This window comes from Pseudaeromonas pectinilytica, from assembly GCF_054780855.1.
The window spans coordinates 1-57671 of sequence record NZ_BAAGVN010000359.1 but is presented as its reverse complement, the minus strand read 5'-3'; the positions used below and the strand labels follow the sequence as shown (position 1 = coordinate 57671).

The window sequence follows — 57671 nt, the reverse complement described above, 5'->3', positions numbered from 1 at the left end:
CCCACGGCCAGATCTGGGCCAACAGCTTCCTGCCCAACGAAGCCGCCGCGGAGGATCGCACCCAGCGCGCCTACTTTGCCGAACAGGGCTCCCCGCTGCTGCTGGATTACGTGCAGCGTGAGATGGCCGATGGCAGCCGCACCGTGGTGGAAACCGAATTCTGGTTGGCCGTAGTCCCCTACTGGGCGGCATGGCCGTTCGAAACCCTGCTGTTGCCAAAATTTGCCGTCAAGCAGTTACCCGAACTGACCGAAGCCCAGCGCATCGATCTGGCGTTGGCGATGAAGAAGCTGACCAGCCGCTATGACAACCTGTTCCAGTGCTCCTTCCCCTATTCGATGGGCTGGCATGGCGCCCCCTTCAATGGCGAAGAGAACCCGCACTGGCAGTTGCATGCCCACTTCTATCCGCCCCTGTTGCGCTCTGCCAGTGTGCGCAAGTTCATGGTCGGTTACGAGATGCTGGCCGAGACCCAGCGCGATTTGACCGCCGAACAAGCCGCCGAGCGCCTGCGCGCCGTCAGCGATATCCATTTCCGTGAACAAATTTGAGGTTGCCATGAGTATCCAGTCCCTACAGCAGATGACCCAGTCCGTGTTTCAGCAGGTGTTCGGCTATATGCCAAGCCTGGATATCCAGGCCCCGGGCCGGGTAAACCTGATCGGTGAACACACCGACTACAACGATGGTTTCGTACTGCCGTGCGCCATCGACTACCAGACCGTGATCAGCGCATCCCCCCGTCAGGGCTCTATGGTGCGTGTGGTAGCAGCCGACTATCAGAACCAGCAGGACGAATTTGACCTGAGCGGCCCTATCGAGCCGCATCCGGAGTACCTGTGGGCCAACTATGTGCGCGGTGTGGTCAAATACCTGCAAGAGCGTGGCTTTTCCCTGGGCGGCGCCGATCTGGTGATCACCGGTAACGTGCCGCAAGGCGCCGGTCTGAGCTCTTCCGCCTCCCTGGAAGTCGCCGTCGGTCAAGCCTTCAAGGCTCTGAACCATCTGGAGATCAGCCAGGCCGATATCGCCCTGAATGGCCAGCAAGCCGAGAACCAGTTTGTCGGCTGTAACTGCGGCATCATGGACCAATTTATCTCCGCCTTGGGTCAAGCCGGTCATGCCCTGCTCATCGACTGCCGCAGCCTGGAAACCCGCGCCGTGGCCATGCCCGCCGGTGTGGATGTGGTGATCGTCAACTCCAACGTTCGTCGCGGTCTGGTGGATAGCGAGTACAACACCCGTCGCCAACAGTGCGAAGCAGCCGCGGCTCACTTCGGCGTCAAAGCGCTGCGGGATCTGACCCTGGCCCAGTTTGAAGAGCGTGCTCATGAGCTGGATCCTGTGGTTGCCCAACGTGCCCGTCATGTCATCACCGAAAATGCCCGCACGCTGGAAGCGGCCGATGTACTGGCCCGCGGTGATCTGACCCGGATGGCGGTGCTGATGGCCGAATCCCATGCCTCAATGCGCGATGATTTCGCCATTACCGTGCCGCCTATCGATACCCTGGTGAACCTGATCAAGGAACAGCTGGGCACCCAGGGTGGTGTGCGGATGACCGGTGGCGGCTTCGGCGGTTGCATCGTGGCCCTGGTACCTTCGGCCATGACCGCCTCGGTCTGCGCCGTGATCGAAGAGCGCTATCCGCAAGCCACTGGCCTGCAACCGACCATCTATATCTGCCAACCTTCGGCTGGTGCCGGTAGCATTTGAGGTCCCGATGAACACTCAACCCTGCCCAGCAAGCAGCTATGCGGATGAGCCCCGGCTCATCCGTCTGGAAAATGGCAATGGTATGCAGATCACCCTGATGGATTGGGGCGCAACCTGGCTCTCCTGCCAGGTTCCCCTCGCCTCGGGTGAACGTCGGGAAGTGTTGCTCGGCTGCGCGCAACCCGAAGATTACCGCCACCAGCAAGCCTATCTCGGTGCCATGATCGGCCGCTACGCCAACCGGATTGCCCGTGGACACCTGCCCTATCCGGGTGGCGATCGTCAACTGGCCACCAATCAGGCTGGCAACCAGCTCCATGGCGGCCCGGGAGGATTCGACAAGCTGCGTTGGCAGGTGCTGGAACAATCAGCGCAACAGGTGCGCTTCGGTTTGATCTCCGCCGCAGGGGATCAGGGTTTTCCGGGTGAGCTGACGGTGGAAGTGAGCTATCGTCTGGGTGAGGACAACAGCGTCACCCTCCAGATGCGGGCCCATACCGACACCCTGACGCCGGTCAATCTGACCAACCATGCCTACTTCAATCTGGATGGCACCAAGAGCGATGTCCGTCAGCACACACTGCGTCTGCGGGCTGGCTTTATGGTGCCCACCGATGGCAACGGCATCCCGCTCGGCCCTCTGGCGCTGGTCGATGGCACCTCGTTCAATTTCAATCAGCCCAAGCGGCTAGACGCTGATTTTCTGGCGGATGAGCAGCAGCAAGGGGCCAAGGGCTACGACCATAGCTATCTGCTGGATAGAACACCGAGCAATGGCAATCAGGCCGCCGCCGAGCTGATATCCGCCGATGGTCAGCTCAGCCTGCAGCTTGCGACCAGCTTGCCCGGATTACAGCTCTATACGGGTAACTATCTGGCGGGAACTCCCAGCCGGGATGGAGGCGAATATAGCGACTACGCCGGTGTGGCACTGGAGCCCCAGTTCCTGCCGGATAGCCCCCATCATCCGGAGTGGCCGCAACCCGGTTGCTGGCTGGAACCGGGTCAGCCGTTTGAGCACCATATCCGCTATCAATTCAGCTGAGGTGCTGTCACGCTCACAGGGCCGATTCCGGCCCTGTTTCTTTTAATGCTTGTTCCCGCTCAGGAGTTGCCATGACCTCCCCCTACCAAGCTTGTGATCAGCGTTACCAGCAACAACCCTATCGTCGCAGTGGCCAGCATGGCTTGCATCTGCCCGCCATCGCCCTGGGTCTGTGGCACAACTTTGGCGGCGTCAACAGCGAGGAGTCCTGTCGCGCGCTGCTGCGGCGCGCCTTCGATCAGGGCATTACCCATTTCGATCTGGCCAATAACTACGGCCCGCCGCCCGGCAGTGCCGAGTCCATGTTCGGCACCCTGCTGCTGCAGGATTTCCTGCCCTATCGGGATGAGCTCATCATCTCCAGCAAGGCGGGTTACGTGATGTGGGATGGTCCCTATGGCGATGGCGGCTCCAGCAAGTATCTGTTTGCCAGCCTGCATCAGAGCCTCAAGCGCACCAGGCTCGACTACTTCGATATCTTCTATCACCACAGACCTGACCCCAATACGCCGCTGGAAGAGACCATGGCGGCCCTGGCGCTGATGGTACGCCAGGGCAAGGCGCTGTATGTCGGCCTCTCCAACTATCCGGCCGAGCTCGCCAGTCGTGCCGCCGCCTTGCTGCGCGATCTGGGCACCCCGTGCCTCATCAACCAGCTGAAGTACTCCATGCTCGAACGCAGCATAGAGCCACAGACCTTACCGGCCTGCAGCGCAGCCGGCATGGGCTGTATCGCCTTCTCGCCATTGGCGGGCGGCCTGCTCAGCGACCGCTATCTCAATGGCATACCGGCCGATTCACGGGCTGCCAGCGCCAGTCCCTTCCTGAAACCGGAGCAGATTACCCCCGAGCGTCTAGCCTTGCTGCAACAGCTCAATACGATTGCTCAGCAACGCGGTCAGAAGCTGTCGCAGATGGCCTTGCAGTGGGTCCTGCGGGATCCCGCCGTCACCTCGGCACTGATTGGTGCCAGCCGAATCAGCCAGATTGATGATGCAGTCGCCGCCGTGCAAGGGCCCGCACTGGATGCCGACACCCTGGCGCGTATCGAACAACTGCTGAGCGCCTGACGCCCGCTCGAACATCCGGCCGGAGCCGCGCTTGCGGTTCCGGCTTGCCATCCCTCACTCACGCAATCAGGGCTCAGCCCCCATAAATCGCTGAATCACGAGCGGTTTATCGTCCATTCATTGATTTGTCGCCACCGGCTCGGTCACAATCAGCCGCAGTGGCCGACGAGTGCCATCCTGTTGCGATGACTGGTTTTTATAGGGAGTGTTGGTTTATGAGTGCAAATCCACCGGTCAAACACCTGTGGCCCAATTTCTGGCGTCTACTCAAGCCCTATTGGGTGTCGAAAGAGGGGCGTAAAGGCTGGGTTCTGTTGTTGCTCATCCTGGTTCTGACGGGTGGCAGCGTCTATCTCGCCAAAGCATTTAACAGTTGGTACAACGACTTCTATAACTCGATGCAGAACTACGATCTGCCCGGATTCCAAAAATCCTTGCTGCTGTTTTGTGGTCTGGCGACCCTGCACGTGGTGGTCTCGGTGTACCTCTCCTACTTTCGGCAAATGCTCAGCATCAATTGGCGACGCTGGCTGACCGACCACATCATGGAAACCTGGCTGGACAAAGCCAACTACTATCGCTTGCAACTCACGGATACCAAGACCGATAACCCGGATCAACGGATCGCCGAGGATATCAGTCTGTTCGTTGCCAATACTCTGGGATTGTCCCTGGGCATACTGACCGATTTAGCCATGCTGGTCACCTTCGTCACCGTGTTGTGGACGCTCTCCACGCCGCTGGATTTTCAACTACTCGGCCATGCTATTCATCTTCCGCAAGGCTATATGGTCTGGATGACGCTGGCATACGCCATCATGGGTACCTTTTTAACCTTCGTGATTGGTCGTCCGCTGGTGAAGCTGAACTTCAATCAACAAATGTATGAGGCCGATTTCCGTTTCTCCCTCATTCGGTTGCGGGAAAATGCCGAGTCCATAGCCCTGTACAAAGGTGAGGAAGAAGAAGGCAAACTGCTGGGTGGCCGCTTCAGTCATGTGGTTGGCAACTACTTCCAACTGATGCGCCGACAAAAAAAATTGGGCTTTTTCACCTTTGGTTACAACCAGGCAGCCGTCATCTTCCCCTTTATTGTCGGTGCCCCCAGCTACTTTGCTAAAGTGATCCAACTCGGTGGGCTGATCCAGATTTCATCCGCGTTTGGCCGCGTGCAAGATTCACTGTCCACGCTGATCAATAACTTCGTTGGATTGGCGGAGTGGAAGGCGGTGGTGGATCGTCTATCCAGCTTCCAGCAAGGACTGGCTCATACCCAGAGTTTGCCGAGTATCCAGCCCGAACGTGTGGGTGAGCAGCTGCGACTGCATGATCTGGCCGTCAACCACCCGCTGAACGGCGCCCTGATGCAGGCCGCTAACTGGCAGCTGAACCCGGGGGAGTCCCTGCTGATCCAAGGCCCATCCGGCTGTGGCAAGTCCACCCTGCTGCGCACCCTGGCGGGCTTGTGGCCCTTTGCTCAAGGCAGCGTCGATTACCCGGCACAAGGTACCGTGCTGTTTTTGAGTCAACGCCCCTACCTGCCGCTGGGTACCCTGCGGGAAGCCCTGTGTTACCCGCTTGCACCGCAAAGTAACGAGGTACTGCTGCCGCTGCTGGAGCAGGTGGGCCTCGCCAACATGGCGGCGCGGCTGGATGACGAGGCGCTGTGGTCCCATATCCTGAGTGTCGGTGAGCAGCAGCGCATCGCCTTTGCCCGCGCCTTGCTGGTCAAACCGGCCCTGCTGTTTATGGATGAGGCCAGCTCGGCACTGGATGAAAGCAGCGAAGCAACTCTCTATGCCCTGCTCAAGGCCCAACTGCCCCAGACCATTCTGGTGAGTGTCGGCCATCGCAGCACCTTGCAGCCGTTCCATAGCCGTCTGCTCCGCTGGCAAGAGGGCGGTCACTGGCAATTGGCCTGAGACGTTCACTAGGATGGCAGGCCTGTCATAACCCGTGGAAGCTGACGCTGAGTCAGCTTCCTTATTGGTTGACCCAGAAGGTTTGATGAACCAGGAGACTCCGGCTTGAATGCAGCACCCCGCACCTACGGTGTTACCCTTTGCCTGCTGCTCACCCTGTTGACCAGCCTCGCCAGTGAAGCCCGACAACTGAGTTTCAGCCGCGATGGCCTGACGCTGAACTATCGCTGGCAACCACCCGCCAGCAGGGCACAAGGAGCAGCGCAGACTCAGGAGCCGCAGAGTAAAGAGACACAGAGCCTTAGCCTGACCTTGCCAGAGCAGAGCGAGTTGCGCTTTTTTAGTGCCTGGCGTCCCGATGCGGCGCGCCGCACCCTCTACACCCGGTTACTGCGCAGTGCCCGCCAGCAGTGGCCCGAGGTGCGTTTCGAACTGAAACGCCAGGATCCCTGGAGTCTGGCCATTCATACCCCTGATCCGGCCCAGTTGGCCGAGGTACAGCAGTGGCTGGCGAAAGAAGAGAAAACAGAGTTCGATAACCTGCTCAAGGAGAACTATCTGATCGCCACCCAGGATCCGCTCGGACAGGCAGGTATCAAACCGGATCATGTCCGCATCATAGATACCAGCAGCAGTGAGCTGGGGGATGTGGCGGAGGCTTTATTACAAGCCGCCGGCGGCGAACAGGTCGAGCCGCGGCAGTTGCTGAACTATCTGCTGGCGTTTGTGCAGTCCATTCCCTACGACCGTCTGCAAAGCAGCGGCGGACAACGAGGGACCGGTTATCTCCTGCCCAGGCAGGTGTTGGAAAATAATAGCGGCGACTGCGACAGCAAGGTGGCGCTGCTCGCCAGCCTGTGGCGCTACCTGAAACCCGAGATCCCCCAGGTGCTACTGTTTGTACCCGACCATGCCCTGCTGGGCATAGCACTGCCAGCCCAAGGCCAGGACGAGACGCTGGTCGCTGGGGGCTATGCACTGTTATTGCTGGAACCTACGGGTCCGGCCGAATTACCGGCCGGACAGATCGGCGAGCAGAGTCGACTCTATATCAAGACCGGCCGCTACATGGCCGAGCCGGTTCAGGCCACCGAGACAAACTCGACACCGAGCCGGTAAATCGGCTCATGGGGGGTCGCCCGGATCACCCGGGCTTGCGCCTGGAACGGCGGCAGCAAATTGCTGCTGGTCGCCAGACTGACCAGCAGTTCGTCCCCTTCGCGGATCCCGTCCTCCTCCACCTCGATGGACATGCCATTGGCACTGAGATCACGACAGATCCCGGCCAACCGACGGCCGCCATGGATGACTGTCACCGGCGCATCAACCACCATGCGCATGAATGTTCGTCTTTCCTTACTATGGTCTGTCAGCACAGAGCCTCCTTATTGACACCATCAGCCGCCTTTGGCTGGTATTGTTCACAAAACGTTAATAGAATGAGGCCGTTTTCAAACGGGGTGCGGGCGTCCGCTGAGATCATACCCGCGAACCTGATCCAGGTAACACTGGCGGAGGAATTTGAGACGACATCGCAACCCTCCTCACGGAGAGGCGCAGATGGGACGCCTGCCGACACACATCACAAGGAGTCTCGACGTGCGCTCTCTACTCTTACTCTCCACCCTGCTCGCTACTACCACCGTCATGGCCAGCGAACCGCTGACCATCTATACCTATGACTCTTTTGCTTCGGATTGGGGTCCTGGCCCGAAAATCAAACAAGCCTTCGAAAAACAGTGTGGTTGCCAGATCAATTTTGTGCCACTCGAAGACGGCGTGGCGATACTTAACCGGCTGAAATTAGAGGGGAAGCACACAAAAGCGGACCTGGTCATCGGCATGGATGAATCCATGCTGCCCGAAGCCCGTCGCAGCCAGCTGTTTGCCCCGCATCAAGTTGATATGACTCCGCTCGCACTTCCCGGCGGCTGGCAAGACGACACCTTTCTGCCGTTTGACTATGGCTACTTTGCCTTCGTCTACGATGGCGACAAATTGAAAAATCCGCCCAAGAGCCTGAACGAGCTGGCCAGCCGCCCCGATCTGAAGATCATCTATGAAGATCCGCGCACCAGCACCCCAGGCCAGGGCTTGCTGTTGTGGGTCAAGCAGACTCAGGGTGAGCAGGCCGCAGCGTACTGGCAACAACTGGCCAAGAAGACGGTCACCGTCACCAAGGGCTGGAGCGAAGCCTACGGCATGTTCCTCAAGGGCGAAGCGGATCTGGTGCTCTCCTATACCACCTCGCCGGCCTACCATCGTCTGGCCGAACAGAAGCAGAACTATCATGCTGCCCTGTTCGAAGAGGGCCACTATCGCCAGGTGGAGGTTGCCGCCCAGCTCAAGAGTGCCCATCAGCCGGAACTCGCCGCCCGCTTTATGAAATTCATGCTCAGTGATGAGTTCCAGAGCCTGATCCCGACCGGCAACTGGATGTACCCGGTGACCAAGGTCGCCTTGCCTGCTGGCTTCAACCAGAACGAAACCCCGGCCAAGACGCTGAACTTCACCGAAGCCGAGATCGCAACGGGCCGCAAAGCCTGGCTGCAAGAGTGGCGCGGCGCCGTGAGTCAGTAATGGTTTCCGGTCGAGCAGCATGAATCCACCCCTAGTCCATAAAGCCTGGTGGTTATCCGGCGCCGTGGCATTGCTACTGCTAGGCGTCTGCGGGCTAGGCCCCTTGTTGGCCTTGCTGCATGAGGGGGGGCTCGGTGCGGCCCCCTTATGGCAGGATGCCTACCTGCGGCATGTGGTGCAGTTCAGTGTGCTGCAGGCCGGACTCTCCACCCTGTTGAGTCTGGGCTTGGCGATTCCGGTGGCGCGAGCCCTGCACCGGCGCCACTTTCCAGGGCGCGGTCTGCTATTGCGGCTGTTCGGTATATCCCTGGTCTTGCCGGTCATCATAGCCCTGTTCGGGCTGGTCGCCGTGCATGGCCAACAGGGGTGGCTGCCACGACTGCTGGCGAGTGCCGGCATCCAGACCGGCTCCTATCTGTATGGGCTCGGCGGCATTTTGCTGGCCCATCTGTTCTTCAACATGCCACTGGCGGCGCGCTGGTTGCTGTTTGCCCTTGAGGCTGTGCCCGCCGAGAACTGGCGTTTGGCCAGCCAGTTGGGCATGAAATCGGGTGCCCTATGGCGATTGCTGGAGTGGCCCGCCCTGCGCGGACAGCTGGCACCACTGGCCAGCCTGATCTTTGTGCTCTGCTTTTCCAGCTTCACTACCGTGATGGCTCTGGGTGGCGGCCCGGGCGCTACCACCCTGGAGGTCGCCGTCTACCAGGCGCTGCGCTTTGATTTCGAGCTGGATACTGCCGCCCAACTGGCGCTCTGGCACCTGCTGTTGTGTGGTGCGGCGCTGGCTCTCCACCACCAGTTGGCCGCACCAACGCCGGGTCAGCAGCACAGATCCCTTCGGGCAAGCCGCCCCGATACCCAGCACTGGTTGGGGCTCGCTGTCGATTGCTTCTGGTTGAGCCTGGCCCTGCTGCTGTTTATCCCACCGCTGCTGGCCATCGTCAGCTCCGGGCTCAAACCGCAGCTGTGGCAGGCGCTGACCTCACGCCAACTCTGGGCCTCACTGCTCACCTCGCTGCAAATAGGATTGGGCGCCAGCCTGCTGGCTTGCGCGCTCAGTTTGGGGCTACTGTTCAGCAGTCGGCATCTGCGGCAACGGCTTGGCCGTCCCCATGCCGCCACCCTGCTGGAATCCTCAGGCTCGCTGATCCTGTTGATCCCGACCTCAGTGCTGAGCACTGGCCTGTTCATCCTCTTGCTGCCGGTGGCCGACGTGTTCGGCCTGGGGTTCTGGCTGGTGATGTTGCTCAATGGTCTCGCCTGTTTGCCCTACACGGTGCGCACCCTGCAACCGGCGCTGCAACAAGCGGTCGTGCGCTACGATCGTCTGGCCATGAGTCTCGGACTTCAAGGCTGGAGTCGCTGGCGCTATCTGGAGTGGCCCCTGTTACGTGACGCATTGGGTCGCGCCATGGCGCTGGCCGCCATCTTCTCGTTGGGGGATCTGGGAGCCGTGGCCATGTTTGGCAGCGATGAATTACAGACCCTGCCCTGGTTGCTGTTTCAACAGCTGGGCAGCTATCGGCTGGATGATGCCGCCGCCACCGCCTTGTTATTATTACTGCTTTGCACCGGTCTGCTGTGGCTGGTCGAGCGCGGATTTGGAGATCCCCGATGAGCGCACACTCCGAGACTATTCCGGCTCTGGTTGCGGCCCCAGAACCTGCGACACCCGAACCTGCGACAAAAGAAACGACCGACCTCGCCCTGCACTGTCAGGATCTGGCGTTGAGCCGCGACGGCGAGCGATTCTGCTTCAGTTTCGATCTGTACCCCGGCGAGCTACTGGTGCTGGTTGGCCCAAGCGGCGCCGGCAAGAGTACCCTGCTCGACTTGCTCGGCGGCTTTATCAGCGCCGACAGCGGAGCGCTACTCTGGCAACAACAACCCTTGCAGTCGCTGCCCCCGGCCGAGCGCCCATTCACCACTCTGTTCCAGAGCCACAATCTGTTCGACCATCTGAGCGTGCAGCAGAATATCGGTTTGGGCGTGCGCCCTGATTTACGTCTCAGTGCCGGGCAGTGGCAACAGGTGCATGCGGCAGCCGAGCGTCTGGGGTTGAGCGAACTCCTCTCCCGTCTGCCCACCCAGCTCTCCGGCGGGCAACAACAACGGGTTGCCCTGGCGCGATCTCTAGTGCGGCAACGGCCCTTCTTGCTGCTGGATGAACCCTTCTCGGCACTGGATCCGGCGCTGCGCCACGAGATGTTGAAGGAAGTGCAGCAACTGGCCCATCAGCAACAGATTGGCATATTGCTGATCTCTCACCATCCGGAAGAGGCACGCCAAGTCGCCGATCGGATTGCCCTGTTGCAAGAGGGAGAGATCCGCTTTTGTGGCGCTGTCAGTGAACTGGATAATGCAACCAATAACGACATGGCCCGCTATTTGGGGCGGGCCATGTCGACAACACAGGAATAAAATGCAGGGATAAGACTAGAGATTCTCTTCGGCAAACGAGGCCAGTCGACTACGCACCACACCGTTGAGATAGATGTTGGCGCTGCCATCGAAATCCTTGAAGCGTTCGACGATATAGGTCAACCCCGAGGTGACAGGGCTCAGATAGGTGGAATCAATCTGCGCCAGGTTCCCCGAACAGACCAGCTTGGTCCCCTCACCGCAGCGGGTGATGATGGTCTTGAGCTGGGACGGCGTCAGGTTCTGGCACTCATCGAGCAGCACGAAGGTATTCTGCAGACTGCGGCCACGCATGAAGTTGACCGATTTGAACTGAATGTTGGCCTTATCCATGATGTACTGCAGCGAGCTCTCTTTGCTGACATCGTGTTTGTGCAGCACCTCCAGAGTGTCCGTCACCGCCGCCAGCCAGGGCAACATCTTCTCCTCTTCGGTACCGGGCAAGAAGCCGATGCTCTCGGCAATCTCCGGCGTGTTGCGGGTGACGATAATGCGCTCGAAGATGCCACGTTCAATCACCAGCTCCAATGCCGCCGCCATCGCCAGCAAGGTCTTGCCGCTCCCGGCCGGTCCAGTCAGGATCACCAGATCCAGCGTCGGATCCAGCAAGGCATCCAGTGCCATGGCCTGGAATATGTTCTTCGGGTTTACCCCCCAGGCGTGACGCCCCATCAAGCGTTCACGGCCGATATCCTTGATCTGCAACCGTCCGCCTTCACGGCCATGTACGCGCCCGGCAAAGCTGTCCGAATCATCGATCAGATACTGATTGATATGGGTGTTGCTCACCAGCGTCTCATTCACCCAGTGGAATACATCCCGCCCGCTGGAGATGCTCTCGCATTCACCCACCTGATCCCAGAATTGCCCGTCGATCTTCTGGAAACCCTTGGCCAGCAGACGAATATCATCGATCAGCTGATCGGTACGGTAATCTTCAACCCGCTTGAGCCCGGCCCCTTTGGCCTTGAGCCGCATATTGATATCTTTGGTAACCAGCACCACGGTGCGGCCAGGAAACTTCTTCTGCAAAAATAGGGCAGCATTGATGATGCGGTTGTCATTCTCCTTATTGGTGAAGACTTCCTCCCCTTCCGGCAGATGATGGTCGGCAAAGATGGCGAGACGTCCGGTACAGTTCTCTCCCACCCGATTGCCCAGATAGATGCCTTCGGCTATCTGCTCCGGTGTGGCATCGCGGAACACGTCTTCCATGGTCCGGATCGCCACCCGTGCTTCGCGGCTGACATCCTTTTGGCGATCCTTGATGTTGTCGAGCTCTTCGAGCACCGTCATCGGCACTATGACGTCGTGTTCTTGAAAGGAGTAAATGGCGAGGGGTTCGTGCAGCAGAACATTAGTATCGAGAACGTATAATTTACGATCGTCGCTCTCCATAGGCAGCCTCCTTGGATGGCTAGGTTATCCGGTTGATGACACACACATGTCAGTTAAAGCACAACCAGATGACAGGTCTATGACTCCACCCTACGCCCCCGTTCACAAAGCTGCAACACAGCATCCGCAGTTTGAGTTGTCGCTCGCGTTTCATCGCTAATTCCCGGTAAGCACTCGGGACGGTGGCTTGTCCGACAGTCCCCCGCCAAAACCGGTTGCCGCCCGCGCCTGCAGCAGCAAATCTCACTTCCATGCGGAAGGTAAACTTCCGCATGGAACATACAACTACGGAAACAAATTTCATCGCTATTTTATTCGACAAAATAAACCATGGGGATAAAATACGACCAACATTATTCGGGCTCTGTGCTCAGAAGCCTGCCTGGGTCTGCCACCTCATCGAGAAGAATTTATGTCTGTTATCCCCATGAAGCTGGCCATCGATGATGGCTCCACCAATGTCAAAGTCAGCTGGATTGAACAGGGCACGCTAAAGACCATAGTGTCGCCCAACTCGTTCCGCAAAGACTGGAAAAGCGCCGCTCTACTCAAGGGACAGAAGGTGTTCAACTACACCATAGGCACCACCAAATATACCTATGACGCCACCTCGGATAAGGCGTTATCCACCACCCATATCGAGTACCAGTACGACGATCTGAATCTGCTCTCCGTGCACCATGCCCTGTTGCAGACCGGCATGACCCCTTGCCCGGTCCATATCGTCGTCACCCTGCCGATCACCGAGTATTACAACCCGGATGATTGCCAGAAGAACGAGTCCAAGATCGAGGCCAAGCGCCGGAATCTGATGCGCGACATCAGTCTGAACAAGGGCGAACTATTCCAGATTGTCGATGTCGATGTCATGCCGGAGAGCCTGCCGGCGGCGCTGTCCCATCTGCTGAACGCCAACTGCAATGAATTTACCAAATCCCTGGTCATCGACTGCGGCGGCACCACCCTGGATATGGGCGCCGTAGTCGGCGAGTTTGACGATGTCTCGGCCATCTACGGCAACAACGAGATCGGCGTCTCTATGGTGACGGATGCGGCGCGCAAAGCGCTGGCCGCCGCCGACAGCGATTCCAGCTATCTGGTGGCCAATGAGCTGATCAAGCGCCGTCACGATATGGCGTTCGTACAGAGCGTGGTCAACGATGAAGCCAAGATCCCCGGCATCCTGACCAAGATCGAAACCAAGATCCGCGAGTTAGGGGATCAGGTTGCTTATGAGGCCAAGAAGTTTGCCAAGAATCCGAACCGTGTCTATCTGGTCGGCGGTGGCGCCTCCCTGATTGCCGATGCCATTCGTTCAGCCTATACCACGCTCGGTGATCGGGTCGTGTTGCTGGATAACCCGCAGAGTGCGCTGTCCCGGGAGATCTGCCTCTATCATGCCGATGAAGCCGCCCACGCGGTCAGCTCGCCGGTGCTGCTCGAGGTGGGTGATGAGTAATGGGGTGGCCAGAAAACTGAATCTGGCCCTCTACCTCAACCCGGAGACTTCGGAAGCCGATCGCTTTGCGGTCGGAGCCCTGCGCGAGTGGTACGACAAGGCAAAGCGCAGCCATACCGATCGCACCTCGTTGGAGATGGTGGTTCGGCTGTTTCATCGCGACATCTATCTGGCCGGACTCTACATCCATCTGCTCAACCCTCGACTCAGCCGTAGCCTGTCGGTGGCACTGGACAGCGAAAATCTGACCGCCACCGCCTTCTGGCGCCAGTTGCATGCCTGTGGTTTGAGTGACGATGGCAGTGAGGCCAGTACCGCCGAAGAAGCACTGTTTTCACCATCCCAACTGACCCAGTTGCAACAGCTGCTGGCCGAGCAAAATGCCCATATCGTCGCGGTCCAGCAGGAGTTGCAACAATTGCGGCAGTTGGCGGACAACCAGGCGCGCCAGCTCAAACGCTTGCAGGGGCAGCCGCAGAGTTCCGCCGCTCCGGGCTCGGGGACTCAGATCAGTGAAAGCAAGGGTACGAGCTTCGAGAGTACAGACTTAAGTGAGCTGATGCCGCCGAGCGCACAGTTTAAAAAAATCAAACAAAAGGGGCTGTTTTGACAGCCCCTCTGTTGTGCCTGCTCAGTGCTAGTGGTACCGGGAATCAACGCAGCGGCTGGTCCAGGCTAATCAGCCACAAGGCGGAGCTGGCGCCCTCACCGGTGAGCGGTTTCAGGCTCAGGGTGCTGGCGACCGGCTTGCCTTCCAGCAGAAGTTTGCCACTACCATCGGTGCTGTAATCGGTGGGATCCTTGGCATCCTCGACCTTATCCTTCACCTTGACTCCGAGGCCGAAATCATTGTCGCTGGCCACGGCGATTGTCTTGGCATCGACCAGGGTTAACCCTTCCGCTTTTTCAGCACTCCAGCCCAAGGATTGCAAGTCCACCAGCAACTGTTTGCCCACCGGGACCACGCCAGCCGCCTGTAGTGCATCGGCATCGGCGTACTCCAACGCCTTGTTGGCAATCAACTGCCCACTCAAGTCCGTAGCCTTGGCCAGATCCAGACGATAGATGCGGTTGTGCATCTGCTTGTCTTTATCCTTGCCCTGCTCGATCACCAGCAGGGTCTGCTCATCAACCGCCACCAGATCCCCAATCTTGGCATCCTTGTTTTTCTTGTAGAAACCGGATTCCAGCGGATAAGCCAGCATGCGGGTTTTGCCGGTTTGCGGATCCAACTCCAGCAGGCGGATAAAGGTAGCCGACTTGGCGGTCTTCCCGTCGATATCCAGGGTGCTTTGCACGGCTGCGATGATCTTGCCCGATGGCAGACGCGCTATCCCTTCAAAACCACGGTTCGGCTGACGCCACGCCAACACGGAGGGCAAACCAGCCGCGACCTGTTGTTCACCCGCTTGCGCATCGGGTCCAAACTGCTTGAGGATCTTGCCCTGCCCATCGACGTGGATCAGAAACGGGCCGTATTCATCACACAGCCAGAAGCCCCCCTGACCATCGGAGACCAGACCCTCGGTATCCAGCCCCCGGCTATCGGTCAGAGCAATCGGCAGCAAGGCATCATTCAAGGCCATTTCACCGGTCGCGCCCACGGTTCCTGGCTGCAGCGGCAGACCATGAATGGAGCCTTTGCCATCGTGCAGCAACACCGGATGGCTCGCCTTGGCCTTACCGTCCTTGACCGTGACGGTCATCCATTGCGGCACGAAGTCCGGACGAATAAAAATTTTGCTTTCCCGGGCCTGCCCCTCCGCTGTCCATTGCGGCGCATCGGCATTGGGCCCCCGATCGGTCAGGGCGACAAATTGCAGGGCACCATCGGATGTTTTGCCGACAAAGCTCAATCCGGAGCCCAACCCGATGGGCAACCCATCCGGAAATTGACTGGCCGCTTGTCCCTGATAGGTCAGGTGACCGTCGGCTGGTAACTCGATGGCTAATTTGGCCAGTACCCCGGGAGCGGCTTGCGCCGCTGTGACCAAGCTGCCGGTTGCCATGCTACTGATGACCAGCAGCGATACCAGCAACGCCGGAGTTGCCGATTTTTTCACCCCGCCATGACGGGTAGAGACCAGCTGGGAGGAAAAAGAGTGTTTCGAGGTTACAAAGCGCATGCATGAGTCCTGAACGCTGAATTGAAGTACCGGAAGGGCAAGCGTAAAGCGCCGTGATGAATATTCCGTGACAACCCGATGGCAGAGGAATGACAAGTCGGTGCAGAATCCAAACCAATTCAACCCGTTACAGACAAACGTTTTTACCCGCGCCAGCACTGGCCCGGCGCCACGCAAAAAAATCGCCTTACATCACGCTTTTGTGTAGAATACGCGCCCACTCGGATGGGCATCCGGGTCTTGTCTTCAAGGGTATTTCTGCAAAGTTCATTTGATGGTCTGTGCACTTCGGTGGTGCCAGCACTCCGAGTAGATTTTGCGAAATTCCCCCTGGAACCTTTAGAGGACAACGAAGAGATGGAAAACACTCGACCGATCCGCCGCGCCCTGCTGAGCGTCTCTGACAAGACCGGCATTGTGGAGTTTGCCCGCGCCCTGCAAGCCCGTGGCGTAGAACTGCTCTCCACTGGCGGAACCGCTCGCCTGCTGGCCGATGCTGGCCTGCCGGTAACCGAAGTCTCCGATTACACCGGCTTTCCTGAAATGATGGATGGCCGCGTCAAGACACTGCACCCTAAGGTTCATGGCGGCATCCTCGGCCGTCGCGGCATCGATGACGGCATCATGAGCCAGCATGGCATCAGCCCCATCGATCTGGTCGCCGTCAATCTCTATCCCTTTGCTGCTACCGTCGCCAATCCGGATTGTGCGCTGGCCGATGCCATCGAAAACATCGACATCGGAGGCCCGACCATGGTGCGCTCCGCGGCCAAGAACCACAAAGATGTCACCATTGTGGTCAACGCCCGCGACTACGACCGCGTGATCAATGAGATGGATGCCAACGCCAACTCCCTGAGCTACGCCACCCGGTTTGATCTGGCCATCGCCGCGTTTGAACACACAGCCGCCTATGATGGCATGATCGCCAACTACTTCGGTACCAAGGTGCCAAGTTACGGCGTCATCGATGAAACCAGTAGCGACTCCAAGTTCCCGCGCACCATCAACTTCCAGTTCATCAAGAAGCAGGATATGCGCTACGGCGAGAACGCTCACCAGGCCGCCGCCTTCTATGTGGAAGCAGATGTCCAGGAAGCCTCGGTTTCTACCGCCACCCAGTTGCAAGGCAAGGCGCTCTCCTACAACAACATCGCCGATACCGATGCCGCGCTGGAGTGTGTCAAGCAGTTCATCGATCCGGCCTGCGTCATCGTCAAGCACGCCAACCCCTGTGGCGTTGCCCTGGGTGACGATATACTGCAAGCCTATGACCGCGCCTACAAGACGGACCCGACCTCGGCCTTTGGCGGCATCATCGCCTTCAACCGCGAGCTGGATGCGGCCACCGCCGAAGCCATCGTCAGCCGTCAGTTTGTCGAGGTGATCATTGCCCCGGCCGTCACCGCGGAAGCTCGCGACGTGGTGGCCAAGAAGGCCAACGTGCGTCTGCTGGAGTGCGGTTTCTGGACCGGCAAGAGCGAGGGTGTCGACGTCAAACGCGTCAACGGTGGCCTGCTGGTGCAAGACCGGGATCAGGGCATGGTCAGCCTGCGCGACCTGAAAGTGGTCAGCAAGCGTCAACCCACCGAGAAAGAGCTCGAAGAGCTGTTGTTCTGCTGGAAAGTCGGCAAGTTCGTCAAGTCCAACGCCATCGTCTACACCAAGAACGGTCAGACCATCGGCATCGGTGCCGGTCAGATGAGCCGCGTCTACTCGGCCAAGATCGCCGGCATCAAGGCTGCCGATGAGGGTCTGGAGGTCCAGGGGTCGGTCATGGCTTCCGATGCCTTCTTCCCGTTCCGCGACGGCATCGATGCGGCGGCCGAAGCCGGCATCAGCTGTGTCATCCAGCCGGGTGGCTCAATGCGCGATCAGGAGGTGATCGATGCGGCCGATGAACACGGCATGGTGATGGTATTCACCAACATGCGGCACTTCCGCCATTAATCACGAACCGGCCGCTCCTCGAGCGGCCTTGTTTGCTTAAGATGTCGAGCCTTCGTGAGGCATCTCACCCCGAATTGTAGACGGGCCCGGCACCGAGCAGAGCCCCGACCAAAGGATGGAACAGAATGAACGTATTAGTGATCGGTAACGGCGGCCGTGAGCACGCCCTGGCCTGGAAGGCGGCGCAATCGCCACTGGTCGAGAAGATCTATGTTGCACCGGGCAACCCAGGCACTGCGCGGGAAGCCAAGGTGGAAAACGTCGCTATCAGCGCCACCGACGTCCCGGCTCTGGTCGCCTTCGCCCAGCGACAACAAATTGGTCTGACCATAGTCGGCCCGGAAGCCCCGCTGGTCATTGGGGTTGTGGATGCCTTCCGCGCCGCTGGTCTGACTATCTTCGGACCGACCCAGGCCGCCGCCCAACTCGAAGGCTCCAAGGCCTTCACCAAAGACTTCCTGGCTCGCCAGCAGATCCCGACGGCTGAATACCAGAACTTCACCGAAGTCGAACCGGCACTGGCCTATCTGCAGGAAAAGGGTGCACCGATCGTGGTCAAGGCTGATGGTCTGGCCGCCGGTAAGGGCGTCATCGTCGCCATGACGCTCCAAGAGGCCGAGGATGCGGTACGCGACATGCTCTCCGGCAACGCCTTTGGCGACGCGGGTAGCCGCGTGGTCATCGAGGAATTCCTCGATGGCGAAGAGGCCTCCTTCATCGTCATGGTGGATGGTAAGAATGTGCTGCCGATGGCCACCAGCCAGGATCACAAGCGGGTCGGCGATGGCGATACCGGTCCCAACACCGGCGGCATGGGCGCCTATTCTCCGGCGCCCGTGGTCACCCCGGAAATCCACCGCCGCGTGATGGAACGCATCATCATGCCAACCGTGCAAGGCATGGCAGCCGAAGGCAACGTCTACACCGGTTTCTTGTACGCGGGGCTCATGATCGATGCGGCGGGCAACCCCAAGGTGATCGAATTCAACTGCCGCTTCGGTGACCCGGAGACCCAGCCCATCATGCTGCGCATGCAATCCGATCTGGTGGAGCTCTGCCTGGCCGGTTGTGCCGGTGAGCTGGACCAAAAAGAGGCGGTCTACGATAGCCGCGCTGCTGTCGGTGTGGTGCTGGCCGCCGCCAACTATCCGGGTGAGCCGCAAAAGGGTGACGTGATTAGCGGGCTGGATGCAGGCAACAATGTCGACGTCAAGCTGTTCCAGGCTGGCACCGCCGAGCAGAACGGTCAGGTGGTCACCAACGGCGGCCGCGTGCTGTGCGCCACCGCGCTGGGCCATACCGTACTGGAAGCCCAACAGAAGGCCTATGAGCTGGCCAAGCAGGTCAGCTGGGATGGCCTATTCTACCGCAGCGACATAGGCTACCGCGCCATCGCTCGCGAGCAAGCCCAGTAACAATCAATAGATCCATCCCATATCATCAAGGCAGCCATCTGGCTGCCTTTTTTCGCCGCAGTTATTAGCCGAATATCTGGCAAACCCCGCCAACAATCAGAAATAGAAGTAAAGACTAGCCATATGGGGAGAAGAAATAACTATCCACTGGAAACCCGGTTGCTTATCTCCATTCTGATTAGATACTGAAAATTTGTTACGGAATTTTATTTCATTTCGTGAAAGCCTTTTCATAAATTTAACAGTTGAGCCAGCTCTCAACTTTCAAATTTGCTTTGGTGACGACAAAAAGCAAACCACTTGAAAACGTTTCCGCATCACATATTTCAGACCTCGACCCTCCTATAGTGCGCGCCACTGTGTATGGATCCACGCTTTTGGCTTCACCTGAAAGCAGAAAAAAATCCAGCACATGTCTTTCGAGTTTCACGCGATGAACAAGACTCCGTAACACCTCAAAAAGGAAACGAAGGTATGGACTTCAGATTTAAAAAGCTTGCCTGGTATGTGATGCCAAGCGTCGTCGCACTGGCTCTGGCCGGTTGTGGCTCAGATAACAACGACACCAACACCACCTACACTCCCAGCAATCCAGCCGCCACCCTGCCGACCGTCACCAATCTTGACAGCCCGACAGAACTCTATGCGGATGATGCTGTTCCTGCTGACACCCTGGTACTGAGCCTGATCGATCAGAAGAGCATCATTGGCACCGTCAGCACTGCCGCGACCAAGGCTGTAGACTCCAGCAGTCCATATGCCACCTACAGCCTGTATCTGTGGAACAATGCCACCTGTAGCGCTCTCGCCGAGACGCCAACCTCCGAGTGGGCCGACGAGTCTCGGACTCCGGATAGTACCGATAACTACGGCGCAAGCTGGGATGTCAAGATCAACCCGGCGGATACCACTGGTTGTATCAATGCCATCGTCCGAACCCCAGGTATCGCCTCACAAAGCTCGGATATCAAGTTAGTCATTTCTGATCGCCAGCAAGCGGTAATCAAAGCGGGCACCGTCTATGACACTCGTGCGGCGGCCTTCGCGACACTGCCGGATGTTTCTGTCGGCATTTCTGGCGCTGCAGCCCACCTCATCGATGCCAACACTATCGTCTGGGAAGGCGGTAAAGACGCGGCTTATGCCAACCTTTACTACGCTGCCGCAGGCGGCATCGATGCTGGTGATGACAACACGCTGACCTTCGACAAACGTTTTGACCTGACGCCAACCTCTCTGACCGAAGCACAACTGGCTCTTCTGGATGCCCAGGATCGCCAGCTCAAGAGCTGGGCAGCCTTCTCGCTGCCGGATGGAGTTGATATCAAAACCCTACTCAAGGGCGAGCTGATTGCCGTCTCTACCGATAGCAAGGGTGTACTGGATACCGGCACCAAGGTACAAGTCGCCAAGGCGCTGGATGCTGTCTATGCCGAGAAAGCAGAAGCTCTGGAGTATGGCGCTATTGTTTCTGACTCCGGCGTCACTTTCCGCCTGTGGGCTCCAACCGCTCAAGACGTCAAAGTTGTAGTCTACAACGCCGACAAGACTGTCGCGGGTACCCATGACATGGCCTTCGACAGCGCCAGCGGCTCCTGGTCCTATACCGGCGCGGCCGACTTGAAAGGTTCCTACTATCGCTATCAGATGACCGTCTACCATCCGGCTACCCGTGCTGTAGGCAACTATGAAGTCACCGACCCCTACTCACTGAGCCTCTCCACAAACTCCGAGTACAGCCAAATCGTCGATCTGGACGATGCAGCGCTGAAGCCGGATGGTTGGGATTCACTGGAGGCACCCCATAGCCAGGCGACTGCCGCTGATATCGCCGATATCGTGGTACATGAGTCGCATGTCCGTGACCTGACCGCATTCGATACCGGCGCCAAAGCCGAAGAGCGCGGTAAATATGTCGCCCTGGCTGATGAAAACTCCTTGGCCGTTAAACATCTGAAAGAGCTCTCAGCTGCTGGCGTCACCCACCTGCAGATCCTGCCAGCCTTTGATATCGCCACCATCAATGAAGATCCGACCAAGGTCGCGAATCTGGATGACAAGTTCAGCAAGCTGTGTGACGTCAACAGTGAAGTGAAAAACAGCACCCAGTTCAACGCCAACTGCAGCAGCGACAGCACAATAGCCGAAGTGATGGCCACACTGGACAAGGATGGTGAAGATCGTCAGGCGTTAAATCGCATGGTGGCCAACACCGACTCCTTCAACTGGGGTTATGATCCATTCCACTACACCACACCAGAAGGCTCTTACGCCACCGATGCCGAGGGTTCACAACGGATCCTTGAGTTCCGTAAGATGGTCAAAGCCATCAAGGAAGATATCGGCATGAACGTGGTCATGGATGTGGTCTATAACCACACCAATGAAGCGGGTCTTGGCGACAAATCCGTGCTGGATAAGGTCGTACCTTGGTACTACCAACGTCTTGATGAAACTTCTGGTGATGTCACCACCTCTACTTGCTGCTCCAACACGGCACCGGAACACGCCATGTTTGCCAAGCTGATGGATGACTCCCTGATCACCTGGACCAAAGATTACAAGATCGATTCTTTCCGCTTCGATATCATGGGCCATCATCCGAAGGCGCAAATGGTTGAAGCCCTGGCCAAGGTCAAAGCCGTTGCTCCGGAAATGTACTTCTACGGTGAAGGCTGGAACTTCGGTGAGGTCGCCGATGACGCCCGCTTCGAACAAGCTCGTCAAGCCAACCTGGGCGGTACCGGAATCGGCTCCTTCTCGGATCGTCTGCGCGATGCCGTTCGTGGTGGTAGCCCATTCGATGGTGGTGATGGCATCCGTAGCAGTCAAGGTTTCGGTAACGGCGCCTATGTACTGGCCAATGAAAAAGAAGGCGTCACTGAAGACAGCGCTCGCCATCTGGCCGAGCTGACCATGCTGGGTATGGCTGGTAACCTGAAGGACTTCGTCCTGGTTGACCGTGAAGGCGTACCGACCAAGGGCTCTGATGTCGATTACAACGGTCAGGAAGCTGGCTATGCCAATGACCCGATCGAAATTCAGAACTATGTCTCCAAGCACGACAACCAGACCATTTTCGACATCATTGCCTACAAAGCAGCCGAAGACGCTACTCTGGAAGATCGTGTTCGCATGCAGGGCCTCTCTCTGGCCACTGTGATGCTGGGCCAAGGTACCGCGTTTGATCAACAAGGCACCGAGCTGCTGCGTTCCAAGTCCTTCGAGCGTGACTCGTATGACTCAGGCGACTGGTACAACAAGGTCGATTACACCAAGCAAGACAACAACTATGACGTTGGCCTGCCACGTAAGGATAAAGATGGCGACAACTACGCGCTGATCAAGGCGGTCAAGGATGTAGCCGGCAAGCCGGGTGCAACTGAAATTGCCCAGATGGATAGCTTCTACAAAGAGCTGGCCAGTCTGCGTAAGTCATCACCGTTGTTCACTCTGGGTACTGGCACCGAAGTCATGAAGCGGGTCGACTTCCGCAACGTGGGCCCGGACCAAATCACAGGTCTGATTGCTATGACCATCGATGATGGTACCGCAGTCAGTGATATGGACAGCACTGTTGATGGCATCGTGGTGATCGTTAACGCCACGGATTCCACTCAAACCGTAGGTGATTTCAAAGACGGTAACAGCTCAGCCATCGCCTTAACCGGCTACGAACAAAGCAGCATTCAAACCGCTCTGGGCACTGCTTCTATCGGTAATGGCGCAAGCTTCGCCGATGGCCAGTTCAGTGTTCCAGCCTGGTCTGTGGCTGTGTTTGTCAAGCCGCAAGGCTCTGCTCAAGGCACTGGTCTACCAGTAAGCGAGAAGCAAGATCCGTCCACCATCGAACCGTTTGATGTGTCTGTCTATCTGCGCGGCGGCTTGGTTGGTGATTGGGGAGCTACTGAGGCCAACCAGTTCACCTTCACCGGAGCCAACTACAGTTACGAGTTCACAACCGACGTAACTGAGGACATGTTTGGCAGCAAAGAAGTAAAAGTTGCTGATGCCGACTGGAGTGCAGTCAACTACGGTGTCTGTACCGCTGGTGACAAGCTGGTGGTGGGTACCCCGCTGACCCTGTGTTCCGGTGATGCGGCCAAGGGCAACGTGGCTCTCGATGTAGCCAAGGTCGGAACCTACCACTTTGTTTTCCGTGTGGTTGACAAAGACAGCCCAACCCTGACTCTGGCGATTGATGAACCAGCCGCAGCTTGTGAGTTGCTCGCCGATTCCACAGAAACCGCTACTCTAGGCGATACCAAACTGGCGCTGCGTGGTAACCACTCATCCTGGAACTGGGATGCTGCCTATCAGCTGACCTACAAGGGTAGTGGTATCTACGAAGCTAAGGTGTCCGGCGTTGATCTGTCCGGTGGCTTCAAAATTGCTGCTGACACCGATAGCTGGGATCCGCAATTCTTTGCAACCTCTGGTGGTAAGCTGGTAGCGCCAATGGCAGCTGATACCGTCTATGAAGCCTACGGCCGCTTCGGTGGTGAAGGTTCTGATCCAGGCAACAACACAATGTCTCTGGGTGATGGCAACTGGTTGTTCCGTCTGAAGCTTGACACCTCCGCAGAGATGAGCGGTGCTGGCGTCAAGGGAACCATCGACGTTTGCCAACTGCCGTAATACATCAGGATTTCATTCTTGAACTACAACCGGGGCCTAGTGCCCCGGTTTTTTTATTGTCGCTGAACTCCATTTCTGAACCCTGGCTATACCAGTCAGCAGAAAGCACTACCCTGTAGCCAACAAACCTAGTCTGAGACTTGAATTGCAGACTATGGCATCTAGAATGCTCGAGTCCATCAGGAATATGTGACAGCAACGGCCATGGATGCAGACGAAATCGCGAGTCAACTGCCGCACGATTTCTCCGGCTATCCATCAACCACGCTGAACACGCTTGTAGGTCCCGGCTGTCATCAAACAATCCGGAATACCGCAACGCGGAGGAGACCTGATGAGACAATCATTGATTGAAATAAGCAGCCGCATGCTGTTTACCGAATACTTGCAGCATCTGAACATTCGCGTGCCCAATCTGCAGCAGGAGTGGGTGTATACCCGCGAAAAACAGGTACTAGCCTGTATCCGTGTCGGAGCAGAGCAACCGCGTTTCTTTATCCAGGCTTCCGGCATGACGAGAAAGTCCTAACGTCTGATTAACGGTCCGATATTTGCCTTAATAGGCCTGCGACTCGAGGCCTGTAGTGGCACACAACCATGCGACCACAACCGCCCAAGTCTTTCCTGCTCCGCCTCTCCGCAGCTGCGGAGCCCTGAAATAGACTTTCCTGGCACTTCTTGGCCAGTTTTTTTGACCGCAGAGTAAATTTGCGGTTCAATGCGCGCAATAATGATGAAATTGAACCGGCTTCAGCCTTCGGCGATCAAAACGCTGCCAGCGAAGCTAGCTATTTTATCTGGGCGCAGCGATGGCAATTCATGCCGATGCGTCACCTTCAGCCGCACACCTTCAGGCATTTTATGAGCGACAAACAAGAAAATAATCCGTTACACGGCATCACGCTGGAGAGCCTGCTCTCGGAACTGGTCAGCCTTTATGGTTGGCAAGGGTTGGCAGAACGCCTGCCTATCAACTGCTTCAGCCATGAGCCAAGCATGAAATCCAGCCTGAGTTTCTTGCGTCGCACCTCCTGGGCTCGTCAGAAAGTAGAAGCACTCTATCTGGCCAGCCAAGACAGCAGCCTGATGAATGCGGAAGTACCAGTTTCCGATGAACCCCGCAAGGTCATGAGTCGCCCCCAAGCCAGCGGACGCAGGCAAGCTGAACGCCGCCCTCGTCAGGGATATGGCACGGATCGCCCGCTCCGCGCTGACGGCGACCAGCCACAAGCAGAACGCAGCCCTCGTCGCGATGGAGATCGCCCGCAAGGCGAACGTCGTCCACGTCGTGATGGTGACCGTCCGCAAGGTGAACGATCCTCACGCCCCTATGGTGATCGCCCACAAGGTGATCGTGGCCCACGTCGCGATGGTGACCGTCCGCAAGGTGATCGTGGCCCACGTCGCGATGGCGACCGCCCGCAAGGCGAGCGCAGCTCACGCCCTTATGGCGACCGTCCGCAAGGTGACCGTGGTCCACGCCGTGATGGCGACCGCCCACAAGGCGAGCGCAGCTCACGCCCTTATGGCGACCGCCCGCAAGGTGAGCGCAGCTCACGCCCTTATGGCGACCGCCCGCAAGGCGAGCGCAGCTCACGCCCTTATGGCGACCGCCCACAAGGCGAGCGCAGCTCACGCCCTTATGGCGACCGTCCGCAAGGTGACCGTGGTCCACGCCGTGATGGCGACCGTCCGCAAGGCGAGCGCAGCTCACGCCCCTATGGCGACCGTCCGCAAGGTGAACGTCCCGCACGCCCCTACGGTGATCGACCCAATGAACGTGGTGCGCGCCCCCAGGGTGAACGGATTTTCCGCAATGACAATGACCCGGTACAACGGGAGCGGGCGCTGCAGCAACAAGAGGGACAACGCCGTCAAGGTGGTGAGCGCGGCGAACATTTTCCGCGTTCAGGCGAACGGCAGCACGGCCGCGATCATCAGCATGGCCGCCCACAAAACAGTCAGCGTCCAGCGTCACCGCGGCCAAGCAAACCCAGCACTGGCACATCCCCTTGGGGTACCCCGAAAAAGAAAAAGGAACAGGATGCCGAGTAAGTCGGCAACCTGGACAGTGGATAGCAGATGGCTCTGAAAATTAAATACCATTTCAACGGCAAACCGCGTCTCATCAATTTTGCCAATGATAAATATCACGACATCTATGAAGCGATGGCGGCGGCGGAAGGGATCGACTTGCGGCAGTTTCTGGCAATGGAAAAACAGATCGCTGCGCTGACTCGCGATAAGAGTGCCAGTAAAGATTATCGGGATAACGAATTTCTACGCTTCGGTTTCAGCGAGATTGAAGTGATTAAAGAGTAATGTTCAACATCCTGTACTAAGGCCACCGTTCGGTGGCCTTAGTTTTTAGCGCGCCTATGATTCGCCCCCCTCACAACCCACACCAGATTAGCGACGAAAGCTCAGTGGCGGCTTCGCCAGGATCAGATCACTGCGTGCGCTGGCGCAGCAGGTCAGGATCAGGCCATCCTCACGCTGACTGGCGCTAAGCCCGGGCACCTGAGGCTGCTCGACCTCTCCGGCAATCAGCAACTGCTTACACCGTCCACAGATACCCGCCCGGCAGGCATGGGGCAACTGAACTCCTCCCTCCTCCGCCTGTATCAACAAGGGCCGCTCGGGATCTGCCTGGAAAGAGGCATCCCCTTCCTCGGTCGATATCCGCACGGTAAACCGAGTGGACACTGAGCGAGCCAGCGTCTCATCTTCCTGAACTTGGGGACGAATGGGCGCCGCGACCTGTTCAGCGGGTAATCGGGGACGCTCGGGGTAGATAGTGGCGATCTGCGTCTCCAAGACTTCCACCGGATCGCTGACGCTCACCCAGCCCTCATTTAGCGGGATCAGGTTCTGGCCGAAATAGATCTCGCCATCCTCCCCCAGCCGGTAAGTCGCCAGCGTCGCCAGGGGCTCCCGCTGCGGGTGGTAGTGTCCTGACTCGGCATCCAGCGTGGTCATCACACAACGGCTACAGGGCTTGGCCACCAAAAACTCCACCTCGCCAATGCGGATCCGACGCCAGCCATCCTCGGCAAACGCAGCCGTACCGCTCACCACCAGATTGGGGCGAAATTGCTCCATACGCTGTGGTGTCGGTGAACGCCGATTGAGATCATCGAGCGAGGCTTGAGAGATGAGCAGCAGCGGATAACCATCGGCAAAACTGACATGCTGCTGCAATTTGGCGCGATAACGAGGCGATGATTCACCCAGCCAGAGTAGGCGGGCCGGCTCCCCCAGCAACTGGCTGAACCAGGCATCCGCCTCCATCCGGGTTACACGAGCAGAAAAAGAGTCACTCCAGACGCCGGTGGCCACCCGCTCCTGGTCAAATTGCGCAGAAAACAGCTCCAAATCAGACTGCCCAGGTGTACGCAGACAGATCCCCGCCTCCCGCCACAGCGCTCGTACCTGCTGCAGCTGTGGATGGGTTCGAGCGGTGATAAAACTGCCGTCCGGCCGGACAACCATATAACGACGGTCGCCAACCAGACCTTCAGCTCCGACCCACAACCGCGACTCATCCAGCCCGCGACAGGACTTCACCGGATATCGGAATAACCCACTCAGCTTGACCATGACTCGGCCCTTCAGCAACCCAGGAGGGGCACTAAGGTAACCTTCCGCTGCCATGAGCTCAAGGTGGTTTTTCCTTGGTTTAGGCGAGCAGTCTCAAGACTGCAGCATAAAGCGTTCGATAACGTGGGCAACACCATCCTCTTGATTGCTATGGGTGACAAAATCCGCCATCGCCTTGATCTCGTCGGTGGCATTGCCCATCGCCACACCCAGCCCGGCATAACTGAGCATATGGGCATCATTGCCGGCATCACCGACACAGATGATCGCCTCGGGGCTGATCTCCAGGTGCGCCGCCAGCGCGGCAACTCCGGTTCCCTTGTTGCTGTCCGGATGCAGGAACTCCAGGAAATAGGGGGTACTTTGTACCACGGTGAAACGCTGATACACCTCGGCAGGCAGGGCGGCCACGGCTTGGGCCAAGATCTCCGGCTCATCCACCATCATAACCTTGAGAATGGCTTCATCTTCGGGCAATTGGGCAAAATCCAGCTCGGTGAGCAGCAAATCATTGTGGCTGCGCTCCAACTCGGTATAGCGGCTGTTTCGTGGCGCAATCAATCCTTGCTGACGGGAGAACGCATGAATATTCACCCCCAACTGCTGACTCATGGCAAACAGGTCGCGCACATCCTGACCATTCAACAGGCGGCTGGCCAACACGGCACCACTACCCACATTCTGCACCAGGGAGCCGTTGTAGCTGAGGACATAGTCTTCGTGACTGGTCAGCGCCAACTGCTGCAAAAATTTTTCCATGCCGGCAATCGGGCGTCCCGAGGCCAGCACGACTTTGATGCCTTTTGCCTTAGCTGCCGCAATCGCCTGTTGCGTCCGCGCGGAGATGGAGCCATCGTCCCGCAACAAGGTTCCGTCCATATCCAGCGCGATCAATTTATACATAACACCCTCGAAATCCGTCAAAGCAACCGGTTGCATTGTGCGAGCAAGTGAGCCAAAAAACAAGGGAGCTCCAAGCTCCCTTGCCATATCCCTCTTCAGAGCCAAATCAGGCAAGCCAGGGCAATGCCAAAAACAGCTTGATGATCACCGCATTGAGAATGTCGATGAAGAAGGCCCCCACCATAGGCACTACCAGAAAGGCCAAATGGGAAGGTCCAAAGCGCTGGGTGATGGCCTGCATATTGGCGATGGCGGTGGGGGTTGCCCCCAACCCGAAACCGCAATGTCCCGCCGCCAGAACGGCCGCATCATAATTGCGCCCCATCACCCGGAAGGTGACGAAGTAGGCGTACAACGCCATAGCCAGGGTCTGTGCGGAGAGCAAGACGATCATGGGTAAGGCCAGCGCGGCCAACTGCCACAGTTTTAACGACATCAGCGCTATGGCTAAAAACAGCGACAAGCTGACATTGCCCAGTAACGAGACTTCCCGCTCCCCGACTTCATGCCAGCGCAGTAACCCCAGCACGTTGCGTAACAACACCCCGACAAATAAGACGCAGACAAAGGTCGGCAGTTCACAGGCGGTTCCCTGCAGCAACAGCGCAACCTGGGTTCCGGCCATCAAGCTCACGGAGATAAGCGCCAACGTCTCGATCATGGAAAAGGCCGTGATCGGGCGTTCACGCTCTGGCAACTCAAATCCCAGCGGTGACGAATCGGCATTCTCATTTTCGCCGGGAACCGTTACCTGTTTCACCAACTTGCGCGCCACAGGGCCGCCAATCAGGCCACCGAGGATCAACCCGAAAGTAGCGCAGGCGATCGCCAGCTCCGAGGCGGACTGCAGCCCGTATTTCTCAGCGAAAGTCGCACTCCAGGCGGCTCCTGTGCCATGACCACCCGAAAGGGTAATCGACCCGGCCAGTAACCCCATGCGCGGATCGAGCCCGAGCAGCGAAGCCAGGGTGATCCCCAGGGTGTTCTGCATCAGCAGCAGACCGGTTACCACCAACAAAAAGATAAACACAGCACGGCCGCCCCGACGCAGACTGGCAAAATCGGCATTCAGACCTATGGTGGCAAAAACGCCAGCATCAAGGGCGTCTGTAAAGCCGGATCAAACTGGACTGATTGTCCGGTCACACAGTAAATCACCAGCTGGATCAAGGCAATCAGCAATCCACCGGCAACCGGCTTGGGAATATTGTAAGTCCGCAAGAAAGGGATGCGGTTGACCAGGGAGCGGCCGAGCAACAAAACCAGCGATGCCGCCACCAAGGTGCCGTAAAAATCGAGTTGAATCATCCATCCTCCCTATTGATGGTCATAAAGCATTGGAAGCAACCAATGCAGGGATTGTGCGTGCAAAATATGCATTCAGTTTGCGCGTTGAACCCAAGTCTAGTCATCCTGAGTACAACGGATCGAAGCAATCCAGGTGAATGCATCTAATGCATCTAACGAAAGGCTCGGTTCACCCTGAGGATCTTGTGATGAGGCTTGTCACGAACTAAAAACAGTAACAAGCAATAGTGAAATACAACAACCAACCAGTCATTTTACAACGATAAACCTAAACAAATAGTAAATAACTAGATATATATAACCAGATACGGCACTCATTGCGACATTAAATGTTGAGCACTGTGCATTCCCGGAGATTCAAACTACTTCAAATATGAACGCAGAACCTTGATGAGCCCATCCGTGGCTTCCGGTTCATCATCGCCGGCCAGGGGCTGCATATGCTCCCGGATGTGCCCTTCCAGCACCTGTCCCATCAGACCGTTCACCGCGCCGCGCACCGCCGAAATCTGCTGCAGTATGTCATAACATCCCAGCCCTTCATCCAGAGAGCGCTCCAGACCATCGAGCTGACCACGCAGTCGACGGACACGATTAAGCAGGGCTTTTTTCTCTTTTTGGGTATGGCTCATCTTGATTCCTCGGCAAGTTCCGCTCGCATTATCCATGACAACCGGCTTGCTGAAATATACTGGGGGGGGGTATATTCAGTTAACACTATGACAAAGAGATGCCGGCATGTCCATATCACATACCGCGGCTCCCGTGCCGCCACAGACCACAACACTAACCTGCATCCAGGCTCAGGCGTTTCATCGTCCGATGCAGGGTAGTGAACGCAAGATAGCCTGGGTGGTGGCACTGACGGTGACCATGATGGTGATCGAAATCCTCGCCGGTTGGCAGTTCCACTCCATGGCCCTATTGGCCGATGGCTGGCATATGAGCACCCACGCCCTAGCTCTGGGTATTTCACTGCTGGCGTATGCCTTATCCCGTCGTTTTGCCGGCGATCATCGCTTCGCCTTCGGGACCTGGAAAATCGAGATCCTCGGAGCTTATACCAGCGCACTGATCCTGGCCGCCGTGGCCTGCTCCATGCTCTGGGAATCTTCGGTGCGGCTGTTCAACCCAGGCACCATCCGCTATGGCGAATCCATGCTGGTTGCCATGGTTGGACTGGTGGTGAATCTACTCAGCGCCTGGCTGCTGGGAGAACAGGGGCATAGCCATGGGCCTGGGCATCATCATGGTCACGGACATTCGGGCCACAGCCACGCCCATGTTCAACGGGATCATGACCATGACCATGACCATGACCATGACCACGACCACGACCATGACCATGAGCATGACCATGACCACGACCACGACCACGACCATGAGCATGACCATGACCACGACCATGAGCATGACCATGACCATGGACATCAGGACCTGAATAAAAAAGCGGCCTACATCCATGTACTCACCGATGCGGCCACCTCGGTTCTGGCTATTGTCGCACTCGCAGGTGGCATGCTGTGGGGCGCTGCCTGGCTGGATCCGGTGATGGGACTGGTGGGTGGCGTGGTGATCCTCTACTGGGCCAAAGGCTTGCTCAGTGAAACCACACGCATCCTGATCGATGCCGAGAGTCATGGTACCGTCAGTGAACAGATCCGCGACACGGTAACCCGCCACAACAGCTCGCTCCTGGACCTGCATGTCTGGCGCATTGGCGAGACTCGCTATGCCGCTATCGTCGGCTTGCCTGCGGTGACAGAGTCGCAATTGATCCACTTACGGCATCATCTGGAACAAATCCCCAATCTGGCGCACCTGACGCTGGAAACCCACTCTCATTAGGCAAGAGAGACATGACACAACAACAGAGGCGCCATCAGGCGCCTCTGTTGTGAACTATCAATGCCCCGAAGGATCACGAGGCGAATAAGGGTTGCACTCGCGGCAGCATCAACAGCTCATGGAATCGCTCAATCGCATGATGCGAGGTCACGAATTGAGACTCGCGGCGCAGATTAAACCAACAGGTTTCCATCCCCACACCCGCAGCACCAGCAACATCCGTCTGCGGATTGTCGCCGACCATCAGCACATCGGCAGGCTCGACAGACACCATGCGCGCCAACGCGGCTTCAAAGATCCGCGGATCGGGTTTGTTCACGCCTAACTCTTCGGAAACCAGCATAAAATCAAAACAATCCGCTAACCCGCTCTGGTTGAGGCGTGCGTGTTGGATATCCGCAAAACCATTGGTAATGATCCCCATCCCGACCTTGCCATGTAATTGGCGCAGCGTCTGTTCGACTCCGGGCAGCGGCTGGCTGCGTTGCAAAATGGCCTGTAAAAAGGTGTGATTCAGCTCTAGCGGCGAAACGCCCAACTGTGGCGCTAAATCGCGAAAACGGGCTTGCTTCAAGGTTTCGGCGTCCAGCAGCCCCGCATTGTATTGCTCCCATAGCGCCTTATTCAGCGCCTGGTAATCCCCCAGCATCTCAGCGGTCAGGGTCACCGAATAGTGCGCCAGCGCGGCATTTAATGCTTCAGCTGCCGGAAAATCAAACAGGGTATCGTCCAGATCAAACAGGATCCACTGATAAGCCATAATTCAGGTCCGCCCTTGTCATTAGGAGCGGGAATGCTACCACAGGCTAATCGAAGAGGGTCACATCATCGGCGTAGAGCTTGGCAATCAGCGCTCGCAAATCCACGCCAGGAGACAAGCGCTGGAGCAAGGAACGAAGCTGAGACACTTGCTCCACCAGATGACGCTCCGAGTGTCGAGCCACCCCGCGCATCATGAGATCGAGCATATGAGTCTGGAGCGTAGGCAAAGAGATCAGATTAACGCTGTGCTGCAACTCATGCTCCTCACACCAACACATGAGTTCATGCAGGGGCGGTATTACCTCGGGGCCCCCTAGCGCCCAGGCTCGGATGTCGGTGACCCGGATCCAGGGACCTGGTGGTAACTGACGGGCGGCGTTGATGATGGTATCGCGATAGCGACAGGCAAACTCGTAATTAATGCCGCCGGCCACGCGTATCCAGAGCAAAGAACCTACGGCTTGATAGTTAAAAACACCATGGCTATCCACGGAGTTGTCCTCGATGACCATTAACAATGCTGATTCAGAATTTGAGAATGGCAAAATGGAACCCATTCGTCCATGCAGCGATTGACTATGTCTCGAGCAAAGGTGCCCCAATAGCACCATAAGCTTGAAAACCCGCGGTTTTTCAGACAATAAAAAACCCGACGTCAGGTCGGGTTTTTTCAACGCGGGGGAAAATTATTTCACCGCATCCTTCAACGCCTTTCCGGCGACGAAAGCTGGCACATTGGAAGGCGCGATAGTGATTTCAGCACCAGTCTGCGGGTTACGACCTGTACGGCCAGCACGGTGATTAACCTTGAAAGTACCAAACCCGACCAACTGAACTTGATCACCCTCTTTAAGGCTCTGAGTGATGCTGTTCAGAATTTCTTCCAGTGCAACTTTGGCCTGGGCTTTGCTCATATCAGCCTTTGCTGCAATCGCATCGACAAGCTCAGTTTTATTCATAGAGAGTCCTTTTTTATTCCGGCGCTAATTAAAAATCAGCGACCAATCTAGTCAAAAAAACAGCCTCAAGCAAAGGCTTTATCCCGCACCACGCGGTGATCGGCCAGCTTTTCGGCAAGAAGTGCCGAGCTCTTCACACTTATCCCACACATACCGCCAATTGTGCGCAGTTATCTAGCCAATAGCCCTTGGCGAAAGCGCTATCATCATTAATAAGCGACGCAACCCAGCAGAGTATTCGTCATCCACAATAGAAGGACTATAGAGCCGCAAAGCCATTACTCTGGTTGTCGATGCGTGTGGTGAGATTCAGGAGATCGCCTGGATGCAAGATTTGCTGGCAATCCAACTCGGGCCGGAAAGCAACGACCATCAGTGTTCACCGCTGGTCGTCGTGATGAGCCTCAAGCTTACTCGAGGGCAATCCCCAGATTGGAGACACCGTCCTGAGCCGCCAGGGAGCGGATCGCCAAGATCTGTTGCGGATCCCGAGGTCTGGAGACCTGATTCAACAGTTCCACCTGGAATGCCATCTCCTGCTCCATCAACGGCTGTTCATACAGTTCTTCTTCGGTCAATTCCCGCTCTTCGAGCATCTCGATAAAGCCGGCCACCGAACCGATCGACGCATTACTCGCTTCCATAGCCTCTTCACCAATCCGGCAGATCACCGAGTTGTAGGCACAGCCCAGAGCGACACAGGCATCCAGTGCCGGGTAGGCTCCATAGCTCTCTTCGTGAGTCGGGTCGGGAATGAATGCTTCAAAGGACTCCAGAATGGCCGACAGATTGACTCGCGATCCCTTCTCCGTCAGATAACGCCACAGGCTATCCAGCGCGGCGCGAAACTCGATAGCATTGCCTTTGCCGGTGCTCTCGGCGTACAAATGATAATTGGGATACATGCGTTCGGCCAAAGCCAATGCAAATACACTCTGCTGCCAGGGTTCCAAATCCCCCAGGCGTTTATAAAATTTATCACCGAACACGCGGTTACTCCCTCACTATGAATACACGCATTGTATGCCGATGACCACGCTATTGCACTCTCCCCCTGACGCCCCCTCATCCTGAAGGCTACGAACTCGAATCCTGAGACGCCCTGCGCTACCATCAAGGAAATCAGGAGGTTCTCATCATGACCCATCACACCTTGCTGCTACTCAGCCGTGACAACAACAGCTATCAGCAATTACTGACGCAACAAGCACTGCCCAATCTCAGGTTACTCGTCGCTGATAGCCCATCCGAGGCGCAGCAGCTTGCTCCGCAAGCAGATATCTTGCTGGGCGAACCCGCTACCATCGCAGCCGTATTATCCATGGCCACCCGGTTACGATGGGCTCAGTCCACCTACGCGGGTGTCGATGCGCTACTACAACCCGGCTTACGTCAGGATTATCAACTGACCAATATCCGGGGCGTCTTCGGCCCCCTGATGAGCGAATACGTCTTTGCTCATCTGCTCAGCCTGACCCGTCACTTACCCATTTATCGCGAACAACAAAAAAACCGCCACTGGCAAGCGCTACCCTATCGCCCGTTGAGTGAACGCCGCCTGTTGATTCTGGGCACTGGCAGCATAGGCCAGCATCTGGCGATGACGGCACATCAATTTGGTATGGAAGTCTGGGGCGTCAATCGCCAGGGCCACGAAGTGGCTGGATTTGATGACATATTCCAACCTTCGGCGCTTCCGCACCTGTTACCGCAAGTCGATGTCATCGTCAGCGCCTTGCCGTCTACCCGGGAAACGCGACATCTGTTCAACCGCGAGTTGCTCGCCTGCTGTAAACCCACAGCCATCCTGTTCAACGTAGGACGAGGCGATGCGATCCAGAGCGAGCATCTACTGGAGGCCCTCAAGTCCGGACGCCCGGGAGTGGCCATTCTGGATGTCTTCGAAGAGGAGCCGCTGCCCCCCCATGATCCACTGTGGCAACTGCCGAATATCCTGATCACCCCGCACAATTCCGCCTGGAGTCATCCCGACCAGGTGGCCCGGATCTTCGAGCGCAACTATTTGCGCTTCCTGGAGCAGGCGCCACTGGAGTTTATGGTCGATTTTCAACGCGGCTATTGAACTGAAGTCCTGGACCTTTCCGTTGGCCTGAGGCGCCGTAACCGAGTTGCCTCAGGCTGATGCCCCATATTGGTACATCCTGCTCGAGATCATCCCGCCATCCAGCCATTGATCATGGGATTGATCAGGATAATGCGTCATTCCAGATCTCAATCGACGCCATTTGAGCTGCTGAAAAACGGTATACTCCTTGCTTATATCTATCCGGCTTACGGTGCTGCCCAGGATCAGGCACTTGGGGTTGACGAGGATCAGTCGAACCCTGAGTCGGATCGACACCCTACCGGTTCAGGAGCAGGAACTATCGCTACTACCGGATAAAAAAGCAGCATGTAACCGTTACATCGGCTCTGTAGGCCGCAAAAATCTTGGTTAGTGACCACTATCCGTGATACAAATCCGGTTTTGAAAGTGTCAGGCGCGCCTCTGCTTCGCCCCTGCGTTTCGTGATGATATAAATCATCGGTTTTCTATGTATCCAGTTTCGATAAAGCAAGGACACAGGATGAAACGGTTTTTAGCTCCAATGAGCAGAATCGCCGAGTGGGAGCCTCCCATTCCCCGGCAACACCTGTACGCCATCTTGATGTTGGCGGGGTTTTCTGTTGCCAGCGTAACACTGCTGCCTTCCCCGAATGAGCTGCTTGCGGATAATCCCATCACGGTACAAGCCGAAGATCTCTCTGCCGAAGCCAATATCTCCGGTACCCAAGCTGCAGATACCGAATTTTTAACCATCCCTGATCACGAAGTGGTCGGTGATGAGGCGTCTCCCGTTGATGGTCTGGACGCGGATTCAGCACCGGATCCCGAATGGCTTGACTATAAGGTGAAGGGTGACGACAACTTATCCGTGATCTTCAACACCTTGAACCTGCCCGCCAAGACCCTACATAAGTTGCTGGAAGTGGACATCCAGAACTCCCTGATCCGACTCAAGATCAACCAAAAACTCTCCTTCATGGTCGATGGCAACAACGTTTTGCAACAGTTGGCTATCCCATTGGACGGCGAGCGGCGCGTGTTGTTCGAGCGCCAAGGCGACAATTATGTTTCTCGTGTTGAACCTGTGAGTGGTGATGCCGCCAAGTTTGTCAGCAACACCGTAGATGATGACGAAGCCGAGAGTGCCAAGCCACAAACCAAGGCTATCGTAGACGCCAAGTCCGATCTCAAGACAGCAAAAGCGGAACAGAAAAAGAAAGAAGTGGCTACGGTTCGCCCGAGCCGGGTCATTAAAGGCAGTATCAGTGGAGCCTTTGTCACCAGCGCCCGTAACGCGGGACTGACCAATAACCAGATCCACAAGGTTGCCAACATGTTCCGGGGCCGTATCGACTTCCGTCGTGATCTGCACCGGGGCGATACCTTCAAGGTCCTGTTCGATAAGGCACATAGCGAGAATGCCAAGATCCTGGCTGTGGCTTTCACGATTAATGGCCGAAATTTTAGCGCCTTCCGTAACACGGATGGGAATTTCTACGATGAAAGCGCCTCCAGTTTCAGCAGTGCCGGCACTTTCATGCGTTATCCGATCCCGGGCCAGCGTCGGGTCAGCTCTGGTTTTAGTCCCAGCCGCCGCAACCCGGTAACCGGGCGAGTGCAACCCCACAATGGTACGGACTTTTCAGTCCGCGTCGGAACTCCGGTTCTGACGACCGGTGAGGGCATTGTCATCAAGGCCACCAGCCATAGAGACATGGGACGCTACGTGGTAGTTCGTCATGGCGGTAAATACACCACAGTGTATATGCATCTGAGCAAGCTACTGGTGAAACCCGGGCAAAAGATCAAACAAGGCCAGAAGATTGGTTTGTCAGGAAACACTGGCCGCTCTACTGGTCCTCACTTGCATTATGAGTTCCGTATCAACAACCGTCCGGTCAATGCCATGCGTGTCGATTTGCCGATGAATGAAAGTATGGGCGGCAAGAGCAAGCGTCAATATCTGGCTAAGGTTCGCGAATACAAGCGGTTAATGAATCGGGGCTAGAACGCACTCTTCGATAACAGTCAATAACAAGGCCGACAGCAATGTCGGCCTTGTTGTTTGATTGCGACCAGAAACATGGTACCGACGATGACTACCGGTGATACGGGCGAGAGAGGCGATGCACGGCATCGACAAAATGCGTCGGCTGCGCCGGATCCACATCCTGGGCGATCCCATGCCCCAGATTGAACACATGACCATTGCCTGGACCAAACTCCGCAAGAATACGTGCCACTTCCTGCTCAATGCCGGATGCCGAGGCATATAACATGGCGGGATCCATATTGCCTTGCAGGGCCACCCGATGACCGACCCGACGCCGGGCATCGGCCAAATCCACCGTCCAGTCCAGACCAATCGCATCACAGCCAGTGTCCGCAATCGCCTCCAGCCACTGACCACCATTTTTGGTGAACAGGGTGACGGGTACAGGACGACCTTCGGACTCCCGAGTGAGCCCGGCAACAATCCGCGCCATATAATCCAGCGAAAAAGCTCGATACGCGGGAGTAGAGAGCACACCACCCCAAGTATCAAAAATCATCAACGATTGGGCGCCAGCCGCTACCTGGGCATTCAGATACAGACATACACTGTCCGCCAGCTTAGCCAGCAAGGCATGCAGGATTTCCGGCTCTCGTACCATCATCTGCTTGATGCGAGTAAACGTTTTGGAACTGCCCCCCTCCACCATATAGGTGGCCAGTGTCCAGGGACTGCCCGCAAAGCCAATCAGCGGAACCTTACCTTGTAAGGCGCTGCGAATGGTTCGGACCGCATCCATCACGTAGCGCAACTCATCTTCCGGATCAGGAACCGGAAGTTGTTGCACATCACGCAAACACGTCACAGGGCGGGCAAAGCGCGGGCCTTCGCCCTGACCAAAGGTCAATCCCAATCCCATGGCATCCGGTATGGTCAAGATATCCGAGAATAGAATGGCGGCATCCAGCGCATAGCGACGCAATGGCTGTAGGGTGACTTCGCACGCCAACTCGGGATTACGACACAGCGACATGAAATCACCGGCTTGGGTTCGGACATCACGGTATTCCGGCAGATAACGCCCCGCCTGCCGCATCATCCAGACCGGCGTTTCATCGACAGGTTGCCGCAGCAGGGCACGTAAGTAACGATCATTCACCAAGGGTTGCATACTCTTTCCATTTCCTCGGACCATTGAGAATGCCGATTGTAACATTCTGACCTGTAACCGGAAGCTCACTGGACGATAGCCTTTTGCTAACAAATCATGTCCGAGTTAACAGAGCGCAAAGAAAGGCTGCCAGGCTATTGACCTGATCTGAAATAACTCCGTTTAATGGCAGTAACAAAAGCGTTACAACAAGTCAGATGGGGAGGCTCTATGCTCACTCGAATCGATAAAACCCGCCAGTTACTGGCCGGTAAAAATGAGTCGATAGATGCGCTACTGGATGCGCGGCATGAATTGCTGGTGCAGTTTGTCGGTCTGTTGAGCCACAAGAGCAACCGGAAAAAATGCCTGCCCTCCTGCACTCAGGTTCAGGATTTCTGCCAGCATCTGGTGGACTATATATCCGCAGGGCATTTCGAGATTTATCAGCATGTTATCAGTGCTATCGAGAAGGCCAGCGGGCGCCGTCTGTCCATTGTGAATCGGATATTACCGAAGATAGAGGCCACCACTGAGTTTGCCCTGAGCTTCAACGACAAGTACGGCGATGGCCTGGACGAAGATAAGCTGCTGGAGCTGGATGCCGATCTGAATGAGCTCGGCCCGCTGCTGGAGGAGCGCTTCCGTCTGGAGGATCGACTGGTCAAGGCCTTGCAGATCCTGGATGAAATTATCGCCGCCTGAGCATTTACCCCGTGCCTGAAGCACATTATTCAAGCATGGGGCTTACCTTGGTCCGCCAGATCCGCCTACACTAAAAACGACGAGTTCAGGAGGACACCATGATCGAGCGCCGCCGTTTTTTCCGCGTTATTTTTTCTACTCCGGCACAGTTATGTCAGGGCGAGCGCTGCTGGCAGGTCAAACTGCTGGACTTATCCTTGCAAGGGGCGCTGGTTGAACAACCCGAGGGCTGGCCGGAGACCGTAACGGGTCGTTTCGAACTCAGCTTCGCGTTGGCCGGATCGGATATCGAAATCCGCATGGAAGTCGAGCCCAGTCATGCCGGGAAAAATCGCCTCGGTTTGTATTGCCACCATATTGATATCGACAGTGTCTCCCACCTCAAACGGCTGATTGAATTGAACGTCGGCAACGCCGATATGCTGCAGCGCGAGTTGGCTCACCTGCTGGAAGAACATATCGAGCATGAGCAATCCCATTCCGCGGATTAACCCCTCGGTCAATCAAAGCAGAGAGGCCACCCCGCGGTGGCCTCATGCATTCATGCGCAGCAAGCAGACTAAAGCAGCTCCAGCGCTTCAGCTAAGGTACTGACGGCCAGGATTTCCATCCCAGGAATGGGTTGTTTGGGCATATTGCCCTTGGGAATGATCGCTTTGCGAAAGCCATGCTTGACCGCCTCTTGCAGGCGCTCCTGGCCCGAGGGTACCGGGCGAATTTCACCGGACAACCCCACCTCACCGAAACTGATGAGATCCTGGGCCACCGGCCGATCGCGGAAACTGGAGACCATGGCCAGGATCAACGGTAAATCCGCACTGGTCTCCTCGACCTTGACCCCGCCAACCACATTGATAAACACATCCTGATCCGACATCTGCACACCACCATGGCGATGCAACACCGCCAACAGCAACGCCAGACGATTATGCTCGGTACCTACCGCCAAACGACGCGGATTGGAGAGCTGGGAGTAGTCCACCAGGGCCTGTAGCTCGACCAACAGTGGGCGGGTGCCTTCCCAAATCGCCATCACCACTGAGCCCGGACTTTCGGCTTCACCTCGATTGAGGAAGATGGCCGAAGGATTACTGACCTCTTTCATCCCCTGGGCCGTCATGGCAAATACGCCCAGTTCATTGACGGCGCCGAAGCGGTTCTTCTGACACCGCAGGGTACGGTAACGGGAGTCGCCATCCCCCTCCAGCAACACAGAGCAGTCCACACAATGCTCCAGCACTTTGGGACCCGCCAGAGTGCCATCCTTGGTCACATGGCCCACCATGAAGATGGCCACCTGATGCTGCTTGGCAAAACGGGTCAACTGGGCAGCGCCCTCCCGCACCTGGGAGACAGAGCCCGGCGCCGAACTGACATCAGCCACATGCATCACCTGAATGGAGTCGATGACCATGATGGCGGGTTTTTCCTGCTGCGCCAGGTTGCAGATCTGCTCGACACTGGTTTCCGAGACAATCCGCAGCTTATCGGTCGGCAGATTCAACCGGCCGGCGCGCATTGCCACCTGCTGCAACGACTCCTCCCCAGTGACGTAGAGGGTCGGCATCCGTGCCGCCAGCTGACACATGGTCTGCAACAGCAAGGTGCTCTTACCGGCTCCGGGATGACCGCCAATCAGAATGGCAGAGCCCGGAACTATACCGCCACCCAGCACCCGGTCCAGTTCGCGAAATCCGGAGCTGAAACGAGGAATTTCGGTCAGGGCGACATCGGCCAGGGTCTGCACCTTGCCACTGAGCTCACCGGCATAGCCACTCAAGCGCGAGCCACTCTTGGCCGTCGCTGTGCTCATCCGAATCTCGGAGATGGTGTTCCATTCGTGGCACTCGCCGCACTGCCCCTGCCAACGGGGAAATTCGGCGCCACATTCACTGCAAACAAACGCAACTTTGCTTCGGGCCATCACACAAACTCATTAAGAAAACAAAGACATGGTCGATATAGTAAAATACATTTAGCCAACAAAGCTTGTTGTCATGGAACGGACTTACCCGGTTATGGATTCAGAAAGGCCACATCCTCTGCTCGAACAGCTATTGCCGCTGATCAGAGAGCCCGACTTTGATGAAATATTCAGCCGCCTGACCCATGGTGAGAACAACAATACCCGTTTTTTGCTAAAAATGGAGCTCAAGCGCAAATCTACCCCGTCCGTGCGCAGTATCGACCTGCGGGCCCGGAATAGTGCCGTGCCCTTCGTCTATGCCGGGATCCAGCACTTTATGACCCCGGAAGATATCGAAGTGTTCCAGGCCACGATTCCCATCTACCACGGTAAATACACGGTAGGGGTCTACGAGGCGGTACTGGCGGCACAAAAAGAGCGGCTGAAAAAAGACTCCCAGCTCGGCGAGGATCCATCCCATGATCCCCATCGCTTCGAGATCGACTCGGTGCACTTTGCCAGTTACTACCACAGACGCGAAGAGCGTATGCATTTCAGCTCGCCGGTAGTACTCAAGCTCGGTTCCCAACCTGCGCTTCAGGCCAAGACCTCGGATATATCTCCTGGTGGCTTGCGGCTATTGCTGACCGCCCCCATCGCCTTCGAAGTGGGCGAACTGTGTCATGTCACCTTCACCGGCTTGCAGAAGGAGTCTCCGGCTCCCCTGATCAACGAACCAGTCTGCTATCAGATCCTCGGCGAGGAGCTGCGGGAAAACCGCTTCTGGCTCAAGCTGCTGCGCGCCGATTCCGATCCCGAGCTGGATCGTTATCTGCACAACTTCATCGATACCAATAAAGTTCGTTATCGGGTCAGCATCGATTATCTACTCTCCTCGGTCGAGGTGAAGGGCTACGAGCAATACTATCTGCCGCGCATGACCGGCTTGCCGTTGTTCTTCAACAAAGAGGCCACCCCGCAACTGGTACATGTGCTCAAAAGCGAGAACAATCAGGCGGTGCTGGAATACTGGCGTGACGAACGCAATAACGACAAGCTCGGTGGACTCTTCACCCCGCTGCGGATGCAACGCCTGCTCAGTCAAACTCAGCCCCACAAGCAATGCTGGATCTACTGCTTCACCCACACAGTGCGCAGCCATATCTACTTCTTCTCCGCCACCCAGGAGGAGCTCGAAGAGAGCGGGTTACGGGATCTGTTCTTCACCGTCGGAGCCCGGCGGCCAAGCTGGCGTGTATTCAAACTGGATCTGGAGGCCATTCAGCTCAACAGCCAGGGCCTCAAGAGCCTAATCAACATCGATGGCCTGCCTCCAGCCCACGTTGCCACGGTGGAACAACAACTGGAGCAACTCGGTTATGTCGGCCAGCTCATCGCCGTCGATGATGATGCCCAGCGCATCGACTATCTGACCGATGCCTTGGAGGAGTTCCAGGCCAATCAGTTGCAGATCTTTGCCAATCCGATTGAGGTGCCAGCATTCGAGCTAGAGCTGCTGCATTACGTGCAACTGCGCAAGGAGCTGCGTTACATGCACAAGACCGCCGTGGCGGTGAAACATGGCGTCAATACCGTGGTCGGCTGGACCCGCGATATTTCCACACACGGTCTACAGGTCGAGCTGGAGCAACCCCTGGCCTGTGAGCGAGGCGATATCATCGGACTAACTCTGCCCAAGCTACAAGCTCTGACCCGGGATATGAAACTGCAGAATCTGGCTTATCGGGTGGTGAATGCCAATCCGGCCCATACCGTACTGAATCTGTGCATCGAAGGGTCGGCTGATACGCATATCGGCCGATTGTTCTTCCAGCGCCTGATCGACAGTAACCCGGACAAGCTCAAAACCGCTCGTGAGCTCAAACGCATGAGCGGCATGGCTCGGGCACTACGCAATCTATATACCTATCACCTGTTCAATACCCCCTTGTACTTGAGCAAGGCCAAGCCCAATCGGCTCGGCGCCATCGGCACCATCGATAAACCCCGGCCATTACAAGGTTTGCTGACCGAGTGCTGCGTGGAGAAACCCTTTAACCTGCTGCCACTGTTCCAGGGGCCGTTGCTCAAACATCTCATTTTGCTGCCGCTGCGCAAGCTACGTCGGGAGGATGCTCCCTATAGTTGCGAGATCTTCATCAGCCGCCAGTTCGACAGGCAGGGTGATCTCTGCTACGACAGCCGCCTGGAGGATGAATTCACCAGCGCCGAGGATAAGCGCCACTTCGTGCGCAATGCCCTCAAGCGCGGCAACTTCTCCTCGGTGCGACTATTTCTCTCCCGCACCGGTCGCCCGGATGTGGACTTCATCGCCGGTGAGCTGGATTACGTCGCCAAATATGCCATCCATAAGGCACGGCAGCTGGAAGAGACGCTGTGGAGTGTGGCCGGTATCTGCGACTTGATGGATACCACAGCCGCCACCCTGTACCGTTTGAAAATCAAACGCTAGTCGCTGACGCCCACCGATACACACAAAAAAGGGAGCCGTGATGGCTCCCTTGTCATTTCGGTCGGCGCGAATATCAGCGCAGTGCCGCCACCCGGGCCCCAGCGTGCAGCAAGCAGAGCACGGCTTCCAGATCCAGCTGGCGAATCGCCACCTGCGCCTGTTCACGGACAATGGGCTTGGCATGGATCGCCACGCCGAGTCCCGCCACCTTGAGCATCGGCAAGTCATTGGCTCCATCGCCGATGGCCACCGTCTGCGCGCTGCCGATGCCGTAGCGGGTCTGCAGCAGTTGCAGGGTCTCGGCCTTGACCTTGGCATCGACGATGCGCCCCAGCACCTGACCGGTCAGCAGCTCACCGTCCGTTTCCAGGTTATTGGCTTCGATATGATCCAGCCCCAGATCCTGCTGCAGCTTGCCAGCAAAGCGGGTGAAACCCCCAGAGGCAATCGCCACCTTCCAACCGGCCGCCTTGGCGCCATCCACCAGCAGTGTCAGACCCGGCATCAGCGGCATATTGGCGGCCACCGCGTCCAGGATCGAAATGGGGGCATCCTTGAGCAGCGCCACCCGGTTACGCAGGCTGTCGGCAAATTCCAGCTTGCCCTGCATGGCCGCAGCGGTCACCGCCGATACCTGTTCACCGACACCGGCCAGACGGGCTATCTCGTCAATGCACTCGATCTGGATGGCGGTGGAGTCCATATCCATCAGGATCAGGCCCGGCTCAGCGAAGTTGGGCAACTCGGCGACATGGGCGGCATCCAGCGGCCACTCCTGGGCCTTGAGCCAGAGCGCCAGCTCGGCATCATAGCGATCCAGCGCCAACACCAGCACCTGCACTTCCGCCAGCACAAACGGCGGCACCAGTGCCCACGCGATATCAAGACTCTGCAGCTGGGCAACCACAACCGCCAGTTGCTCGCGGCTAAGAAACTCGCCCATCAGCACCAGATAACCGCCTTGAACCGGCAAGTGTTCACGGGGCAGCAAGGTATCGGCCTGGGCAACATAGACGGGGGCAGAAGCCAGGACCGAAGACCAGGCGGCAACATCATGGGGCAAGTGAGAAAAAGGCATCTGGCGTAGGGCTCCCAGCTGAACGCAAAAATGAGCGCTCAGGGTAGCGATCCGGCTGGCAACAGGCAAGGTTTTGCGCCCATAAAAAGGGGACGCTCTGCGCGTCCCCCTGATGGCATATCACCCAGGCCGAGCATGGGTGCCATTCCAAGCTGCAGGCCCTCAGGCCACTTGATCGGCCAGCAGCACCGAGTCCAGCGCAATCAGGATCATCTCGTTGAAGGTCAGCTGACGCTCTTCGGAGCTGGTTTGCTCATGGCGCTTGATGTGATCGGAGACGGTGCAGATGGTCAATGCCTTGGCACCGAATTCGGCCGCCACACCATAGATACCGGCCGCTTCCATCTCGACGCCCAGAATGCCGTATTTCTCCATCACATCGAACATGGCCACATCCGGGTTGTAGAACAGATCGGCGGAGAACAGGTTCCCGACCTTGACGGCGATACCCCGGGCTTTGGCGGCATCCACGGCGTGGCGCACCAGATCAAAATCGGCCAGCGCAGCAAAGTCATGATCCTTGAACCGCATGCGGTTCACCTTGGAGTCGGTACTGGCGCCCATGCCGATGACCACATCGCGCAAGTTGACATCATCCCGTACCGCGCCGCAGGAGCCGACACGGATCAGAGTAGTCACCCCATACTCGGTGATCAGCTCCTTGGTGTAGATGGAGCAGGAGGGGATCCCCATGCCATGACCCATGACCGAGATACGGCGACCCTTGTAAGTCCCGGTGTAGCCATACATGTTGCGGACATCAGTCACCAGCTCGGCATTATCGAGAAAGGTCTCGGCAATGTATTTGGCGCGCAGCGGATCGCCCGGCATCAAGACAACATCAGCAAAGGCACCCTCTTTGGCATTGATATGAGGAGTTGGCATCGTTTGGTTCCTTATATAGTTCCTGGTAGCACTGTCTTATTCAGAACCGCGGGTCGGGCTCGCGGTCCGGTTCATCATTCAATAAAGCTGGTTCCGTAATCGAGCGCTGGCAAGCCGTGATAGCGGGCTATGCTCTGGCCAATATCGGCGAACGTCTCGCGGCGGCCCAGATCTTGCGCCGCCACCGGAGGGCCACAGAAGATCATCGGCACATACTCACGGGTATGATCGGTTCCGGTCCACGTCGGGTCACAGCCATGGTCGGCGGTCAGCACCACCAGATCACCAGCGCCTAATTGTTCCATCAGCTCCGGCAAGCGGCGGTCAAAATACTCCAGCGCCCGGGCATAGCCCGCCACATCGCGGCGGTGGCCATAGGAGGAGTCAAAATCGACGAAGTTGGTGAAGATGATGCTGTGATCCCCGGCCGCTTGCAGTTGCTGCAACGTGACATCCCACAGCTCCTCAAGGCCGGTGGCCTTGAGCTTCTGGGTGACACCGCAACCGGCGTAAATATCGGAGATCTTGCCGATGGCAATCACCTCGCCACCCGAGGCCTTCATCTTGTCCAGCAAGGTCGGCATGGGGGGCTCGACCGCGTAATCATGACGGTTACCGGTGCGCTGGAATTCACCGGGTTTGTTCCCGGTGAAGGGACGGGCAATCACCCGGCCTATGTTATAACCACCGTGGGTCAACTCCTCGCGCGCCAGTTCACACAGGGCATAGAGGGCATCCAGACCATAGGTCTCTTCATGGCAGGCGATCTGGAACACCGAATCGGCCGATGTGTAAAAAATCGGCTTGCCGGTGCGCATATGCTCTTCGCCCAGCTCATCGAGGATCACGGTACCGGAGGAGTGACAATTACCTAGGTATCCAGGTAGTTTGCCCTTGGTCACCAGCGTTTCCAGCAAGGCAGGCGGAAAGCTCTGCTCCTTGTCGCTAAAGTAGCCCCAATCGAACAGCACCGGCGAACCTGCCATCTCCCAGTGACCAGAGGGCGTATCCTTGCCCGAGGAGATTTCCTGGGCATAGCCATAGGCCGCTTGCGGTACCACGCTGGCATCCAGACCGGCCGGAAACTCGCCGCTGGCCCCGGCACAGGCGTGAGCCAGACCCAGACGGGTTAAATTGGGGATCTGCAGCGGCCCCTGGCGGTCGATATCGGCGCGGCCCGCGGCACACTCGGCGGCAATATGGCCGAGGGTGTTGGCGCCGGTATCGTTAAAACGGGCGGCGTCAGCGGCAGCGCCAATGCCCAGTGAGTCCATCATCAGAATAAAGGTACGTTTCATGGCTATAGCTCCTTCACATCGCTGGCCGTGATGCGTTGATAAACCTCGGGTAACGCCTCGGGACTAGTATCCCCGATGACGATGGCCTGCCGCAGGGCCTGGGCCGCCTCCTGATAATCCGCCTCGCTGCGGGCATGGATCAGAGCGAGCGGTTGCCCAGCTGTGATCGCCTGACCCAGCTGGCAGAAGTCACTGAAGCCGACACGGTAGTCGATGGCATCGCTGGCCCGACGACGACCGCCGCCCATGGCCACCACCGCCATACCGATGGCGCGGGTGTCCATACGCTGCACGAATCCGCCACGTTCGGCCAGCAGCGGCCGGATCACGGGGGCGCTCGGCAGGTACTCGTCATAACGACTCATAAAATCAGCCGGACCGCCCAGAGCCGCGACCATGCGGCCGAAACGTTCAGCAGCAGCGCCGTTATCCAGCACAGTTTGCAGCTTGGCATGGGCTTGGCGCTCATCGGCAGCCAATCCGGCGGCCACCAGCATATCGCTACACAGCGCCATGGTCACGGCATGCAGCCGTGGGTTGCGGTACTCACCGAGCAGATAACGCACCGCTTCGCGCACCTCCAGGGCATTGCCGGCACTGGAGGCCAGCAACTGGCTCATATCGGTGAGCAGCGCCGAGGTCTTGCAACCGGCGCCATTGGCCACCGCGACGATACTGCGCGCCAACTCGGCCGATTTCTCGAAGCTGGGCATGAAGGCACCGGAGCCCACCTTCACATCCATCACCAGCGCCTGCAGACCCGCCGCCAGCTTCTTGGAGAGGATGGAGGCGGTGATGAGCGGAATGGCCTCGACGGTCGCCGTCACATCCCGAGTGGCATAGAAGCGCTTGTCGGCGGGGGCCAGATCACCGGTCTGACCGATGATCGCCACCCCGACCTCCTTCACCACGCGGCGCAGCAACTCGGTACTGGGCGCCGTCTGGTAGCCGGGAATGGCATCGAGTTTATCCAGGGTACCGCCGGTATGCCCCAGGCCACGGCCGGAGATCATCGGTACGAAGCCGCCACAGGCAGCCACCATGGGCCCCAGCATCAGCGAGGTCACATCCCCCACTCCGCCGGTAGAGTGCTTGTCGACAATCGGCCCACCCAGCTCCAGCGATGTCCAGTCGAGGACCGAGCCGGAATCGCGCATGGCGCAGGTCAGCGCGATGCGCTCGTTCATGGTCATGTCATTGAAATAGATCGCCATCGCCAGGGCGGCAATCTGCCCCTCGCTGACGCTGTCGTTGGCGACCCCCTGAATAAAAAAGCGGATCTCGTCGGCGGAAAGCTCGCGGCCGTCGCGTTTGTTGCGAATGATCTCCTGGGGAAGAAACATTGCACACCTCTGAGGTTGATTCCGTAGTCTTGTTGGTGCAAACCGGGTGCGGGTCATGCCTCGTCATCACCGGCTTGTCGTTATCTGTTGCTCGCTCCCTTGACGACAGGATGCCGATGCCAGACCGCGTTTAACCTCGGGGGCTTGCCTTACGCCAACTCGCCGTAAACCCATCCCTGGGGGCTCGACGGCGCCATCCATGGCGCCAACGGTTGGCGTTAAGACAATTCCCCCTAGGTTTCGAGAGACCAGCGATCGAATGTCGTCAGGAGAACTCTCATCAGTAGCCGTTATTGGCTGCCGGTGCCGGCCCATGACCCAGAGTTGCCAGCAGACTGGCCAGCAGGCTCGAAGCCCCGAAGCGGAAGGTGCGCGGGCTGACCCAGTTATCCCCGAGGATAGAAGCAGCCAGATCCAGATATTCCGCCGCCTTGGCGGCATCCTTGACGCCACCGGCCGGCTTGAAGCCTACCGCCGGATTGCGCGCCAGGATCACTTCCATCATGATGCGGGCCGCCTCCAGGGTAGCGTTCACCGCCACCTTGCCGGTCGAGGTCTTGATAAAATCGGCACCGGCATCAATCGCCAGCTCCGAGGCGCGACGGATCAGGGCTTCGCTCTTGAGCTCACCGGTCTCAATAATTACCTTGAGCAGCACCTGTTCGCCACAGGCGGCCTTGCAGGCCTTGACCAGCTCGAAACCCACCTGTTCGTTACCGGCCATCAGCGCCCGATAGGGAAACACCACATCCACCTCGTCGGCACCATAGGCCACGGCGGCACGGGTCTCGGCTACGGCGATCTCGATATCATCATTGCCGTGGGGGAAGTTGGTCACGGTGGCAATCCGTACCGCCTCGGCCCCGATCTCGCGCAAGGTCTTGCGGGCAATCGGGATAAAGCGCGGGTAGATACAGACCGCAGCGGTCAGTCCGGCCGGGCTCTTGGCCTGATGGCACAGAGCAATCACCTTGGCATCGGTATCGTCATCATTCAGGGTGGTCAAATCCATCAGGTTCAGCGCGCGCTGGGCGGCTTGTTGCAAATCGCTCATCGAAAACTCCAATGCAAAATTAAAAGCTGCAGTGATAAACCCTGGTCTCGCGAGGAGGCCAAACTCGTCAACTGTCATCCCCGGTACGAACACCGGTTCATAACAGGAGCGGACTTGGTTCCGTGAAGAGCGCACGCGACCCGATCCCGGGTGACGGCTTCAATTCCATTTGACCGCAGACCCACCCTCCGGCGGGTCATGTGTGTGGAAGCGACTCCATGCCGCATTCCGTGGCGCATTTTTCAGGAAAAAAAGCGCGCCAACAACCAATAGTAGGCCTGAGCACCAAGATAAACCCCGACGATGCCCATGATACCGGACAGCACGGGCGGAGCCGGGATCGGCAGTTTCAGAAACGCAAACAATAACCCGACCGCACCACCCGCCAACAAGGAGAGCACAACTTCGTTCATCTCATACCTCTATACCCAGCATATCAATCACCCAGACTCCGGATCTGGCGACGCAAACGCTTTTCAGGAGCCTAAAACATCAACGCCACAGCATGGCTGTGGCGTGGTCCAGCCCGGTTTCCCGGGAAGTGGCTTCGTGGACAGGCTCATCCTATCCAAGCCGGAGTCAACAGACTGAGAGAGCAAACGCTTTTGCGCAAACAGCCCTGGTCGCCGCTTCATTCGGCGGTCGCGGCATCACGCGATGCTGCCATTCCGTGCGCTCCGATCGCGGAAAAACAGCGCCTCCACATTGGCCTCCAACAGTGGCATCAGCACCTCGACCGGCTGCTGGCGCAATTGCGCCAAGATCGTCAGCACCTCGGACACCCGCCAAGGCTCGTTACGCTCTCCCTGAGCCCCCGCCAGCGGCATGCTCGGGCCATCGGTCTCCAGCAGCAGCGCCTGCACCGGTAACTGGGCCACGGCACGCCGCGTCTTCTGGGCGCGCTCATAGCTGATGACGCCACCGACGCCTAAGCGAAAGCCCAGCGCCCAGAGCTGCTCTCCTTGTTGGCGCGAACCGGCAAAGCCATGCAACACCCCGCCTGCGGGCGGACGATAGCGAGCCAGCAGCGCCAGTACCTCGTTATAACAGCGGCGGCAATGCACAATCAGCGGCAGTTTGAGCTCGCAGGCCAATTGCAGATGCCGCTCGAACCAGGGCAACTGCTCGGCCAGCGGCAGGGCGATGGCGCCATCCAGCCCGCACTCCCCGATCGCCACCAGACCTTCAGGTCGCGCCGCCAGCCGGCAGGCCAACGTCTCCAGTGCCTGGGGCGACTCCTCGGCCAGAAACCAGGGATGTAAGCCGAGGGCATAAAACACACCCGGCTGCGCCGCGTGCAGTGCCACCAGTCGATCCCAGTGACGGGAAGCAATGGCCGGCACTATCCAGCGCCCGACCCCGACCGCCCGGCTTCGAGCCAAGACGGCTGGCAGATCCGCGGCAAACTCCTCCAGATCCAGGTGGACATGGCTATCCGTCAACGCATCGCTATCAGTCAACATAGGATGACTCGCAAGATAAAGAACGATCACTTTCAGGCTAATCACTCCACCGCCGCTTGTCAGCCTTAACCTCGTTCTCCCCGTGAAACATCGGGATTACTAACGACAAAAGGGCCTCCGTCACCGGAGGCCCTTGTTCGAATCCATCACTCAGAGCATCACGCCGGTCACCACGGCCGAGAGCAAGCTCACCAGGGTCGAGCCATACACCAGCTTCAGACCGAAGCGCGAGACCATGTTGCCCTTCTCTTCATTCAGCGCCTTCACGGCTCCGGCGATGATGCCGATGGAGCTGAAGTTGGCAAACGAGACCAGGAAGACCGACAACATGCCCAGAGTGCGCGGTGACAGACCGGCCGCCATCTTGCCCAGGTCCATCATGGCCACAAACTCGTTGGTCACCAACTTGGTCGCCATGATGCTGCCCGCTTGCATGGCCTCACCACCAGGGATGCCCAGTACCCAGGCAATCGGGAAGAACAGATAACCCAGCACCTGTTGGAAGCTCATGCCAAAGGCGGCATCAAACAGGTAGTTGATCATGGCGATCAGCGCGATGAAGCCGACCAGCATGGCCGCCACAATCACCGCCACCGTGAACCCGGCCATGATGTATTCGGCCAGCATCTCGAAGAAGTTCTCGCGCTTGGGAGTATGGTGCACATCCCCTTGCGCCAGTTTGGCCGCATCGGTGGCTGTGTTGTCCGGCTCGTAGGGGTTGATGATCGACAGCACGATAAAGGTACTGAACATGTTGAGCACCAGAGCCGCCACCACATAACGGGGCTCAATCATCTACATGTAGGCGCCGACGATGGACATGGAGACCGTCGACATCGCCGTGGCCGCCAGTGTGTACATCTGCTTCTGGTTGATATGGGGCAGTATGTTCTTGATGGCGATGAAGTTCTCGGATTGGCCGACAATCATCGAGCTGATGGCGTTGAATGACTCCAGCTTGCCCATGCCGTTGATCTTGGCCAGCACGGTGCCGATCCCCCGGATGATCAGCGGCAGCAGACGTATGTACTGCAGGATACCGATCAGCACCGAGATAAACACGATGGGCATCAGCACCTTGAGGAAGAAGGTGAAAGCACCCTCGTTCATCAGACCGCCGAATACGAAGTTGGTGCCTTCGGCGGCGAAATCCATCAGTTTGTTGAACGCGGCAGCAAAGCCACCGATCACCGCCAACCCAACCTGGGAGTTGAGCATGAACCAGGCCAGTGCCAGTTCGACCACCAGCAGTTGCACCACGAAGCGCAACTTGATCTTGCGCCACTCTTTGGGGTTGGCCGCCAGGGCTAGCCCCAGCACCATGATGAGCCCGAGAACAAAATGTAAATATGCCATTTCCGTAGACCTGTTTTAATAAATGGGGAGGACGGGGCTCATAGTAATTAACAGCCGAATTAAAAATTGACCAGCCATCACATTGTTTCATCATGAATCAATTATTCAGACCAGAAAAACGTTTTATTTCTAACTCTATTTTTATCCACAAATAAAATAAGGATTCATTCGATGGCTAGATGCAAAAAAACCAGTAACGGTGAAATACACCATCACCAAGTGATTGTAATTTATGTAAAACGTTTATATCAGACTCAGCGTCCGATAATAAATCATATCAAAAAGCAGAGAAAAACGATTGTATCGAAGTGTGTCGGAATTATATCCATAACAAGCAAACGTTTTTATTTACCTCCTATATTCAATAATGGGGAGGTTAAATGCGAAATAATGAATCCGTATTTATAAAAAATAATCCTCATCTCATTATTGATCGCCAATAGAGCCCGATCTCGGATACAAACAGGTCATGTCCCAATCACCTGTTGGAAATCGAGAGGGCAGGAGTCTAATGCCAGTCAGTTAGCGAAGGAGAGATAGCCTTTTGAGCCAACCGTTGGCGGCAGGGATGCCGCCATCGAGCCCCCATGGAAGGGTTTACGGCGAGTTGGCGAGAGAGGGTGTCTCTCCCGAACCTTTTAACTGACAAGCATTCGGGCTGGAGTCTGCCTTTCGTGCGGACTCCTACCTCAAGCCTGTGCAGGAGCTCTCGACCCATGACTGGAACAGAGCCATACAAAAAGGGCTGCCCGATGGCAGCCCTTGCAAGCACAGGAAGCGCTTAGTGTTCCCGGGTCTTGTGGAATACCACATCCGGATAGCGCTCCATGGTCAGGTTCAGATTGACCATGGTTGGGGCTATATAAGCCAGGTTGTCACCACCATCCAGCGCCAGATTCATAGCGCATTTGCGCTCGAACTCATCCAGCTTCTTGCCATCCTTGCATTCGACCCAACGGGCGGTACTGACGTTGATGGTTTCATACAGCGCCTCGACGCCATATTCACTCTTCAAGCGCGACACCACCACATCAAACTGCAGCACACCGACGGCACCGACGATGAGATCGTTATTCTCGATGGGACGGAATACCTGCACCGCACCCTCTTCGGAGAGCTGCACCAGCCCCTTGAGCAGTTGCTTCTGCTTGAGCGGATCCCGCAGCCGAATGCGACGGAACAGCTCAGGGGCAAAGTTCGGGATCCCGGTAAAACGGATGTCTTCACCCTGGGTGAAGGTATCGCCGATCTGGATGGTGCCATGGTTGTGCAGACCGATGATATCGCCCGGGTAAGCCTCCTCGGCCTGCTCCCGATCCCCGGCCATGAAGGTCACGGCATCGGAGATATTCACATCCTTGCCGATGCGCACATGGCGCATCTTCATGCCCTTCTCGTACTTGCCGGAGACCACGCGCATAAAGGCGATACGGTCGCGGTGCTTGGGATCCATGTTTGCCTGGATCTTGAACACGAAGCCGGAGAACTTATCCTCGCTCGCCTCGACGGTCCGCTTGTCGGTTTCCCGCGGCATGGGCGCAGGCGCCCACTCGGTGAGGCCATCGAGCATATGATCCACACCGAAGTTACCCAGCGCCGTCCCGAAGAACACTGGCGTCATCTCGCCGTTGCGGAAGGCGTCCAGATCGAACTGGTGAGAGGCGCCCTGCACCAGCTCCAGCTCCTCGCGCAGCTGATCGATCAGATCCTCGCCCACCGCCTGATCCAGCGCCGGGTTATCCAGCCCCTTGATCACGCGCTTCTCCTGGATGGTGTGCCCCTGACCGGACTGGTAGAGATAGATCTCGTCCTTATAGAGGTGATAGACCCCCTTGAACTGCTTGCCGCAGCCGATGGGCCAGGTGATGGGAGCGCACAGGATCTTGAGCTCGTTCTCGACTTCGTCCAGCACTTCCATCGGGTCGCGGACTTCGCGGTCCAGCTTGTTCATGAAGGTGAGGATCGGGGTGTCGCGCAAGCGAGTGACTTCCATCAGCTTGCGGGTACGATCTTCAACCCCCTTGGCGGCGTCGATGACCATCAGACAGCAGTCCACCGCCGTCAAGGTGCGATAGGTATCTTCGGAAAAGTCTTCGTGACCCGGGGTATCCAGCAGATTGACCAGACAGTCGTTGTAGGGGAACTGCATCACCGAGGTGGTGACCGAGATGCCCCGCTCCTTTTCCATCTCCATCCAGTCGGATTTGGCATGCTGACCCGAGCCGCGACCCTTGACGGTACCGGCGCGCTGAATAGCGTTCCCGAACAGCAGCACCTTCTCGGTGATGGTGGTCTTACCCGCATCGGGGTGGGAGATGATAGCAAAGGTCCTTCGCTTATTGATTTCATTAAGAAAATCTTGGTTTGCCATGTATAAATTCTTTTAGTTTGTACACGGATTTGTACACACTTTTGGAAGTACTCTATTTTCAGTTCTTCGCTTGTCAAATCCGTCGTGTTAATCGTAATTGGCCGCTATTTTCGCTGATCTTGACTTTATAAACAATCAATGGTTATCTAATCGGTTACCATTTACTCTCAGCGTGCGCCAATGCTCAGTTGTAGCTGTTTGCAATCGTTGCTTCTTCAGCTCATGAACAACTGTGGCTAAACCACAAATTCCTTCGCTACCAGAAATCGATGATAGCTTGTCGTACTACACCGATGATGGTGCAGTTGCCGTTGATCGGTATTGCAGGGTATTGCGGGTTCAAAGGTTTTAGGTACTTCTGTTCACCATCAATAACTAACTGCTTAAAGGTTGCTTCTTTCGAATCATCCAAACGCGCAACAACCAATGAACCTGAAGAATAAGGTAACTCAGGATCAACAACGATCACTGCCCCCTCAGGTATGGATTTTTTTCCGCTTGGATTTTCCATACTGTCGCCTTTTACGCGAAGTGCGAAACAACCCTCACGTGCTTTCCCAGTGACTTCACGCCACTCCTCAGCATCTTCATGGGCAAATCCCTCCGCTATTTCAGTCCAATCACCGGCCTGAACCCAGTTAATGAGAGGAATTCTTCCCTTAATGTCAGGCCCGACTTCTACATTACCGACCCCCAAGCCAATCTCGCCATCACCTGTGGCGAGCCAATGAGCATTCACGCGAAGCGCCTCCGCGATCTGCATGGTGTAACGAGACCTAGCCGATTTACCAGAGCAAATCTGGCTGATCGACTGCTGTTTGATACCAATGCGACGAGCCAACTCAGACTGAGTCACCCCAGTAAGCTGCAAGGCATGGTTTAGTCGTTCGGATAAAGTTTTCATAAGCCCGTATTCTACAAATAAAACTGTAGCCTTTCAACAATTTTAACTGTTGACTAATCTACAGTTTAAACTGTAACATTCAATCTTGTAACAGTTATTATTGTAACAGGAGACGGTATGGAAGTGTTCAACACGACACAAAAACATCTCCGCCGTGCCATTGACTTGGTCGGCGGGCAATCAGCATTAGCACGAGCCATCAACTCAAAACAGCAAAACGTCTGGTTTTGGTTGAATAAATCAGGGCGTGTTCCCGCTGAATTCGTTTTACCCATCGAACAAGCTACGCAAGGACAGGTAACCCGATCTCAGTTAAGACCGGACATCTATCCCGAATGCCCAAGCGAGCTGAAAGCCAGTAACCAGTAGGATTAAGGGCAAATAATGGTCAGCATTTTACTTAAACACAAAAGCGAGTTCCTCCATGCGTGACTATGGCAAGGTCTATACCCGCTTTTGGCTAAAGCAAAACGTTTTGTCCTGGAGTGACTCAGCGAAGTTGCTAGGACTGTATTTGCTTACATGCCCACATTGTAATTTGCTTGGCTGCTTTCGATTGCCGATTGGTTACGTTGCTTCTGACTTGAACTGGGAAGAGCAACAGGTTGCCAAGGCTCTAAATGAGTTAGAACAAGATCAGTTCCTCATTCGTTGCGAGGAATCCGGTTGGACTTTGATTCGGAGCTTTCTGAAGCACAACCCAATCGAAAACCCAAACCAAGGTAAGGCAGCCTTTCGGTTGTTTAAAGATGTACCTGCCGACTTCGTTGGTATGGCATCGCTTTTGAAATCTCTTTCCGCTTTTCAAGCTCGGCTACCAGAAGAATTTTCATCATTGTTTATGCCAGATGGCAACCCGGTAAGAGACTCTCAACGGTCGGATGACTCTGAGAGAAGCAATAAACCAACAGTTAAAACTGTTGACCACATACAGTTTGAAGACTTCTGGGATGTACAAATACGCAAAGAAAAAAAAGCGAAAGCCAAAGAAGAATGGCTACGCATGGGCCTCAATGAAGACCATGAACTCGCCTTGGAAGTGCTAACACGCTGGAAAGAGCAACGAGACAACCGATTGCAGTATCAAGATCGGACTAAGACCCCTATGCCACATAACTGGCTTTTAAACCGGCAATGGGAAGACGAGTACGTTCGCATTGATGAAGTACAGCAATCATCGACGAGCCTAAAGGGCAGCAATCACCAATTGAACATTGAAGAAAGCAATCGCCGCATTGCTGAAAGCTGGGCCGGACCAGGTATTCGGGAGGTTCATTCAAGTGCAGGAGGTTGATAAACGCGAGTTTGCTGAAGTTTGGGGAGCAGCTTGGGCCATGTATGGCAAAAGCGTATCACCACAATTGCTATCCATCGCATTTGAAGCCCTTCGTGCTTATAGCATTGAAGAAGTGCGAATCGGTCTGACTCGGCATATTCAATCACCGGATACAGGGCAATTTTTTCCAAAGCCCGCTGACGTCATCAAGCATATTGATGGCAACTCGGGTTCAAGAGCCATGGTTGCTTGGAACAAAGTCGACAAGGCTATTCGTCAGGTTGGCGCTTGGACATCCGTGATGTTTGACGATGCGCTTATTCACCGCGTTATTTCAGACATGGGGGGGTGGGTTGAACTCTGCAAGGTTGACGACAGGGAATACCCCTTTAAGCAAAAAGAGTTTTTAGCACGCTACCAGGCTTACTTGCTGCGGGACGAAGTGGGTGAATACCCAAGGCTATTACAAGGTATTGCAGACCATCAGAACCAGCAAAAAGGATTTGATATGCAAGCGCCGGTTGCCGTGGGCGACTGGTCAAAAGCAGCACAAGTTTATACAAGAGGCATCGCTGACTTTAGCGCAGTGCCTTTGAAAAGAATAAGCCCGAAAGCCATTCAGGCGCTTCTCGGAAATCAATTAGAGGACAAAAATGAAAACGATTAAAGCAAAAACCATTGCCCTAGTGATAGCCATGTCTGCAAGCACTTCAGTCTATGCGTTTCCGGGCTATCAGTGGGAAAAAGCAGCACAAAGCGTTGGTATTGATCCAGTCATGCTCTACGCCGTTGCCTTGGCTGAGTCGGCCTCACATCGTGGTCTCAACATGACCAGTCCATGGCCATACGCAATTCGCAATGGTTCAAATGCAACCTACGCCAAATCTAAGACAGAAGCAGAGCAACTGTTAAGCCAGGCACTGCAAGAGACTGAAAAATATCAGCTCGATATTGGCCTTATGCAAATCAATTTGCATTGGCATGGGCATCGGGTGAGCTCAGCAGCAGAACTGCTAGACCCCATCACCAACCTTACGGTCGGCTCAAGTATTTTGGCCGAAGCAATCAAGTCTTCACCAAATGATTTAGAGCTTGGCATAGGCCGCTATCACAGTTGGAACGAAGAGCGTGCACGCTGGTATGGGCAAAGAGGGCGCTGTTCCCTTTACGTGTTGTTGACTATTTTCACCCCACCCGATAACCAGGATTTTGCACTGTTGGGCTCTTG

48 protein-coding genes, 2 pseudogenes and 1 riboswitch (1 of these 51 running past the window's edge) are annotated in these 57671 nt (G+C 56.7%); of the genes and pseudogenes, 27 read left to right on the top strand and 23 right to left on the bottom strand.

Features of this window, described 5'->3' with window-relative positions; genetic code table 11:
- The 6 genes from galT to ACYVG7_RS19765 all read left to right on the top strand — a co-directional run.
- Nucleotides 1-551 carry the 3' portion of a galactose-1-phosphate uridylyltransferase gene (galT, locus tag ACYVG7_RS19790; protein ID WP_460884820.1) on the top strand. It extends 490 nt beyond the left edge of the window, so the window shows 551 of its 1041 coding nt (coding positions 491-1041); its start codon lies off the left edge, out of view; its stop codon occupies nt 549-551.
- A gap of 7 nt (nt 552-558) precedes the next feature.
- Nucleotides 559-1716, top strand: a complete 1158-nt coding sequence (gene galK, locus ACYVG7_RS19785; protein WP_460884819.1) for a galactokinase — start codon at nt 559-561, stop codon at nt 1714-1716.
- Between the two features lie 7 nt (nt 1717-1723).
- The gene (gene galM, locus ACYVG7_RS19780; RefSeq protein WP_460884818.1) at nt 1724-2761 is read left to right on the top strand and encodes a galactose-1-epimerase; all 1038 of its coding nucleotides are present in this window, start codon (nt 1724-1726) and stop codon (nt 2759-2761) included.
- A 71-nt stretch (nt 2762-2832) separates the two neighbouring features.
- On the top strand, nt 2833-3831 hold the full coding sequence (locus tag ACYVG7_RS19775; RefSeq protein WP_460884817.1) for an aldo/keto reductase: 999 nt from the start codon (nt 2833-2835) through the stop codon (nt 3829-3831).
- A 215-nt stretch (nt 3832-4046) separates the two neighbouring features.
- A complete protein-coding gene (locus ACYVG7_RS19770; RefSeq protein WP_460884816.1) occupies nt 4047-5753 on the top strand; it encodes an ABC transporter ATP-binding protein/permease in 1707 nt (568 codons plus the stop codon).
- A gap of 105 nt (nt 5754-5858) precedes the next feature.
- Nucleotides 5859-6872 carry a transglutaminase domain-containing protein gene (locus ACYVG7_RS19765; protein ID WP_460884815.1) on the top strand — a complete coding sequence of 338 codons (1014 nt, stop codon included), beginning with the start codon at nt 5859-5861 and terminating at the stop codon, nt 6870-6872.
- Here the strand turns inward: ACYVG7_RS19765 and ACYVG7_RS19760 are convergent.
- Nucleotides 6836-7126, bottom strand: coding sequence for a PilZ domain-containing protein (locus ACYVG7_RS19760; protein ID WP_460884829.1), 291 nt, complete (start codon nt 7124-7126; stop codon nt 6836-6838). The genes ACYVG7_RS19765 and ACYVG7_RS19760 overlap by 37 nt on opposite strands.
- A 73-nt stretch (nt 7127-7199) precedes the next feature.
- Nucleotides 7200-7290: riboswitch (TPP riboswitch) on the top strand.
- Nucleotides 7291-7352: 62 nt separating this feature from the next.
- Here ACYVG7_RS19760 and thiB point away from each other — a divergent pair.
- Genes thiB through thiQ form a run of 3 tightly spaced genes read left to right on the top strand, consistent with a single transcriptional unit; the run spans nt 7353 to nt 10754 of the window.
- Nucleotides 7353-8333, top strand: coding sequence for a thiamine ABC transporter substrate binding subunit (gene thiB / locus ACYVG7_RS19755; protein ID WP_460884814.1), 981 nt, complete (start codon nt 7353-7355; stop codon nt 8331-8333).
- Between the two features lie 19 nt (nt 8334-8352).
- On the top strand, nt 8353-9951 hold the full coding sequence (thiP, locus tag ACYVG7_RS19750; RefSeq protein WP_460884813.1) for a thiamine/thiamine pyrophosphate ABC transporter permease: 1599 nt from the start codon (nt 8353-8355) through the stop codon (nt 9949-9951).
- A complete protein-coding gene (gene thiQ, locus ACYVG7_RS19745; protein WP_460884812.1) occupies nt 9948-10754 on the top strand; it encodes a thiamine ABC transporter ATP-binding protein in 807 nt (268 codons plus the stop codon). Before thiP ends, thiQ begins: the two co-directional genes overlap by 4 nt.
- Nucleotides 10755-10769: 15 nt before the next feature.
- On the opposite strand, the gene ACYVG7_RS19740 is transcribed toward thiQ, so the two are convergent.
- On the bottom strand, nt 10770-12152 hold the full coding sequence (locus ACYVG7_RS19740; RefSeq protein WP_460884811.1) for a PhoH family protein: 1383 nt from the start codon (nt 12150-12152) through the stop codon (nt 10770-10772).
- 412 nt (nt 12153-12564) lie between these two features.
- Here ACYVG7_RS19740 and parM point away from each other — a divergent pair, with 412 nt between their 5' ends.
- On the top strand, nt 12565-13611 hold the full coding sequence (parM, locus tag ACYVG7_RS19735) for a plasmid segregation protein ParM domain-containing protein (RefSeq protein WP_460884810.1): 1047 nt from the start codon (nt 12565-12567) through the stop codon (nt 13609-13611).
- A 4-nt stretch (nt 13612-13615) separates the two neighbouring features.
- The gene (locus tag ACYVG7_RS19730) at nt 13616-14221 is read left to right on the top strand and encodes a hypothetical protein (RefSeq protein ID WP_460884809.1); all 606 of its coding nucleotides are present in this window, start codon (nt 13616-13618) and stop codon (nt 14219-14221) included.
- A gap of 43 nt (nt 14222-14264) precedes the next feature.
- Here ACYVG7_RS19730 and ACYVG7_RS19725 read toward each other — a convergent pair whose 3' ends face one another.
- Nucleotides 14265-15737, bottom strand: coding sequence for an esterase-like activity of phytase family protein (locus tag ACYVG7_RS19725; protein WP_460884808.1), 1473 nt, complete (start codon nt 15735-15737; stop codon nt 14265-14267).
- Nucleotides 15738-16094: 357 nt separating this feature from the next.
- Here ACYVG7_RS19725 and purH point away from each other — a divergent pair, with 357 nt between their 5' ends.
- The 6 genes from purH (at nt 16095) to ACYVG7_RS19695 (ending at nt 26062) form a co-directional block, all read left to right on the top strand.
- Nucleotides 16095-17687: a bifunctional phosphoribosylaminoimidazolecarboxamide formyltransferase/IMP cyclohydrolase gene (gene purH, locus ACYVG7_RS19720; protein WP_460884807.1), complete on the top strand. Its 1593-nt coding sequence runs from the start codon at nt 16095-16097 to the stop codon at nt 17685-17687.
- A gap of 125 nt (nt 17688-17812) precedes the next feature.
- Entirely contained in the window at nt 17813-19102 is a 1290-nt protein-coding gene (purD, locus tag ACYVG7_RS19715) for a phosphoribosylamine--glycine ligase (RefSeq protein WP_460884806.1), read from the top strand.
- Between the two features lie 474 nt (nt 19103-19576).
- Nucleotides 19577-23740: a pullulanase-type alpha-1,6-glucosidase gene (gene pulA, locus ACYVG7_RS19710; protein WP_460884805.1), complete on the top strand. Its 4164-nt coding sequence runs from the start codon at nt 19577-19579 to the stop codon at nt 23738-23740.
- Between the two features lie 334 nt (nt 23741-24074).
- Nucleotides 24075-24269, top strand: coding sequence for a hypothetical protein (locus ACYVG7_RS19705; protein WP_460884804.1), 195 nt, complete (start codon nt 24075-24077; stop codon nt 24267-24269).
- A gap of 332 nt (nt 24270-24601) precedes the next feature.
- On the top strand, nt 24602-25795 hold the full coding sequence (locus ACYVG7_RS19700; RefSeq protein ID WP_460884803.1) for a VF530 family protein: 1194 nt from the start codon (nt 24602-24604) through the stop codon (nt 25793-25795).
- A gap of 27 nt (nt 25796-25822) precedes the next feature.
- A complete protein-coding gene (locus ACYVG7_RS19695) occupies nt 25823-26062 on the top strand; it encodes a DUF2960 domain-containing protein (RefSeq protein ID WP_460884802.1) in 240 nt (79 codons plus the stop codon).
- An 87-nt stretch (nt 26063-26149) separates the two neighbouring features.
- On the opposite strand, the gene ACYVG7_RS19690 is transcribed toward ACYVG7_RS19695, so the two are convergent.
- The 4 genes and pseudogenes from ACYVG7_RS19690 to ACYVG7_RS19675 form a co-directional block, all read right to left on the bottom strand.
- Nucleotides 26150-27340, bottom strand: a complete 1191-nt coding sequence (locus ACYVG7_RS19690; RefSeq protein WP_460884801.1) for a YcbX family protein — start codon at nt 27338-27340, stop codon at nt 26150-26152.
- Nucleotides 27341-27433: 93 nt separating this feature from the next.
- Complete coding sequence (yidA, locus tag ACYVG7_RS19685; protein WP_460884800.1) at nt 27434-28243, bottom strand: sugar-phosphatase; 810 nt, start codon at nt 28241-28243, stop codon at nt 27434-27436.
- 106 nt (nt 28244-28349) lie between these two features.
- Nucleotides 28350-29551: pseudogene (gene gltS / locus ACYVG7_RS19680) on the bottom strand (sodium/glutamate symporter).
- 362 nt (nt 29552-29913) lie between these two features.
- A complete protein-coding gene (locus ACYVG7_RS19675; protein WP_460884799.1) occupies nt 29914-30183 on the bottom strand; it encodes a metal/formaldehyde-sensitive transcriptional repressor in 270 nt (89 codons plus the stop codon).
- A gap of 106 nt (nt 30184-30289) precedes the next feature.
- Here ACYVG7_RS19675 and ACYVG7_RS19670 point away from each other — a divergent pair, with 106 nt between their 5' ends.
- Nucleotides 30290-31399, top strand: coding sequence for a cation diffusion facilitator family transporter (locus ACYVG7_RS19670; protein ID WP_460884798.1), 1110 nt, complete (start codon nt 30290-30292; stop codon nt 31397-31399).
- 73 nt (nt 31400-31472) lie between these two features.
- On the opposite strand, the gene yjjG is transcribed toward ACYVG7_RS19670, so the two are convergent.
- From yjjG to ACYVG7_RS19650, 4 genes are all read right to left on the bottom strand, one after another.
- Nucleotides 31473-32159 (bottom strand): pyrimidine 5'-nucleotidase, encoded by a 687-nt coding sequence (gene yjjG, locus ACYVG7_RS19665; RefSeq protein ID WP_460884797.1) that lies wholly within the window; start codon nt 32157-32159, stop codon nt 31473-31475.
- 46 nt (nt 32160-32205) lie between these two features.
- Nucleotides 32206-32673, bottom strand: a complete 468-nt coding sequence (locus ACYVG7_RS19660; RefSeq protein ID WP_460884796.1) for a hypothetical protein — start codon at nt 32671-32673, stop codon at nt 32206-32208.
- A 174-nt stretch (nt 32674-32847) separates the two neighbouring features.
- Nucleotides 32848-33120 (bottom strand): HU family DNA-binding protein, encoded by a 273-nt coding sequence (locus ACYVG7_RS19655; protein WP_460884795.1) that lies wholly within the window; start codon nt 33118-33120, stop codon nt 32848-32850.
- A 410-nt stretch (nt 33121-33530) separates the two neighbouring features.
- Nucleotides 33531-34109 (bottom strand): YjaG family protein, encoded by a 579-nt coding sequence (locus ACYVG7_RS19650; protein ID WP_460884794.1) that lies wholly within the window; start codon nt 34107-34109, stop codon nt 33531-33533.
- A gap of 149 nt (nt 34110-34258) precedes the next feature.
- Here ACYVG7_RS19650 and ACYVG7_RS19645 point away from each other — a divergent pair, with 149 nt between their 5' ends.
- Both ACYVG7_RS19645 and ACYVG7_RS19640 read left to right on the top strand, forming a co-directional pair.
- The gene (locus ACYVG7_RS19645) at nt 34259-35203 is read left to right on the top strand and encodes a D-2-hydroxyacid dehydrogenase (protein WP_460884793.1); all 945 of its coding nucleotides are present in this window, start codon (nt 34259-34261) and stop codon (nt 35201-35203) included.
- A 526-nt stretch (nt 35204-35729) separates the two neighbouring features.
- Nucleotides 35730-37196 (top strand): peptidoglycan DD-metalloendopeptidase family protein, encoded by a 1467-nt coding sequence (locus ACYVG7_RS19640; protein WP_460884792.1) that lies wholly within the window; start codon nt 35730-35732, stop codon nt 37194-37196.
- Between the two features lie 91 nt (nt 37197-37287).
- Here ACYVG7_RS19640 and hemE read toward each other — a convergent pair whose 3' ends face one another.
- Nucleotides 37288-38352, bottom strand: coding sequence for a uroporphyrinogen decarboxylase (hemE, locus tag ACYVG7_RS19635; protein ID WP_460884791.1), 1065 nt, complete (start codon nt 38350-38352; stop codon nt 37288-37290).
- Nucleotides 38353-38562: 210 nt separating this feature from the next.
- On the opposite strand from hemE, the gene rsd reads away from it, so the two are divergent.
- Together rsd and ACYVG7_RS19625 are read left to right on the top strand one after the other, a co-directional pair.
- The gene (gene rsd / locus ACYVG7_RS19630; RefSeq protein WP_460884790.1) at nt 38563-39036 is read left to right on the top strand and encodes a sigma D regulator; all 474 of its coding nucleotides are present in this window, start codon (nt 38563-38565) and stop codon (nt 39034-39036) included.
- A 98-nt stretch (nt 39037-39134) separates the two neighbouring features.
- Entirely contained in the window at nt 39135-39527 is a 393-nt protein-coding gene (locus ACYVG7_RS19625) for a PilZ domain-containing protein (RefSeq protein ID WP_460884789.1), read from the top strand.
- Between the two features lie 68 nt (nt 39528-39595).
- On the opposite strand, the gene radA is transcribed toward ACYVG7_RS19625, so the two are convergent.
- Nucleotides 39596-40960: a DNA repair protein RadA gene (gene radA, locus ACYVG7_RS19620; RefSeq protein ID WP_460884788.1), complete on the bottom strand. Its 1365-nt coding sequence runs from the start codon at nt 40958-40960 to the stop codon at nt 39596-39598.
- A gap of 94 nt (nt 40961-41054) precedes the next feature.
- On the opposite strand from radA, the gene ACYVG7_RS19615 reads away from it, so the two are divergent.
- Nucleotides 41055-43415 carry a PilZ domain-containing protein gene (locus ACYVG7_RS19615; RefSeq protein ID WP_460884828.1) on the top strand — a complete coding sequence of 787 codons (2361 nt, stop codon included), beginning with the start codon at nt 41055-41057 and terminating at the stop codon, nt 43413-43415.
- A 73-nt stretch (nt 43416-43488) separates the two neighbouring features.
- On the opposite strand, the gene serB is transcribed toward ACYVG7_RS19615, so the two are convergent.
- The 10 genes and pseudogenes from serB to ACYVG7_RS19565 form a co-directional block, all read right to left on the bottom strand.
- A complete protein-coding gene (gene serB / locus ACYVG7_RS19610; protein ID WP_460884787.1) occupies nt 43489-44493 on the bottom strand; it encodes a phosphoserine phosphatase SerB in 1005 nt (334 codons plus the stop codon).
- A gap of 162 nt (nt 44494-44655) precedes the next feature.
- Nucleotides 44656-45378 (bottom strand): purine-nucleoside phosphorylase, encoded by a 723-nt coding sequence (gene deoD, locus ACYVG7_RS19605; RefSeq protein ID WP_460884786.1) that lies wholly within the window; start codon nt 45376-45378, stop codon nt 44656-44658.
- Nucleotides 45379-45452: 74 nt separating this feature from the next.
- Nucleotides 45453-46676: a phosphopentomutase gene (locus ACYVG7_RS19600; RefSeq protein ID WP_460884785.1), complete on the bottom strand. Its 1224-nt coding sequence runs from the start codon at nt 46674-46676 to the stop codon at nt 45453-45455.
- Nucleotides 46677-46678: 2 nt separating this feature from the next.
- Nucleotides 46679-48019 (bottom strand): thymidine phosphorylase, encoded by a 1341-nt coding sequence (deoA, locus tag ACYVG7_RS19595; RefSeq protein ID WP_460884784.1) that lies wholly within the window; start codon nt 48017-48019, stop codon nt 46679-46681.
- Between the two features lie 280 nt (nt 48020-48299).
- The gene (gene deoC / locus ACYVG7_RS19590) at nt 48300-49073 is read right to left on the bottom strand and encodes a deoxyribose-phosphate aldolase (protein ID WP_460884783.1); all 774 of its coding nucleotides are present in this window, start codon (nt 49071-49073) and stop codon (nt 48300-48302) included.
- A 242-nt stretch (nt 49074-49315) separates the two neighbouring features.
- On the bottom strand, nt 49316-49486 hold the full coding sequence (locus tag ACYVG7_RS19585; RefSeq protein ID WP_460884782.1) for a XapX domain-containing protein: 171 nt from the start codon (nt 49484-49486) through the stop codon (nt 49316-49318).
- A gap of 237 nt (nt 49487-49723) precedes the next feature.
- A complete protein-coding gene (locus ACYVG7_RS19580) occupies nt 49724-50536 on the bottom strand; it encodes a TatD family hydrolase (RefSeq protein ID WP_460884781.1) in 813 nt (270 codons plus the stop codon).
- Between the two features lie 150 nt (nt 50537-50686).
- Nucleotides 50687-51892 (bottom strand): annotated as a pseudogene (locus ACYVG7_RS19575) (NupC/NupG family nucleoside CNT transporter).
- Between the two features lie 781 nt (nt 51893-52673).
- The gene (gene prfC / locus ACYVG7_RS19570; protein ID WP_460884780.1) at nt 52674-54263 is read right to left on the bottom strand and encodes a peptide chain release factor 3; all 1590 of its coding nucleotides are present in this window, start codon (nt 54261-54263) and stop codon (nt 52674-52676) included.
- A 256-nt stretch (nt 54264-54519) separates the two neighbouring features.
- Nucleotides 54520-55167, bottom strand: a complete 648-nt coding sequence (locus tag ACYVG7_RS19565) for a LexA family protein (protein WP_337226121.1) — start codon at nt 55165-55167, stop codon at nt 54520-54522.
- Between the two features lie 117 nt (nt 55168-55284).
- Here ACYVG7_RS19565 and ACYVG7_RS19560 point away from each other — a divergent pair, with 117 nt between their 5' ends.
- From ACYVG7_RS19560 to ACYVG7_RS19545, 4 genes are all read left to right on the top strand, one after another.
- Nucleotides 55285-55536: a helix-turn-helix domain-containing protein gene (locus ACYVG7_RS19560; protein ID WP_000451746.1), complete on the top strand. Its 252-nt coding sequence runs from the start codon at nt 55285-55287 to the stop codon at nt 55534-55536.
- Between the two features lie 55 nt (nt 55537-55591).
- Nucleotides 55592-56461 (top strand): hypothetical protein, encoded by an 870-nt coding sequence (locus ACYVG7_RS19555; RefSeq protein ID WP_460884779.1) that lies wholly within the window; start codon nt 55592-55594, stop codon nt 56459-56461.
- The gene (locus tag ACYVG7_RS19550; protein ID WP_288388998.1) at nt 56448-57110 is read left to right on the top strand and encodes a DUF6475 domain-containing protein; all 663 of its coding nucleotides are present in this window, start codon (nt 56448-56450) and stop codon (nt 57108-57110) included. Before ACYVG7_RS19555 ends, ACYVG7_RS19550 begins: the two co-directional genes overlap by 14 nt.
- Nucleotides 57097-57671, top strand: a 575-nt coding sequence (locus ACYVG7_RS19545; RefSeq protein ID WP_460884778.1) for a lytic transglycosylase domain-containing protein, incomplete at its 3' end; no start/stop codon positions are given. The genes ACYVG7_RS19550 and ACYVG7_RS19545, both read left to right, overlap by 14 nt.

Bases quoted from the DNA above. Each gene is read 5' to 3' on its own strand.
- ACYVG7_RS19655 (WP_460884795.1), bottom strand. From the start codon at position 33,120: ATGAATAAAACTGAGCTTGTCGATGCGATTGCAGCAAAGGCTGATATG.
- galK (WP_460884819.1), top strand. From the start codon at position 559: ATGAGTATCCAGTCCCTACAGCAGATGACCCAGTCCGTGTTTCAGCAG.
- ACYVG7_RS19725 (WP_460884808.1), bottom strand. From the start codon at position 15,737: ATGCGCTTTGTAACCTCGAAACACTCTTTTTCCTCCCAGCTGGTCTCT.
- ACYVG7_RS19670 (WP_460884798.1), top strand. From the start codon at position 30,290: ATGTCCATATCACATACCGCGGCTCCCGTGCCGCCACAGACCACAACA.
- ACYVG7_RS19600 (WP_460884785.1), bottom strand. From the start codon at position 46,676: ATGAAACGTACCTTTATTCTGATGATGGACTCACTGGGCATTGGCGCT.
- ACYVG7_RS19560 (WP_000451746.1), top strand. From the start codon at position 55,285: ATGGAAGTGTTCAACACGACACAAAAACATCTCCGCCGTGCCATTGAC.
- serB (WP_460884787.1), bottom strand. From the start codon at position 44,493: ATGCCTTTTTCTCACTTGCCCCATGATGTTGCCGCCTGGTCTTCGGTC.
- ACYVG7_RS19580 (WP_460884781.1), bottom strand. From the start codon at position 50,536: ATGTTGACTGATAGCGATGCGTTGACGGATAGCCATGTCCACCTGGAT.
- ACYVG7_RS19585 (WP_460884782.1), bottom strand. From the start codon at position 49,486: ATGAACGAAGTTGTGCTCTCCTTGTTGGCGGGTGGTGCGGTCGGGTTA.
- ACYVG7_RS19640 (WP_460884792.1), top strand. From the start codon at position 35,730: ATGAGCAGAATCGCCGAGTGGGAGCCTCCCATTCCCCGGCAACACCTG.
- ACYVG7_RS19675 (WP_460884799.1), bottom strand. From the start codon at position 30,183: ATGAGCCATACCCAAAAAGAGAAAAAAGCCCTGCTTAATCGTGTCCGT.
- radA (WP_460884788.1), bottom strand. From the start codon at position 40,960: ATGGCCCGAAGCAAAGTTGCGTTTGTTTGCAGTGAATGTGGCGCCGAA.
- ACYVG7_RS19705 (WP_460884804.1), top strand. From the start codon at position 24,075: ATGAGACAATCATTGATTGAAATAAGCAGCCGCATGCTGTTTACCGAA.
- purH (WP_460884807.1), top strand. From the start codon at position 16,095: ATGGAAAACACTCGACCGATCCGCCGCGCCCTGCTGAGCGTCTCTGAC.
- ACYVG7_RS19660 (WP_460884796.1), bottom strand. From the start codon at position 32,673: ATGGTCATCGAGGACAACTCCGTGGATAGCCATGGTGTTTTTAACTAT.
- ACYVG7_RS19770 (WP_460884816.1), top strand. From the start codon at position 4,047: ATGAGTGCAAATCCACCGGTCAAACACCTGTGGCCCAATTTCTGGCGT.
- deoA (WP_460884784.1), bottom strand. From the start codon at position 48,019: ATGTTTCTTCCCCAGGAGATCATTCGCAACAAACGCGACGGCCGCGAG.
- ACYVG7_RS19775 (WP_460884817.1), top strand. From the start codon at position 2,833: ATGACCTCCCCCTACCAAGCTTGTGATCAGCGTTACCAGCAACAACCC.
- yidA (WP_460884800.1), bottom strand. From the start codon at position 28,243: ATGTATAAATTGATCGCGCTGGATATGGACGGAACCTTGTTGCGGGAC.
- ACYVG7_RS19625 (WP_460884789.1), top strand. From the start codon at position 39,135: ATGATCGAGCGCCGCCGTTTTTTCCGCGTTATTTTTTCTACTCCGGCA.
- ACYVG7_RS19555 (WP_460884779.1), top strand. From the start codon at position 55,592: ATGCGTGACTATGGCAAGGTCTATACCCGCTTTTGGCTAAAGCAAAAC.
- parM (WP_460884810.1), top strand. From the start codon at position 12,565: ATGTCTGTTATCCCCATGAAGCTGGCCATCGATGATGGCTCCACCAAT.
- thiP (WP_460884813.1), top strand. From the start codon at position 8,353: ATGAATCCACCCCTAGTCCATAAAGCCTGGTGGTTATCCGGCGCCGTG.
- ACYVG7_RS19565 (WP_337226121.1), bottom strand. From the start codon at position 55,167: ATGAAAACTTTATCCGAACGACTAAACCATGCCTTGCAGCTTACTGGG.
- pulA (WP_460884805.1), top strand. From the start codon at position 19,577: ATGGACTTCAGATTTAAAAAGCTTGCCTGGTATGTGATGCCAAGCGTC.
- deoD (WP_460884786.1), bottom strand. From the start codon at position 45,378: ATGCCAACTCCTCATATCAATGCCAAAGAGGGTGCCTTTGCTGATGTT.
- thiQ (WP_460884812.1), top strand. From the start codon at position 9,948: ATGAGCGCACACTCCGAGACTATTCCGGCTCTGGTTGCGGCCCCAGAA.
- ACYVG7_RS19740 (WP_460884811.1), bottom strand. From the start codon at position 12,152: ATGGAGAGCGACGATCGTAAATTATACGTTCTCGATACTAATGTTCTG.
- galM (WP_460884818.1), top strand. From the start codon at position 1,724: ATGAACACTCAACCCTGCCCAGCAAGCAGCTATGCGGATGAGCCCCGG.
- ACYVG7_RS19695 (WP_460884802.1), top strand. From the start codon at position 25,823: ATGGCTCTGAAAATTAAATACCATTTCAACGGCAAACCGCGTCTCATC.
- rsd (WP_460884790.1), top strand. From the start codon at position 38,563: ATGCTCACTCGAATCGATAAAACCCGCCAGTTACTGGCCGGTAAAAAT.
- deoC (WP_460884783.1), bottom strand. From the start codon at position 49,073: ATGAGCGATTTGCAACAAGCCGCCCAGCGCGCGCTGAACCTGATGGAT.
- yjjG (WP_460884797.1), bottom strand. From the start codon at position 32,159: ATGGCTTATCAGTGGATCCTGTTTGATCTGGACGATACCCTGTTTGAT.
- purD (WP_460884806.1), top strand. From the start codon at position 17,813: ATGAACGTATTAGTGATCGGTAACGGCGGCCGTGAGCACGCCCTGGCC.
- prfC (WP_460884780.1), bottom strand. From the start codon at position 54,263: ATGGCAAACCAAGATTTTCTTAATGAAATCAATAAGCGAAGGACCTTT.
- ACYVG7_RS19645 (WP_460884793.1), top strand. From the start codon at position 34,259: ATGACCCATCACACCTTGCTGCTACTCAGCCGTGACAACAACAGCTAT.
- hemE (WP_460884791.1), bottom strand. From the start codon at position 38,352: ATGCAACCCTTGGTGAATGATCGTTACTTACGTGCCCTGCTGCGGCAA.
- ACYVG7_RS19615 (WP_460884828.1), top strand. From the start codon at position 41,055: ATGGATTCAGAAAGGCCACATCCTCTGCTCGAACAGCTATTGCCGCTG.
- ACYVG7_RS19690 (WP_460884801.1), bottom strand. From the start codon at position 27,340: ATGGTCAAGCTGAGTGGGTTATTCCGATATCCGGTGAAGTCCTGTCGC.
- ACYVG7_RS19700 (WP_460884803.1), top strand. From the start codon at position 24,602: ATGAGCGACAAACAAGAAAATAATCCGTTACACGGCATCACGCTGGAG.